The 57,671-nt window shown below is 42.8% G+C and carries 52 protein-coding genes and 6 pseudogenes (2 of these 58 running past the window's edge); 33 read left to right on the forward strand and 25 right to left on the reverse strand.

Annotated elements, in window-relative coordinates; translation table 11 throughout:
- Nucleotides 1–95 carry the 5' end (the start) of a Rap family tetratricopeptide repeat protein gene (locus M1D69_RS00650; protein ID WP_193659980.1) on the reverse strand. 1,003 nt of this gene lie to the left of the window's left edge, so 95 of the gene's 1,098 nt are visible here — the first part of the coding sequence; it begins with the start codon at nucleotides 93–95; the stop codon falls past the left edge of the window.
- 109 nt (nucleotides 96–204) lie between these two features.
- On the opposite strand from M1D69_RS00650, the gene M1D69_RS00655 reads away from it, so the two are divergent.
- The 6 genes from M1D69_RS00655 to fdhA all read left to right on the forward strand — a co-directional run bounded on the left by M1D69_RS00655 (nucleotide 205) and on the right by fdhA (nucleotide 4,602).
- Entirely contained in the window at nucleotides 205–702 is a 498-nt protein-coding gene (locus M1D69_RS00655) for a GNAT family N-acetyltransferase (protein ID WP_458104913.1), read from the forward strand.
- A gap of 149 nt (nucleotides 703–851) precedes the next feature.
- Nucleotides 852–1,589, forward strand: a complete 738-nt coding sequence (locus tag M1D69_RS00660; RefSeq protein WP_458104912.1) for a YiiX/YebB-like N1pC/P60 family cysteine hydrolase — start codon at nucleotides 852–854, stop codon at nucleotides 1,587–1,589.
- A 9-nt stretch (nucleotides 1,590–1,598) separates the two neighbouring features.
- A complete protein-coding gene (locus tag M1D69_RS00665; protein WP_458104911.1) occupies nucleotides 1,599–2,762 on the forward strand; it encodes a hypothetical protein in 1,164 nt (387 codons plus the stop codon).
- Between the two features lie 18 nt (nucleotides 2,763–2,780).
- On the forward strand, nucleotides 2,781–3,029 hold the full coding sequence (locus M1D69_RS00670) for a DUF2651 family protein (RefSeq protein ID WP_458104910.1): 249 nt from the start codon (nucleotides 2,781–2,783) through the stop codon (nucleotides 3,027–3,029).
- A gap of 113 nt (nucleotides 3,030–3,142) precedes the next feature.
- Nucleotides 3,143–3,313, forward strand: a complete 171-nt coding sequence (locus M1D69_RS00675) for a hypothetical protein (RefSeq protein ID WP_286236570.1) — start codon at nucleotides 3,143–3,145, stop codon at nucleotides 3,311–3,313.
- Nucleotides 3,314–3,375: 62 nt separating this feature from the next.
- On the forward strand, nucleotides 3,376–4,602 hold the full coding sequence (gene fdhA / locus M1D69_RS00680; protein WP_316273867.1) for a formaldehyde dehydrogenase, glutathione-independent: 1,227 nt from the start codon (nucleotides 3,376–3,378) through the stop codon (nucleotides 4,600–4,602).
- A 33-nt stretch (nucleotides 4,603–4,635) separates the two neighbouring features.
- Here fdhA and M1D69_RS00685 read toward each other — a convergent pair whose 3' ends face one another.
- Nucleotides 4,636–5,049: a hypothetical protein gene (locus M1D69_RS00685; protein WP_445209832.1), complete on the reverse strand. Its 414-nt coding sequence runs from the start codon at nucleotides 5,047–5,049 to the stop codon at nucleotides 4,636–4,638.
- A 184-nt stretch (nucleotides 5,050–5,233) separates the two neighbouring features.
- Here M1D69_RS00685 and M1D69_RS00690 point away from each other — a divergent pair, with 184 nt between their 5' ends.
- From M1D69_RS00690 to M1D69_RS00710, 5 genes are all read left to right on the forward strand, one after another.
- A complete protein-coding gene (locus M1D69_RS00690; RefSeq protein WP_003236479.1) occupies nucleotides 5,234–5,404 on the forward strand; it encodes a CxxH/CxxC protein in 171 nt (56 codons plus the stop codon).
- An 80-nt stretch (nucleotides 5,405–5,484) separates the two neighbouring features.
- A complete protein-coding gene (gene rlmH, locus M1D69_RS00695; RefSeq protein WP_003226975.1) occupies nucleotides 5,485–5,964 on the forward strand; it encodes a 23S rRNA (pseudouridine(1915)-N(3))-methyltransferase RlmH in 480 nt (159 codons plus the stop codon).
- Nucleotides 5,965–6,108: 144 nt separating this feature from the next.
- Nucleotides 6,109–8,055, forward strand: a complete 1,947-nt coding sequence (locus M1D69_RS00700) for a hypothetical protein (protein ID WP_458104909.1) — start codon at nucleotides 6,109–6,111, stop codon at nucleotides 8,053–8,055.
- 230 nt (nucleotides 8,056–8,285) lie between these two features.
- Nucleotides 8,286–9,557 (forward strand): RES family NAD+ phosphorylase, encoded by a 1,272-nt coding sequence (locus tag M1D69_RS00705; protein WP_458104908.1) that lies wholly within the window; start codon nucleotides 8,286–8,288, stop codon nucleotides 9,555–9,557.
- A gap of 782 nt (nucleotides 9,558–10,339) precedes the next feature.
- Nucleotides 10,340–11,878 (forward strand): RNA-directed DNA polymerase, encoded by a 1,539-nt coding sequence (locus tag M1D69_RS00710; protein ID WP_458104907.1) that lies wholly within the window; start codon nucleotides 10,340–10,342, stop codon nucleotides 11,876–11,878.
- A 650-nt stretch (nucleotides 11,879–12,528) separates the two neighbouring features.
- Here the strand turns inward: M1D69_RS00710 and M1D69_RS00715 are convergent.
- From M1D69_RS00715 to M1D69_RS00730, 4 genes and pseudogenes are all read right to left on the reverse strand, one after another.
- Nucleotides 12,529–12,689 (reverse strand): annotated as a pseudogene (locus tag M1D69_RS00715) (hypothetical protein).
- A gap of 461 nt (nucleotides 12,690–13,150) precedes the next feature.
- Nucleotides 13,151–15,076 carry a fructose-1,6-bisphosphatase gene (gene fbp / locus M1D69_RS00720; protein ID WP_458104906.1) on the reverse strand — a complete coding sequence of 642 codons (1,926 nt, stop codon included), beginning with the start codon at nucleotides 15,074–15,076 and terminating at the stop codon, nucleotides 13,151–13,153.
- 203 nt (nucleotides 15,077–15,279) lie between these two features.
- Nucleotides 15,280–15,441 (reverse strand): hypothetical protein, encoded by a 162-nt coding sequence (locus tag M1D69_RS00725; protein WP_041906140.1) that lies wholly within the window; start codon nucleotides 15,439–15,441, stop codon nucleotides 15,280–15,282.
- A gap of 40 nt (nucleotides 15,442–15,481) precedes the next feature.
- Nucleotides 15,482–16,036, reverse strand: a complete 555-nt coding sequence (locus tag M1D69_RS00730; RefSeq protein ID WP_458106229.1) for a Pathogenicity island protein — start codon at nucleotides 16,034–16,036, stop codon at nucleotides 15,482–15,484.
- Nucleotides 16,037–16,297: 261 nt separating this feature from the next.
- Between M1D69_RS00730 and M1D69_RS00735 the strand changes: the two are divergent.
- A pseudogene (locus M1D69_RS00735) lies at nucleotides 16,298–16,448 on the forward strand (family 1 glycosylhydrolase); the annotation flags it as partial.
- A 106-nt stretch (nucleotides 16,449–16,554) separates the two neighbouring features.
- Here the strand turns inward: M1D69_RS00735 and ahpF are convergent.
- The 6 genes from ahpF to gntR form a co-directional block, all read right to left on the reverse strand.
- A complete protein-coding gene (ahpF, locus tag M1D69_RS00740) occupies nucleotides 16,555–18,084 on the reverse strand; it encodes an alkyl hydroperoxide reductase subunit F (protein WP_458104905.1) in 1,530 nt (509 codons plus the stop codon).
- 13 nt (nucleotides 18,085–18,097) lie between these two features.
- Nucleotides 18,098–18,661 (reverse strand): alkyl hydroperoxide reductase subunit C, encoded by a 564-nt coding sequence (gene ahpC / locus M1D69_RS00745; RefSeq protein ID WP_024123485.1) that lies wholly within the window; start codon nucleotides 18,659–18,661, stop codon nucleotides 18,098–18,100.
- A 288-nt stretch (nucleotides 18,662–18,949) separates the two neighbouring features.
- Nucleotides 18,950–20,365: a decarboxylating NADP(+)-dependent phosphogluconate dehydrogenase gene (gene gnd / locus M1D69_RS00750; RefSeq protein ID WP_458104904.1), complete on the reverse strand. Its 1,416-nt coding sequence runs from the start codon at nucleotides 20,363–20,365 to the stop codon at nucleotides 18,950–18,952.
- 25 nt (nucleotides 20,366–20,390) lie between these two features.
- Nucleotides 20,391–21,737 carry a gluconate permease GntP gene (gene gntP, locus M1D69_RS00755; protein ID WP_044160144.1) on the reverse strand — a complete coding sequence of 449 codons (1,347 nt, stop codon included), beginning with the start codon at nucleotides 21,735–21,737 and terminating at the stop codon, nucleotides 20,391–20,393.
- A 28-nt stretch (nucleotides 21,738–21,765) separates the two neighbouring features.
- Nucleotides 21,766–23,307 (reverse strand): gluconokinase, encoded by a 1,542-nt coding sequence (gntK, locus tag M1D69_RS00760; RefSeq protein WP_458104903.1) that lies wholly within the window; start codon nucleotides 23,305–23,307, stop codon nucleotides 21,766–21,768.
- On the reverse strand, nucleotides 23,300–24,031 hold the full coding sequence (gene gntR / locus M1D69_RS00765; protein WP_044160140.1) for a gluconate operon transcriptional repressor GntR: 732 nt from the start codon (nucleotides 24,029–24,031) through the stop codon (nucleotides 23,300–23,302). Before gntR ends, gntK begins: the two co-directional genes overlap by 8 nt.
- A gap of 193 nt (nucleotides 24,032–24,224) precedes the next feature.
- Here gntR and M1D69_RS00770 point away from each other — a divergent pair, with 193 nt between their 5' ends.
- Together M1D69_RS00770 and M1D69_RS00775 are read left to right on the forward strand one after the other, a co-directional pair.
- Nucleotides 24,225–25,373 (forward strand): glycerate kinase, encoded by a 1,149-nt coding sequence (locus tag M1D69_RS00770; RefSeq protein ID WP_458104902.1) that lies wholly within the window; start codon nucleotides 24,225–24,227, stop codon nucleotides 25,371–25,373.
- A gap of 84 nt (nucleotides 25,374–25,457) precedes the next feature.
- Nucleotides 25,458–26,489: a polysaccharide pyruvyl transferase family protein gene (locus tag M1D69_RS00775; RefSeq protein ID WP_044160138.1), complete on the forward strand. Its 1,032-nt coding sequence runs from the start codon at nucleotides 25,458–25,460 to the stop codon at nucleotides 26,487–26,489.
- A 146-nt stretch (nucleotides 26,490–26,635) separates the two neighbouring features.
- On the opposite strand, the gene M1D69_RS00780 is transcribed toward M1D69_RS00775, so the two are convergent.
- Together M1D69_RS00780 and M1D69_RS00785 are read right to left on the reverse strand one after the other, a co-directional pair.
- On the reverse strand, nucleotides 26,636–27,046 hold the full coding sequence (locus M1D69_RS00780) for a hypothetical protein (RefSeq protein WP_458104901.1): 411 nt from the start codon (nucleotides 27,044–27,046) through the stop codon (nucleotides 26,636–26,638).
- 14 nt (nucleotides 27,047–27,060) lie between these two features.
- The gene (locus tag M1D69_RS00785) at nucleotides 27,061–28,521 is read right to left on the reverse strand and encodes a lipase (protein WP_458104900.1); all 1,461 of its coding nucleotides are present in this window, start codon (nucleotides 28,519–28,521) and stop codon (nucleotides 27,061–27,063) included.
- Nucleotides 28,522–28,581: 60 nt separating this feature from the next.
- Here M1D69_RS00785 and M1D69_RS00790 point away from each other — a divergent pair, with 60 nt between their 5' ends.
- On the forward strand, nucleotides 28,582–29,100 hold the full coding sequence (locus tag M1D69_RS00790) for a DUF1433 domain-containing protein (protein ID WP_010332558.1): 519 nt from the start codon (nucleotides 28,582–28,584) through the stop codon (nucleotides 29,098–29,100).
- A gap of 78 nt (nucleotides 29,101–29,178) precedes the next feature.
- Here the strand turns inward: M1D69_RS00790 and M1D69_RS00795 are convergent.
- Nucleotides 29,179–29,295, reverse strand: a pseudogene (locus tag M1D69_RS00795) (LrgB family protein); the annotation flags it as partial.
- On the opposite strand from M1D69_RS00795, the pseudogene M1D69_RS00800 reads away from it, so the two are divergent.
- A pseudogene (locus M1D69_RS00800) lies at nucleotides 29,274–29,522 on the forward strand (MarR family winged helix-turn-helix transcriptional regulator); the annotation flags it as partial. The pseudogenes M1D69_RS00795 and M1D69_RS00800 overlap by 22 nt on opposite strands.
- A 71-nt stretch (nucleotides 29,523–29,593) precedes the next feature.
- On the opposite strand, the pseudogene M1D69_RS00805 reads toward M1D69_RS00800, so the two are convergent.
- A pseudogene (locus M1D69_RS00805) lies at nucleotides 29,594–29,959 on the reverse strand (SDR family oxidoreductase); the annotation flags it as partial.
- Here M1D69_RS00805 and M1D69_RS00810 point away from each other — a divergent pair.
- A pseudogene (locus tag M1D69_RS00810) lies at nucleotides 29,958–30,367 on the forward strand (quercetin 2,3-dioxygenase); the annotation flags it as partial. The pseudogenes M1D69_RS00805 and M1D69_RS00810 sit on opposite strands and share 2 nt — an antisense overlap.
- A 149-nt stretch (nucleotides 30,368–30,516) precedes the next feature.
- Complete coding sequence (locus tag M1D69_RS00815; RefSeq protein WP_458104899.1) at nucleotides 30,517–31,719, forward strand: DUF418 domain-containing protein; 1,203 nt, start codon at nucleotides 30,517–30,519, stop codon at nucleotides 31,717–31,719.
- A 53-nt stretch (nucleotides 31,720–31,772) separates the two neighbouring features.
- On the opposite strand, the gene M1D69_RS00820 is transcribed toward M1D69_RS00815, so the two are convergent.
- Nucleotides 31,773–32,228: an RDD family protein gene (locus tag M1D69_RS00820; protein ID WP_458104898.1), complete on the reverse strand. Its 456-nt coding sequence runs from the start codon at nucleotides 32,226–32,228 to the stop codon at nucleotides 31,773–31,775.
- Nucleotides 32,229–32,482: 254 nt separating this feature from the next.
- Between M1D69_RS00820 and M1D69_RS00825 the strand changes: the two genes are divergently transcribed.
- Nucleotides 32,483–32,908 (forward strand): DUF5391 family protein, encoded by a 426-nt coding sequence (locus tag M1D69_RS00825; RefSeq protein WP_458104897.1) that lies wholly within the window; start codon nucleotides 32,483–32,485, stop codon nucleotides 32,906–32,908.
- 101 nt (nucleotides 32,909–33,009) lie between these two features.
- Nucleotides 33,010–34,242 (forward strand): outer membrane protein assembly factor BamB family protein, encoded by a 1,233-nt coding sequence (locus M1D69_RS00830; RefSeq protein WP_458104896.1) that lies wholly within the window; start codon nucleotides 33,010–33,012, stop codon nucleotides 34,240–34,242.
- 43 nt (nucleotides 34,243–34,285) lie between these two features.
- On the opposite strand, the gene M1D69_RS00835 is transcribed toward M1D69_RS00830, so the two are convergent.
- On the reverse strand, nucleotides 34,286–34,753 hold the full coding sequence (locus M1D69_RS00835) for an RDD family protein (protein ID WP_458104895.1): 468 nt from the start codon (nucleotides 34,751–34,753) through the stop codon (nucleotides 34,286–34,288).
- A gap of 205 nt (nucleotides 34,754–34,958) precedes the next feature.
- Complete coding sequence (locus M1D69_RS00840) at nucleotides 34,959–36,296, reverse strand: aldehyde dehydrogenase family protein (protein ID WP_458104894.1); 1,338 nt, start codon at nucleotides 36,294–36,296, stop codon at nucleotides 34,959–34,961.
- Nucleotides 36,297–36,438: 142 nt separating this feature from the next.
- Here M1D69_RS00840 and M1D69_RS00845 point away from each other — a divergent pair, with 142 nt between their 5' ends.
- On the forward strand, nucleotides 36,439–37,581 hold the full coding sequence (locus tag M1D69_RS00845; RefSeq protein WP_458104893.1) for a TetR family transcriptional regulator: 1,143 nt from the start codon (nucleotides 36,439–36,441) through the stop codon (nucleotides 37,579–37,581).
- 713 nt (nucleotides 37,582–38,294) lie between these two features.
- Here the strand turns inward: M1D69_RS00845 and M1D69_RS00850 are convergent.
- Nucleotides 38,295–39,116 (reverse strand): SDR family oxidoreductase, encoded by an 822-nt coding sequence (locus M1D69_RS00850; RefSeq protein ID WP_458104892.1) that lies wholly within the window; start codon nucleotides 39,114–39,116, stop codon nucleotides 38,295–38,297.
- A 118-nt stretch (nucleotides 39,117–39,234) separates the two neighbouring features.
- Between M1D69_RS00850 and M1D69_RS00855 the strand changes: the two genes are divergently transcribed.
- A complete protein-coding gene (locus tag M1D69_RS00855; RefSeq protein WP_458104891.1) occupies nucleotides 39,235–39,486 on the forward strand; it encodes a hypothetical protein in 252 nt (83 codons plus the stop codon).
- A 168-nt stretch (nucleotides 39,487–39,654) separates the two neighbouring features.
- Nucleotides 39,655–41,535 (forward strand): molecular chaperone HtpG, encoded by a 1,881-nt coding sequence (gene htpG, locus M1D69_RS00860; protein WP_458104890.1) that lies wholly within the window; start codon nucleotides 39,655–39,657, stop codon nucleotides 41,533–41,535.
- Nucleotides 41,536–41,579: 44 nt separating this feature from the next.
- Here htpG and M1D69_RS00865 read toward each other — a convergent pair whose 3' ends face one another.
- The 3 genes from M1D69_RS00865 to M1D69_RS00875 all read right to left on the reverse strand — a co-directional run bounded on the left by M1D69_RS00865 (nucleotide 41,580) and on the right by M1D69_RS00875 (nucleotide 44,286).
- Nucleotides 41,580–42,965: a sugar porter family MFS transporter gene (locus M1D69_RS00865; protein WP_458104889.1), complete on the reverse strand. Its 1,386-nt coding sequence runs from the start codon at nucleotides 42,963–42,965 to the stop codon at nucleotides 41,580–41,582.
- A gap of 128 nt (nucleotides 42,966–43,093) precedes the next feature.
- Nucleotides 43,094–43,582: an HPP family protein gene (locus tag M1D69_RS00870; RefSeq protein WP_458106228.1), complete on the reverse strand. Its 489-nt coding sequence runs from the start codon at nucleotides 43,580–43,582 to the stop codon at nucleotides 43,094–43,096.
- A 137-nt stretch (nucleotides 43,583–43,719) separates the two neighbouring features.
- Nucleotides 43,720–44,286 (reverse strand): CGNR zinc finger domain-containing protein, encoded by a 567-nt coding sequence (locus M1D69_RS00875; protein ID WP_458104888.1) that lies wholly within the window; start codon nucleotides 44,284–44,286, stop codon nucleotides 43,720–43,722.
- A gap of 78 nt (nucleotides 44,287–44,364) precedes the next feature.
- On the opposite strand from M1D69_RS00875, the gene M1D69_RS00880 reads away from it, so the two are divergent.
- Nucleotides 44,365–44,835, forward strand: coding sequence for a hypothetical protein (locus M1D69_RS00880; protein ID WP_458104887.1), 471 nt, complete (start codon nucleotides 44,365–44,367; stop codon nucleotides 44,833–44,835).
- Nucleotides 44,836–45,204: 369 nt separating this feature from the next.
- Here the strand turns inward: M1D69_RS00880 and M1D69_RS00885 are convergent, their stop codons facing one another.
- Both M1D69_RS00885 and iolR read right to left on the reverse strand, forming a co-directional pair.
- Complete coding sequence (locus tag M1D69_RS00885; protein WP_458104886.1) at nucleotides 45,205–46,137, reverse strand: aldo/keto reductase; 933 nt, start codon at nucleotides 46,135–46,137, stop codon at nucleotides 45,205–45,207.
- 53 nt (nucleotides 46,138–46,190) lie between these two features.
- Nucleotides 46,191–46,946: a myo-inositol utilization transcriptional regulator IolR gene (iolR, locus tag M1D69_RS00890; RefSeq protein WP_024123450.1), complete on the reverse strand. Its 756-nt coding sequence runs from the start codon at nucleotides 46,944–46,946 to the stop codon at nucleotides 46,191–46,193.
- A 408-nt stretch (nucleotides 46,947–47,354) separates the two neighbouring features.
- Here iolR and iolA point away from each other — a divergent pair, with 408 nt between their 5' ends.
- The 9 genes from iolA to iolI form a co-directional block, all read left to right on the forward strand.
- Entirely contained in the window at nucleotides 47,355–48,818 is a 1,464-nt protein-coding gene (gene iolA / locus M1D69_RS00895; RefSeq protein ID WP_458104885.1) for a methylmalonate-semialdehyde dehydrogenase, read from the forward strand.
- A gap of 74 nt (nucleotides 48,819–48,892) precedes the next feature.
- Nucleotides 48,893–49,708: a 5-deoxy-glucuronate isomerase gene (iolB, locus tag M1D69_RS00900; protein ID WP_458104884.1), complete on the forward strand. Its 816-nt coding sequence runs from the start codon at nucleotides 48,893–48,895 to the stop codon at nucleotides 49,706–49,708.
- 23 nt (nucleotides 49,709–49,731) lie between these two features.
- Nucleotides 49,732–50,709, forward strand: a complete 978-nt coding sequence (iolC, locus tag M1D69_RS00905; protein WP_458104883.1) for a 5-dehydro-2-deoxygluconokinase — start codon at nucleotides 49,732–49,734, stop codon at nucleotides 50,707–50,709.
- 32 nt (nucleotides 50,710–50,741) lie between these two features.
- Nucleotides 50,742–52,655 carry a 3D-(3,5/4)-trihydroxycyclohexane-1,2-dione acylhydrolase (decyclizing) gene (iolD, locus tag M1D69_RS00910; RefSeq protein WP_458104882.1) on the forward strand — a complete coding sequence of 638 codons (1,914 nt, stop codon included), beginning with the start codon at nucleotides 50,742–50,744 and terminating at the stop codon, nucleotides 52,653–52,655.
- Between the two features lie 15 nt (nucleotides 52,656–52,670).
- Nucleotides 52,671–53,564, forward strand: coding sequence for a myo-inosose-2 dehydratase (gene iolE / locus M1D69_RS00915; protein WP_193660673.1), 894 nt, complete (start codon nucleotides 52,671–52,673; stop codon nucleotides 53,562–53,564).
- A 14-nt stretch (nucleotides 53,565–53,578) separates the two neighbouring features.
- Nucleotides 53,579–54,898: a myo-inositol transporter IolF gene (gene iolF / locus M1D69_RS00920; RefSeq protein WP_458104881.1), complete on the forward strand. Its 1,320-nt coding sequence runs from the start codon at nucleotides 53,579–53,581 to the stop codon at nucleotides 54,896–54,898.
- A 22-nt stretch (nucleotides 54,899–54,920) separates the two neighbouring features.
- Nucleotides 54,921–55,955, forward strand: a complete 1,035-nt coding sequence (gene iolG, locus M1D69_RS00925) for a bifunctional inositol 2-dehydrogenase/D-chiro-inositol 1-dehydrogenase (protein ID WP_458104880.1) — start codon at nucleotides 54,921–54,923, stop codon at nucleotides 55,953–55,955.
- 21 nt (nucleotides 55,956–55,976) lie between these two features.
- A complete protein-coding gene (locus M1D69_RS00930) occupies nucleotides 55,977–56,846 on the forward strand; it encodes a sugar phosphate isomerase/epimerase family protein (RefSeq protein WP_458104879.1) in 870 nt (289 codons plus the stop codon).
- Nucleotides 56,847–56,932: 86 nt separating this feature from the next.
- Nucleotides 56,933–57,671 carry the 5' portion of a 2-keto-myo-inositol isomerase gene (iolI, locus tag M1D69_RS00935; RefSeq protein WP_458104878.1) on the forward strand. 98 nt of this gene lie beyond the right edge of the window, so the window shows 739 of its 837 coding nt (coding positions 1–739); the start codon lies at nucleotides 56,933–56,935; the stop codon falls past the right edge of the window.

The raw sequence follows: 57,671 nt of genomic DNA on the forward strand, positions 1-57,671 counted from the left end.
AAGATACGGGCGGACTCTTCAACTTCATGTTTCTTGATCGCAAGGTACCAATCGTTGAGCATGTTAGCGATTTCTGCGGGTGCAATCTTATTCATTTGAAACTCCCTTCCCTATTCATTTATCAATCTATTTGCTTATCTTGATAGTAACACCTCTTTCTATTTTATGTAAAATCCTCTAGTCAATAAATAAAGGAGAGGCGATATGACCATTACGCTGACACCTATGCAAGCCGAGGAATTTCGATCCTATCTGACATACACGACTAAGCATTATGCAAAAGAAAAGATAAAGGCAGGATCGTGGCTCCCTGGAGAGGCCATGTTTTTGTCCAAACAGACTTTCTCTGATTTGCTGCCGAATGGGCTGCACACACATCATCACCATTTATGGAGTATCATCCTGAACGGAAAGGAAACGGCTGGCTGGCTCTGGATGCACGCAGAACCGGAACACCCGCAGCAGGAAGCGTTTATTTACGATTTGGGATTGTATGAATCATATCGGGGAAAAGGTTTTGCGAAGCAAGCCTTGAACGCACTGGATGAGATGGCGGGAAATATGGGCATTCGAAAGCTGTCTCATAATGAGATGGCGGGAAATATGGGCATTCGAAAGCTGTCTCATAATGAGATGGCAAGGCGGCTGTATGAGCGGACTGGATTTCAGGAGATTGATGTGATCATGAGTAAGAAGCTCTAGGCCTGGGGAAGGCCTTTTTTTGTGAGACAACCTTCCTGTAAATGATTTCTAAAAATTCTGTAAATCACCTAGCTACCTTCCACATTTCCCTAATATAATGATGATAAAGGAAATCATCTTTCCTAACACACATGAAAAGAGGAGATGTTATGAGTAGTAAGGGAAAAATGTTTATTATTTTGGTAGCGCTTACAATTGGCGGCGGCCTGTTTATTTCTTCCGCCAAAGCTGTAAAGGCCACGAACTATGCTGAAGAAATCGCAGCGCTTCAGCCAGGCACGACCCCAGAAGAAATCACAAAATCCGCCAGCCAGATTGCCAAACAGCAGCGCGTAAAGACCGATGTCATTCTCAAACAGTTTTACAATGAAATCACCGCCGATAAAGCAGAAGGAGACCAGCTCGCCAAGGAAAGCGGCATGTCCATGATGGGCGGCTCATCCGGTACGAAAAAACTTCCCACAAGCTCGAAAGGAAACATTTACTACACCAACTCCTACACAGCCTACTACAACCATGGCCACGTCGGCATGTACTCCGCCTCTGACAAAATTGTTGAATCTGTTCCAAGCGACGGCGTCAGACAAATTGCTTATAACGCCAGAGACGTGGAAGACAACTCCATCGTACAGACAGTCAATGTCACTTCTTCACAGAAAACATCCGCTGCCGACTGGGCGGTATCGAAAGTCGGTGACTCATACTCGTTTAACTTCGTCAATAACAGAAATACCGGCCATGACGGTGCCAAAAACTGCTCCAAGCTCCTGTGGTCAGCATTTTTGCTCAAAGCCGGCATTGATATCGACAGCAATAAAGGGTTAGGCGTTTACCCGCGCGACATCACAAGTTCTTCCTATACGACAACCGTCATGACGATCCATTAAGGAGCGGATATGAAAAAGTGGATGATCATCATCGCCTTGCTGATGCTCGCAGGGATCGCATTAGTTGTCTTCGTTTCTCCTCTAAAAAGCCATAAAGCCGTGAGTCAGCAGGATCTCCGAGACCCTGATTTTCTGGACGGCAAGGACATTCTGCTGTATGTCTCAACCTCTGCGGATCAGGATGCATTCGGCGGCGGGAAAAGCTATGCCCTGTTTATCAGCCAAGACGGTTCGCTGTCGTCATTTCAGATGAAGGGCCTTGAGCTGGGCTCAGCCAAGGTTCACGGCGACAGTGTCATGCTGGAGGACAAAAACACGATTTTTACGATCGAAAACGGACTGTACTCCTATAAAAGAACGTATCAGCACACAGGTGACAGCGCGGGCTTTTTGCAAAATACGGACGGTTTTTACACCCTCTATAATTCCGGCTACGACAAAAAGGGAGACGGGTACCGTTCAGAGCTGTACCGCCAGATGGACGGGGAGTGGAAAAAAGACGTCATCCCGTACTACATCCGAGCCTCCGGTTTTCACGGTGGCGCCATTTACGCACTTGTCCCGACAGACGACGAGAAAGGCTATCAGCTCCTTCAGATTCAAGCCGATCAAAAGAAGCTCACATATCAAACCATCACTGAATGGCCGTATCGGGAAGGAGCCTCAATCGAGTCTCAGCTTGCTGCGGACGATCAAGCTGTATATTTGATGGTTCGGGGGCAAAAAGCCAGCAATCTCTATCAAATGGTGAAAATCAATAAGAAAAACGGCAAGGTGGAGCTTTACGATATCGCCGAATACAAAAACGACGAGCAAACAATATACAGCTCTATGCCGTTCAGCTTCAAAAAAAGCTTTTTCTCGTATCACGGGTCCCTGTATTTCATTGACGGCTTCGGAAAGGTATACAAGATCGATGCAAAGACAGGAAAAAGCCGGATTGCCTTCGCTCTTTCCCCAGAAAAAATGAAGGCCGATTTCAAAGAAATTACACAAAAAGGCAGCAGCCTCTATTTCTTCACATACACCTACAACCAGCCTGCATACATTGAACAATACAGCTTGAAAACCGGAAAGAAAGTGAAGGAAAAAGAGATCGGGAAGGTAAAGGAGATCGTGACGCCGAAGAGTCATTTGAAGCTGTATGATTTTGAGGTGATGAAGGATTTTTAAGGTGAAGGGGGTTCCGGCTTGGGAGCTGTTATACTGCTCATCGTTTTTGTTTTTCCGATGATATCAGCCGTAATTGGTGCAGCGGGGTATTTCATATGTAAGAGAGTTTGGATTGGTCCGCTCATCGTCCTTATTGCCAGTTTGATATTGTTGTTTACGTTAGCCTCTGGCAACAGTTCATTCTTGTTTTGGGTTGTGCTCTATACTGCAATTGCGTTAGCAACCAGTGTTGTCACATTATTTCTCAGGAAATTATTATTCAACTGACCGCTGTTTATGAAGAGACTTGAGAAGTCTCTTTTTTCTGTTGCTTAATTTGAATCCGAATACGCAGGGATTTTGGGTATGGTATAGAAACGATTCTAAAAGGAGGAATTACAATGCGCACCAAACGGGTTATGATCCAAGCAGTCATCATCGGCCTGACTTCAGCGATTACTGTGTTCCTATTAAATGGAGGCAAAGTGGACTGGTTAGACATCGCCGGCACCATTATCGGCTGCTGGCTTGGCATCTTTTTTGTCGTAAGGTTGGAGAAAAAGCAGGCGTGAAAAAGGGAAAGGGCCAGACCGAACCGAAGTCATGTGCAAGGACGAAGAGTCCAAAGACATGAATGGGAGGAATGGCGTTGACAGGAAACAAAGCGGTTGTGTACAAAGGCAAAGGAAACGTGGCGGTGGAGGATATCGGCTATCCGGAGTTAATCTTGAGGGACGGGCCCGGCGTTCCGAAGGCGAATGTGAATCGAAAATGTGAGCATGGGGTTATTCTCAAAGTCATTACAACCAACATTTGCGGGAGCGACCAGCATATGGTCAGAGGCCGTACAACGGCGCCTGAAGGCTTGGTGCTCGGGCATGAAATCACCGGAGAAGTCATTGAAACGGGGCGTGATGTTGAATTTATCAAAAAAGGAGATATCGTATCCGTTCCTTTCAATATTGCCTGCGGACGCTGTGTGATGTGCAGAACACAGAAAACGCATGTGTGCCTGAATGTCAATCCGGACCGGCCGGGATCGGCTTACGGCTACGTCGATATGGGCGGCTGGGTCGGCGGGCAGTCGGAATATGTCATGGTGCCGTACGCTGATTTTCAGCTGTTGGTATTCCCTGATAAAGAACAGGCGTTAGAAAAGATTCTCGATTTGACGATGCTGTCCGACATTTTCCCGACCGGATTTCACGGTGCTTACACAGCTGGTGTGCAAACAGGTTCTACCGTTTATATCGCAGGAGCGGGGCCTGTCGGCTTAGCAGCTGCACACTCCGCCCAACTCCTTGGCGCCTCGGCGGTGATTGTCGGCGATCTGAACGAAGACAGGCTGGCACAAGCGAGAAGCTTCGGTTGTGAAACGGTCAACGTACAAAAACACGACCGCCTCGGCGAGCAAATTGAACAAATACTAGGTGAACCAACCGTTGATGCCGCAGTGGACTGTGTCGGTTTTGAAGCATCCGGACACGGCAACCAAGGGGAAGCGCCAGCCGCCGTGCTGAACTCGATCATGGACGTCACCCAGGTAGGCGGTAGCCTTGGCATTCCGGGCTTATATGTCACCGAAGACCCGGGCGCAAGCGACGCAGAGGCAAAAAAAGGCTCATTAAAAATCCGATTCGGCCTAGGCTGGGCAAAAGCCCACACCTTCGTCACCGGACAAACCCCTGCTATGACATACAACCGCAATTTGATGAAAGCGATCCTAAGCGGCAGAGCGCAAATCGCAAAAGCCGTCAACGCCACCGTCATTTCTCTGGACGACGCGCCAAAAGGCTACAGCGACTTTGACAAAGGAGCGGCGAAGAAATTTGTGATTGATCCGCATGGAACATTGAAATAAAAAAAAAGCTGGCGGTTCAATCGGACGCCGGCTTTATTGCTGATAATCGGTTTCTTCAAAGCGATCTCCTGATTCGTCTTGGACGATTAAATCCCCTTCAATTTTGTCCAGTCCAATCAAAATAAAAGGATTTTTCTCATTTGCCTTGGGGGCAGGCTTTCGTTTCACAGTTACAATCGTTTCTTTAGGTGAGTATTTGACGTCTGACACCTCAAGCTTCTTCTCTTTCTCACTGCTTCCGAGAGACACGATAACCATCTTTCTGCCTTCTAAAATGGTGAAGACTTGATACCCTTTTACGTCATCATGTGTTTGAAGGTAATTTGCGTATAATTCTAGCTCGGAACTGCCTTCACCGATTCGATCCTTCTCCAACACCCAATAAGACGACTGACACCCAGCAAGCAGCAACATGATCACAAAAAGCCAAACCCATCTGAAGCGCACATGCAGACCTCCCCAATCATCGGTTACATCCAAACTAACATACGAGCGAAATAGAGTCATCAACAGCTTGTTTGTCGATTTGTGGATAAAACTCAGCCCGAAGCACTACTAACATGTGAATAAATAGGTTATATTGAGAAGAGAACAATTGTAAAAATGGAAGAAAACATCGGAGGATTTGAACATGAAACAAACCTATTATTCCTGTGAAGAACACATCGAAACCGTGCTGGATATGTACATAGACGACCACGAGCTGCCGCCCGAAATCAGAAAAATCGAACATACTAACAGTTTATCCACAGCCTGTGAATTATGTGGAGACCCCGCAGTATATATAGTGGGGAACGAATGATCTTACACAAAATACAGAAAAGATATCCACAATTGTGGACAATATATATGAATAACTTGTTTCTAAAGTGGGGATGACCTGTGAATATCAATATTGTGACAATCGGAAAACTAAAAGAAAAATACCTCAAGCAAGGCATTGAAGAATACACGAAACGACTTTCGGCCTACGCAAAAATCGACATCATCGAACTCCCGGACGAAAAAGCGCCGGAAAACCTAAGCGACCAGGACATGAAAATCATAAAAGACAAAGAAGGCGACCGCATCCTATCAAAAATCAGCCCCGACGCCCACGTCATCGCCCTCGCCATCGAAGGAAAAATGAAAACATCCGAAGAACTAGCCGATACAATAGATAAGCTGGCTACTTATGGAAAAAGCAAAGTCACCTTCGTCATCGGCGGATCACTCGGATTGAGTGACGCGGTGATGAAGCGAGCGGATGAGAAGCTGTCGTTTTCGAAAATGACGTTTCCTCATCAGTTGATGCGACTCATACTAGTTGAGCAGATTTATCGGGCTTTTCGGATTAATCGTGGGGAGCCTTATCATAAGTGAATGAGGTTTTTGGGGAAAAGAATTTATTTGCTAATAGGAACAGAATAATGACGTAAAAAGAACCCTCCCAATTCGACTTTGAAAATCAAAAGAGAAGGCAACGTTTGTCAAAGAATATTAATATTAAAGAAAGGAGAGGAAAACATGGTGAAAGAAGGATATAGAGGTGTAGAGTACTACAAAGGGCCAGATTTGGCAAAAGGATATATGCTAGATAAGGCTAAAGAAGTTTATGAAGAGTTGGCGATTGGGCATGTAATAGAGAATATCAATGAAGCTATAGAATTATATAATATCATCAAGTATGTTAAGGACGATACGTTTCTATTATATCTTGGTGAAGATAAAGAGGAATGGATTAAAGAAAAAAGTAGTATAGCTAATTCGTTAGTTGGTAAATATATTAATCAGCATTCAGACATCTTAGCCGAATATGAAGAGGTAGATTTCAGATATAAGGAATCTTTTTGGGAAATAGTAGAAAAAAGAAAGTTGAGTGATATTACAGAAAGCAGATTTAAGATGTTTCTTGATGAACTTGATGTATTTGCATGGCAAATATTTAAGCTACATAAACTTGTTATGAAATTTGATGTGGAATTAAGAGAATACATGCTTAATAATTCAGAAGGTAGTACAAATTTACTTTTGGATAAATTTTTATTAAAAAATAGGAGCGAACGACAGGAATCTTATTTGCCACAATCATTAACTATAGAAGACAAGGAGCAGATTATTAGCACCTATCTAGATTTAGACAAGCCTAATTTAAATTACACCAGGCTTCTTAGTAATGTACAGAATACGAAAGAGTTTGCTTTGGATATTAGAGTTAAATTAAAAGCAAAAAGAGTAAGCGAGAGACTTGAGAGTGGACTCTTTAAAGATGGTAGTGGGATGGGAACGGATATAGTAGTTGAGTTCAAAGAAAATGTAGAGGGTACTGTGAAGCAGCATTACTCATTAAATAAAGTAGGAACAGAGGTTGATAAAGAATGGTTAGAATCTAATCTTGATAATCCAACTTTATTGAACAACTTTATATACATATTCGAGTTCGTAAATAAAGATATGGTTTCTAAATTCCCATATAATGAAGTATATGTAAGTGTCTTTGATAGATTTGGTTTTGCTCATGAAAAAGAATACAAGACCAGTACAGAGTTCTCATTAAGAGAATCTTTATCCTTAGCACAAATGCATCTATATTATTCATTCTTAAAGAGTAAAAACAAAGATTTAGAAGCAATAATTGAATGGTTCTTTAATGTTTATCTAAAAGAGGAATTCTATATTGAAGACTTCAACATTAAGCTACCGCCTATAGATAATCCGAATTTTGAAAAGTGCAAATCTATATTTCCAACTATTGAAAGTATAATCAAGAAGTATAAGTTTTATTTAGAGGATGGTTACATTGATGAAGAGCTTGTACAAATGGAAAGTAAGCCTTTGCTATTTTCTGAATGCCCAAGCATGACAAATAACAGATACGCGTATATAGCGCCAAATAATGATGAGGCTATAATATTGAGAAATATTATGTTCTCTGACCAAAGTAACCTTACTTATTTCCCGAATTATGGTGATAGTCAATATAATACGCTTATTGAAAGGTTGGATACTGATAAGCTGTATTTACATGACATAGAGGATTATCAAAAATCATCTTTAGATTGGCTTGTTGAAAATGATTATGTAACGGTAAACGACGATAATGAAGTAGTGTTGATCAATAGGAATAGAACACTTATATATTATTATATCTATATAAACGGTGTAGTCGTAACTAGTAAGATATCTAATGCTCTAAAGAAAGAAGTTGATAAGTTATTAAAAGAAAGAGCTTTAGTTTCTGAAAATACATTATTAACAAGGCAAGAATCCGATTATATAGATTACTATCTGAATAAAAGAAATTTTATCAATGGATATGACTTGAGGAACAAGTATTTACATGGTACATCTTCTGGATATGAGAATGAAAACGAGCATTATGTAAATTATCTGCATGCTCTTAGATTATTAATAACAATTATGATAAAGATAAATGATGATCTTTGCACAGCGAAGGTTGAGGGTGATTATTAACGCATCAAGGGTCAGGCCCTAATTTCAGAAGAGATGTTTTGTTCTTCTTTTAACGAAGGTGCAAATAATTTTTTACAGGTATTAAACAAAATTGAGTATAAGGAGTATTTCGAAGAAAAAAGACTAAATAAATCTATAGATGTTTCTAAAAAGCTTTTCTTGTGAAATAAAAACATGACATTAAACTCTAAAAATATTATTTGAATTATAAAATTAAGGTGGAATTTAATATGGATCATAAAACTTACGTTCTTGAAACAAGGAGGCATTTTAGTAATATTATTAGATCAGTATTAGGTGATGAACCTAGAACTATTACCATCTCTGATCAGATTCAAATTGATACAATATTAACGGAGATAAGTAAAAAAATTAATTTAGAAGTAGATAAGATGTCTTATATATGGTGGTGGAGAGGTGGAAATAATCATTTAAACACATTTGAAATGAGGGACAATTATTTCTATCTAAATGATTGGAAATTAAAAATAAAAGAACTTTACATAAATATTTCACCTATATCTATATTTGATTTCATTATCTTTAGAGTAAAAGGAGAAGAGAACGATATACCTAATACTGAAAATTATGAATGGGACAAGGATGAATGGTCAGAACTTGATTTAAATAAGCATACACTATTAGATTATAGTATAAGAAAGCAATTAAATGATTATATTGACTACTTTAGTCATCCCTACAATTTTATATTAACCGCACAATTTGGATTGCCAAACTTGAATATTTATTCAGATACTCTTATCGAGAGAATGCTAAATAAACTATTATTTGAAGAAATTAGTTACGAAGATTTTAAAAATTGGTATGTGCAAATATTAGTCTCTTTAAAAAAGGAGATAGAAGCATTTTATGAACATATTGTCGAATTTCCAATGCTTGCTTTAGAACATAAACTCGGTAAAAGACTCCATGATAATATCAAAAACTTAAATAAATATGAGTTGTCAGATCAAGTTTTTTATAGAGCCAGAGCTCTTACAAACTACGTTCCATATGATGAAGCTGGTATGTGGAATCCGCCTGCTGATAAAGTAGCAGTATACGAAGGAAGGTATAATCACTTTGGTCAGAGCTTTTTATATATGGCAGCTGATGAAGAAACTGCATTTAAAGAGGTTATCCCGGAATGGCATGGTTCTTGTAGCATGATTAAAATTAAATTACAGGATTCTGTTAAATTATTAGATTTAAGAAAGGTGAATTTTTATGCAGAAAGTAATAGCTTAGAATATGTAATTCTACATTACATGCTGGTACATGAAGGTACAATCAGTCAAGAAACAAAAAATCCTTATATTAAACCTGAATATGTAGTACCAAGATTTCTAGCCGATTGTGCAAGATTATATAAGTTTGAAGGCATCTTATTTAACAGCACCAAAAACAATGGTATTAATCTAGTATTGTTCGAGCCTAAATTATTAAAAGAAACAGGTAAGATATTTACATATGAAGACCCTTATATATATAGCAAAATATGATAATCGAAATAAGTGATTTAGAAGATTTTTTAAATGAATTAATAGAGTATAATGTTGAGAAACAGAAGGAATATGATGATAAATTAAACAAATTAAATGATCTGATAGGAAGATTAGAAAGTGATAATGAGGAATGGGTACAATCCTTTATTGATAATCAAAAATTTAGATTGGATTTATTTAACACATTATCAAGGTTCGAACATCATATGATTTCTTAATATATTCAGTTTCTGACAGTATGTATTGATAAAGTCTGGGAGATGTCAAATGAAAATGGTGCTTTTTCTATGTATCAAAAGTATCTGAATATCATACTTGACATTGTTATTAATTATGAATATCTAAAGATGTCTCCAAGGTTATTTATTTTAACTAATTCTCAGGCACTAAACCTCCTAATCTCCATTTTAAATTTAAAAGTAAATTTCGTTTTGAATAGTGAAATAGCTGAATCAACATCTCATTTGGTATTTCACTTTTTCTAGCATACCATGTTTCTGTTGCTGACCAACTACTGCCTATAACTTTTTCATTTTTAGGGTTAACATAATACAATACTTTATCTAGAGAGCATTTATATCTTTCATAAATAAGTGCTACTATTATTAAAGAATTATATGAAAGGAAAATCTATGTTTGATTTTAATAAGCTAAGATATAAAAAATACTTTTCACTAAATTATCTTTTGAAATATGGTTATTTTGATTTTAAGTATTCTTCTAAGAATATTAATGAGAATTATATATTATCAAATCTAGTTTATAAAAAAGTTTTTAACATGGATGAATTAGTAAGAGTTTTTAAAGAAGTAAAAAAACAAGTTGTTTTTAATTCCAAAAAGGATACTATTCCAATTGAATTTTCAATTTATAAGAATGAAAATGAGAGAAGATATTTCAAACTACCAAATTTATATTCGTATATTTGTTTGTGTTTACACCTTTCTAAAAATAAGAATAGATACATAGAGATACTACATTCAAGTAATAAATCTTTATCTAAAGAGTTTTATAATAGTACCTTTTTGCAAGGGAAAATTAAACGTGAAGAGAATAGGTTGGGGAGAAAATACATTTTCAAAACGGATATACAAAATTTTTATCCATCTATATATACACATTCAATCCCTTGGATATTAGTTGGAAAATCAGAGGCGAAAAGAAATAAAAAAAATTATGAGGAGTACTATAACCAACTTGATTCTTTGATACAAAGGTGTCAAAGAGGAGAAACACATGGTCTGCCAACAGGTAGCTTCGCTTCCCGGTTAATTGCAGAAATCTATATGTGCAAGTTAGATGAAAAATTGAATAGATACTCATATGTTAGGTATGTAGATGATTTTGAGCTCTCTTTCAATGATGAAAATGAGAAAAGTGAATTCTACAAGGAATTAAATAAAGAGTTAAATAGTTTGAATTTAAAATTAAAAATAGAGAAGAATAAGGTGGATATTTTTCCGTTTGAAGGAGATAATAATTCTGCATTTTTCTTTGATTACTTTTTGAAATCAGATAAAAATTTAAAATACCAATCAAGGCGGATTTATAACTTTATTGATAGTAGTATTTATAAAGAAAGAGAAGGATATAAAGGATCATTGAAATTAATGTTTAAAGCATTAAAGTCCGGTATTAGGAAAGAGCAGATATTACAACGAGCGTTTACAAAACCGTTGTTAAAAAAATTGTTTAATTTAGTTTTAATGACACCCCATTTATCCGTGTATTTTTTGGAATTGGTAGACGTTCTGGAAGAAGGAATTATTGAAAATAGATTAAAAAGAGGTATAGAAGAAATAAAACCTCAAATACAGATGAATATAGATAGATACATTGATTTGAATTATAATCAAGAGTTATACTCTCTATTAAGCATTTTTTATTATTTAAAAATTCATAGTGTGTGTGATAAAGACACTTTGATGAGTATTATGGAAAAAATGGATGACTTGAGTTCAATATTATCTTTTGAATTATTATTAGAAGATGAAAAAAATATTGATAACCTCTTGTTTGAAGCAGTAGAAAAAAAACTTGAAAACTCAGATTGCTGGGAAGGAGAGTTTTGGTTTTTTAAATATCATATATTTTTAATGATAAATAAAAATAAAAAAACAAAGTTACATATAGAATATAAAAAGTATTTATATGAAATGTATGGTAATGGAATAGATAAGGGTAAATTTTTTAACAGGAAAAACTTAAATAGAATTAATACACCTATTAATATATTATGGCAACATGCACAGAGTGACCAAGAAATTGCGAACTTTTATAAAACTTTGATTGACATGAGAGTATGTTTTATTAAATGAATTAATATAGAAGTTTTTAATAAAATTTAATAGTAAAAGAAGACCAAGAAAAATTCATTGGTCTTCTTAATAAAAACTCTTTTACTTGCCTACCATTTTAGCTCTAAAACTCATCTAGATCATAATCTATCCTCTCCTCTAAGCAATAGCAAAGCCAACGTTTTAATTGTTCCTTTAGTTTAGTTATTATCTAATAGTAACTATAAAGAATTAATATTATTTAGACCTAATTTAAGGAATGTTATATAAAACTTGTAGAGTAACCGTGACCGTAGTTTCCAGCGCTTGCTTAAATGCAAACTGTCACAGGAAAAGTAACATTCAAAAAATTGTCTTTTTCTTAGGTCTTCACTATAAAAAACTATTAGCCTGCACAACAAACGGCTACCCATTCATCTGATGAAAAACACTCTTAATATACAGCTTCAGCAGTCCAACCTCCAACACCAAATACCTGCTTCTTCCTCATTAAGCGCGCACATGGAGTAATAAATCCGAAAAACCAATTTTATAATCTTCCAAGAGGTAGTGGAAGATTGAGAGAGAAACAATTTCTTTGTTCTGCGAACATAGATGGCTTTGTTGTAATAACATTCTTCGAGGCATGATTCTATTACCAACCTTGTTCCCCACAGCTGTTTAAAATTAAATTATTGTTGTTTTTCTTTCACCATCTTCATAAAGAAAAAGACGACAATGAATACGATAAAGTAATTCATTGGATTCTTAAAGATGCTCAACTCTAGTGTAATCTGTAATAGTATCCAGAGAACGAAGATGGCTATATTTCAGGAATGTTGATTTTGTACATTCCAAGCACTATCCATAGTTGGTAACAATAGGAGGTAAGTGGGTCCCTTTTTTCTTAACGGGAAGCAAGGTTCTTCTATTGAAATGTTCTTCCGTTTGGTAATAATACGATATCCCTCATCTCCAGCTAGCTTTTAACGCTTTATGACTATTTTAAGCTCATGATATCTCTATGAAAGTAACGACTGCGCGTGTTTCAGTTGCGCAAAAATTAGAACTTATGGTGTTTGAATGTTTCGACTCTCAACGCCGGCTACGTCGTGTAATGTTCTCCATTCACGAATTGTTTCGGTGTAAATCCATATTTTTTCGCAACCTCTTTCACAGAAACATTTCCCTAATCACATTTTGAAAGTATATTTATTTTTATTTTCCAGCTATAAAATACTCCCCAAGGCAACAGTTTTTTATCGCATCTGTCTACCTTGGGGAGCATATCATCATCCCTGAACCCCACATCCCTCACTTCATATACCGATACTCCCGCAAACTCTCCAAAATCGCCACTTCCTGCAGCAGTTCCTCACCCACATTCGTTTCCTTCACTTTCTTCCGCTCAAGTTCTTTGTCCACTAAGCGTTTCACGGTTAAGACATCGGTGCCGGTGTTTAGGACTTCTGCCTTGGAGTTGAAGTGTTTATGGGCGACGAGCTGCATGCCGTAGGAGTTGTATAGCAGCGTGTAGCCGGCGATGCCTGTTGTGGATTGGTAGGCTTTGGAGAAGCCGCCGTCGATGACGATCATTTTTCCGTTTGCCTTGATCGGATCTTCGCCTTCGATTTCTTTTACCGGTGTATGGCCGTTGATGATATGGCCATGATCTGGATTGAGGCCGAATTCTGCCAGGATGTTTCGGCAGGTTGCCTCGTCTTCGCGTAAATAATAATACGGGTTTTTCTTCTCTTTATGCGTTTCCTTCTCTTTGATGAAATAACGTTCAAATGTGGTCATGGCGCGTTTTCCGAAGAGAGAGGAGTATTCGCCTGTCCATAAATACCAAGCCATATCTGTCGCCAGGTCATCGGTTTCTTCTGGGTGGGCAAACGCTTCCCGTAAGAATCGTTCAAATACATCGAGCAGCTCACGGCCCGCATACGGTTTATCCTCAATCATCATCGTTTCCATATTGCCGTTTTCATCGACAGGAATACAGCCGTGAATCAACAGGTTGCCGTTATATTTTAAATAAAGGCTGCCTTTTTTCATCATGAAATTCATATGGCGGCCCAGCTTTTCGGAATGCTGGACAGAGAACAGCAGCTTGTCTATGACTTCTGCTTCTTCTTCTAATAGCTGATCTGGCTGTTCCGGATTAATCGTCGCAAAGCAGGTGTTTTTCAGTTGATATGTTTTTCCGTGCAGCGTGATTTCGTTTTTGTCATAATCTATTTTCTCTAATAACAGCCGTTCCTCCATATTAAAGTTCGGCCGTCTCTTGATAATTGGGCTCTCAAGCTTGAATTGGATCATCGCAATCGCCTGATGAATTTTTGTGATTTGCTTGATCTCATCCTCTGGTCTATTCTCGTCTGCTTTTGGACGGAACGCTGGATTATCGTCATAATATTTTTCGGCCAGGTTCAGCAGCGGTCTCAGGTTGATGCCGTACACGTCTTCAATAATGTCCAGGTTGTCATAGCGGGCACAGATACGGATTATATTGGCCAGGCACACTTTGGAACCGGCATAGGCGCCGATCCAAAGGACATCGTGATTTCCCCACTGAATATCGACAGAATGATAGTTGATCAGTTCTTCCATAATTTTATCCGGCTGCGGTCCGCGGTCGTAAATATCGCCGACCACATGCAGATGGTCGACCACCAATCGCTGAACGCTGTAAGCAAGACCGGTGATCAGCTTATCAGCCTGTCCAAGTTCAATGATCTGATCAATGATCTCGGAGTAATATTGCTCCTTGTTGCCAACTTGTTCTGTTTTGTATAGCAGTTCCTCTGTAATATAAGCAAACTGGGCAGGCAGTGCTTTGCGGAGTTTGGAGCGGGTATACTTGGACGAGCAATAAGAAACAAGCTTAATCATTCGGTTAATCGTTTCTTTATACCACTCGTTTAATGCTTCTTTCATATCAAAGTTGTGTTTGATTAACTTCAGTTTGTCTTCCGGGTAATACACCAATGCTGCTAATTCATCAATTTCTCTATCGTAAATGACACCGCTGAAAATATCGCGTATCTTCTCTTTTACTCTTCCTGAACCATTACGCAGCACGTGCTGGAAGGCCTGATACTCCCCGTGCAAATCACTGACAAAATGCTCGGTGCCTTTTGGCAGGTTCAGTATCGCTTTCAAATTAATGATTTCCGTTACCACTTTTTCTTCACAATCGTATTTTTGCGCGAGTAGATCTAGGTACTTGCTTTCCAAAACTGTCCATCCCCTTTTTAGAATAAACCCCTATTTATGAGCATTTGCTTGATAAAGTGAATTTAAAAGTATGACATTATTTTTTATCATTGGACCTTTATATGATAGTACCGCATAACTGCTTTTAGAGACAATTGAAACGAGTGAATAAAGTGAAACACAAAAAAACCAGATGTCAAATCTGGTTTCCTGTTCAAAGCAAACTATTGTTGTTTTTCTTTCACCATCTTTATAAAGAGGAAAAAGATAATGAATACGATAAAGTAGTTCATTGGATTCTTAACGATGCTCATCTCTAGTGAAATCTGTAAGAGTATCCAGAGCACGAAGATGGCTAGAATTGCAGGGATGATGATTTTGTACATGTGGACCACCTTCCATAATTAATGAAAGAAGAGTTCTATATTAGAAGCAAGATGCAGCAGCCCCTGTCATCGCACCGCCAACAGCGCCGGTAATCGCGCCAACAGCGCCAGCCCCTACAGTTCCAATGCCGGGGATTGTGACTGTTCCTACGGCAGCTCCTGCAAGACCCAGTGTACCGCCACCAGTTATCGCACCGCCGCCAGTTCCAAGAATACATTTTCCAACTGATTGGGTGCTGATTGTACTGCTAGTTTGTCCAGAGTCTTGGTTTACTACTTTAATTAAAACGCCATGTTCGATTTTTTCGTATTGTAGTGTAACAGGATCACCATTTTTGTCAGTTGAGCTTTTAGGGAGAACTTGTTCTTCACCCGTTACGTGATCTTTTAGTGTGGCATTTCCACCAGCGTCAATATGAACATCTGCATGATCGAACGTCATCTTCAGCACACTATCGTTGAGGTTTTCAACTTTGTATGTAGCTTGGGATTCTGCGGCATCTGCAGCATTAGGCAAAACCGGGAGGGATAAGGCACCTACTAGGAATACCAAGGCCGCCAGTTTTACTGTGGTTAGCTTCATTATCCTTTGCATCATTTATCCTCCTCCTTTGGTTGCCATACTAACAGAGCCGTTTTGCCTGTTAAACCCTTAATTTAAGAAATGACTGAAATTTGGTTATACCAAACTACCTATATTTACATTTTCGCTTCAAAAGTCATAGACAATTGATGAGACTTTTCATTCTAGTAACAACACTAATATCTTTTACTTACGAACACCACTTTTTTACTGAAATATTCATAAAAGAAAAAGGATTGCTAATGTAAAATAGTTCACAATAAAAAGCTATGTTTAATCGCCTATACACCTTGGGGCATTATTGGCGCTACGGCATGATTATGTCGATCGTAATAACGAAGGAAACGGAACAATGAAGCGCTATAAGAAGGATTCATTTGAGTGGTACAAACAAGTCATTCAAACGAATGGTGAGGTATTATAAAGCAGATGGCCTGAATCGAGCACTTAACCGAAGTGCCTGGTTCGGGTTTTTGATAGGCAAAAAAAGCCGCTATACTGCGGTTCCAGCAGCATAGCGGCTTTTCATATTAGTTACGGATTAGGTAATCAAACGCGCCTAAAGCGGCAGTTGCTCCTGATCCCATTGAAATAATGATTTGGTTGTAAGGACCGTCTGTGCAGTCGCCGGCAGCGAATAAGCCTGGGACGCTTGTAGCGCCATTTTTGTCGACTACGATTTCGCCGATGCGGTTGCGTTCAACGGTTTCGTCTAACCATTCTGTGTTTGGCACGAGACCGATTTGGACGAATACACCTTGGAGTTCAACGTGTTTTTCTTCGCCTGTTTCGCGGTCTGTGTATGTGATGCCGTTTACGCTCTGATCGCCGGTGATTTCTTTTGTTTGTGCATTTTTCACGACAGTGACGTTTGGCAGGCTATAGAGACGTTTTTGCAAGACTTCGTCTGCCTTCAGTTCCGGCGCGAACTCTAGCACAGTGACGTGATTGACAATACCTGCAAGATCAATCGCTGCTTCGATACCAGAGTTTCCGCCGCCGATAACGGCTACGTCTTTGCCTTCAAACAATGGGCCATCACAGTGCGGGCAGTAAGCAACACCTTTGTTTTTGAACTCTTGTTCACCAGGTACGTTGACATTGCGCCAGCGGGCACCTGTTGAAAGGATGACTGTTTTACTTTTTAGGACAGCACCGTTTTCGAGTTCAAGTTCGAACAGATCTTTTTTCTCAAGTCGTTTTGCGCGCTGAAGGTTCATGACATCAATATCATATTCCTTCACGTGCTCTTCAAGACTTGCGGCAAGCTTCGGTCCTTCAGTTGCTTTTACGCTGATGAAGTTTTCGATGCTCATTGTGTCGAGAACCTGTCCGCCGAAGCGTTCAGCGACAACACCTGTGCGGATTCCTTTACGTGCCGTATAAATGGCTGCACTTGCGCCGGCAGGCCCGCCGCCGACAACAAGAACGTCGTAAGGATCTTTGTCAGCGAACTCAGATGCATCTGCGCCGCTGCCCATTTTCGCAAGAATCTCTTCGAGGGTCATACGGCCGCTTCCGAAGGATTCGCCGTTTAGGTAAACCGTTGGCACTGCCATAATGTTTTTGCTTTCAACTTCTGATTTGTATGCCGCACCGTCAATCATGGTGTGCGTAATGTTCGGGTTCAGCACGCTCATCATGTTTAAAGCTTGTACAACATCAGGACAGTTGTGGCATGTCAGGCTGATATAAGATTCAAAGTGGTATTCACCGCTGATCTTCTTCACCTGATCAATGACTTTTTGGTCTACCTTAGGCGGTCTGCCGCTCACTTGGAGCAACGCCAACACTAATGATGTGAATTCGTGGCCCAGAGGAATACCGGCGAAAGTGACGCCAGTGTCTTCTCCGACGCGGTTCACACTGAAGCTTGGCGTTCTGTTCAATTCAGCTTTTTCAACAGTGATTTTAGATGACATGGAAGCCAGCTCATCAACGAGAGCCAGCATGTCCTTAGAAGTGTCATCTTCACCTGCGCTCACTTTGAGAACAATATCATTCTCAATTAGCTGCATGTATTGATTTAATTGTGCTTTGATATTTGCATCAAGTACCAATGGAATGCACTCCTTAGATTTTACCTACTAGATCAAGGCTAGGTGTAAGAGTTTCGCCGCCTTCTTCCCATTTAGCCGGGCAAACTTCACCTGGGTTTTGACGAACGTATTGTGCTGCTTTTACTTTGCTGATCAGGTTGCTTGCGTCACGGCCGATACCGCCTGCATTGATTTCAACAGTTTGGATCACGCCATCTGGATCGATGATGAATGTTCCGCGGTCAGCAAGACCGGATTCTTCGTCAAGAACATCGAAGTTGCGAGAGATCGTTTGAGATGGGTCACCGATCATTGCGTAAGTGATTTTGCCGATTTTTTCAGAGCTGTCATGCCAGCCTTTGTGTACGAAGTGAGTATCTGTAGAGATAGAGTACACTTCAACACCTAATTCTTTAAGTGCAGCGTATTGGTTTTGAAGATCTTCAAGCTCAGTTGGGCATACGAAAGAGAAATCTGCTGGGTAGAAGCAGAATACGCTCCATTGACCTTTTAGAGATTCGTTTGTTACATCGATGAATTCACCGTTTTTGAATGCTTTTGCTTCGAATGGTTGTACTTCTTTACCGATTAAAGACATAATGTTATTCCTCCTAAAAATGGTTTAGAAAGCAATAGTGCTTTCAATAATAATTCTAATTATATATGAATTATTAATTAATATATATTTTTTGTCAAGACAAAACCCCTTAATTATTTTCTCTTTTTCCTTTCATCGTGAAGGAAAGTGTTGGTGTGATCAGCATAAATTGCGCTTTGACAAATATTCAAATTTTATATGTCTGATTCTCAATTAGTTGTGATATGTGAGTTTATCCTATCAAAAAAGCTGGCAGCTGGTATAAAAACCCCAGCTGTCAGCCTTATATTAGTTTGCATCATCAGACCAATTGGTATGGAAAACGCCATCCATATCTGTCCGCTCGTACGTATGGGCGCCGAAATAATCGCGCTGCGCCTGTAATAGGTTGGCGTTGGAACGCCCTGTGCGGTAGCCGTCGTAGTAAGAGAGCGCGGTGCTTAAGCATGGGAACGCGCTTCCGGCGCTGATTCCCTCGCAAACGACTTTTCGCATGCCTGTCTGATAAGCTTTAAGCTTTTCTGAAAAATAAGGTGCAATCAGCAGGTTTGAGAGATCTGGCTGCTCTTGGAATGCTTTGCTGATGACGTTCAGGAAATCCGCGCGGATGATGCAGCCGCCGCGGAAAATCAAAGCGATGTCTTTAAGCGGCAGGTTCCATCCGTAAAGCTCAGATGACATTTTATATTGAGCAAAGCCTTGTGCGTAGGCGCATACTTTTCCCATGTATAAGGCTTGTCTGACGTATTCAATCCAGAGATCCTTATCGTAATGGTTTTCCTCTGTTTCCGGACCGGCTAACACTTGTTCAGCCGCCATACGTTCTTCTTTTAAGGACGACAGATAGCGGGCAAACAAGGACTCGGTGATAATAGCAGATGGAATGCCGTTATCAATAGCTTGCATGCTTGTCCATTTTCCTGTGCCTTTCTGGCCGGTTTTATCAAGAATGACATCGATCAGCGGCTGACCTGTATGTTCGTCCTTTTTCCGTAAAATCTCCGCTGTAATCTCTATTAAATAGCTTTTCAGCTCACCTTGGTTCCACGTTTCAAAGATGCCGGCGATTTCTTCGAGCGGCAGACGAAGCGTTTCTCTAAGAAATGTATAGGCTTCAGCAATCAGCTGCATATCTGCATACTCAATGCCGTTGTGCACCATTTTTGTAAAGTGCCCTGCCCCTTTTGGTCCGATGTAGACACAGCATGGGTCTTCTCCGACTTGTGCGGCGATTTTGGTCAGGATCGGAGCGGCTTTTTCATAGACGTCTCGATCTCCGCCCGGCATGATGGAAGGTCCTTTTAATGCGCCGACTTCACCGCCGGAAATGCCGATTCCCAAGTAGCCGATTCCTTTTTCCTTCAGCTCGTCATATCTTCTTTCTGTGTCTTCGTAGTGGGAGTTGCCTCCGTCCATGATGACGTCTCCTTCTTCAAGCAAAGGCATTAACGAATGGATGACGGAATCGACCGGTTTTCCCGCTGTGACCATCAGAAAGATTTTTCTGGGTGTTTCTAGTGATTGAACAAAATCCTGAAGCTCGTAGTACGGGCTCAGCGATTGTCCATCCAGCTTTTTCACAAGCTGGTCCGTTAAATCTCTGGTGTAATTATAGACGGCGACTTTTTCGCCTTTATTTGCCATGTTTAAGGCGATATTGCTTCCCATTACGCCTAAGCCTATGACACCAATTGTATTGAACATGTGTGTTACATCTCCTTCAATAATTTCATACAACTAAACTTAACAATAATATAAATCCTAGTCCAGCAACGGAGATAATTGTTTCCAGCAAGGTCCATGTGGCAAAGGTTTCTTTCATGCTTAATCCAAAGTATTCTTTGAACATCCAGAAGCCGGCATCGTTGACGTGTGAAGCGATGACGCTTCCCGCGCCTGTTGCGAGCACCACTAATGCAAGGTTGGCATCGGACTGTCCCAGCAATGGAATGACGAGCCCCGTCGTGCTTAATGCGGCAACGGTTGCTGATCCTAAGGAGATGCGCAGGATCGCTGCGATGAGCCATGCCAGCAGAATCGGCGATAATGCCGTTTCTTTGAATAAATCTGCTACGTAGTCGCCGACACCGCCGTTGATTAACACTTGTTTAAAGGCGCCGCCTCCCCCGATGATCAACAGCATCATGCCAATTTGCGAGATGGCTGTAGAACAAGAGTCCATGACGGTTTTGATGGGAATGTTGCGTGCGATTCCCATTGTGTAAACAGCAACGAGCAGTGAGATGATCATGGCAGTCGATGCATTCCCGATCAAACGGATGAAAGCCAGAAGACCGTTATCCGCAAATCCTATTGTTTCCTGAAGCAAATCAATGATGGTTGCGATCGACATGATGATAATCGGAAGCATGGCTGTAAACACACTGATTCCAAAGCCTGGTGTTTCCTCAAGCTTGAATGTTTTTTGTGTGCCGAGTGACGAGATATTTCCGTTTTTCGCAAATGAAGCAGGAACGATTTTTTTCGCGAACTTTGTAAATATTGGCCCTGCAATCAGGACTGTCGGAACAGCAACAATGAAGCCGTACAGCAGCACTTCCCCGATATTTGCGCCGTATTCTCCGGCAATTGCTGTCGGTCCCGGGTGCGGCGGCAGGAACCCGTGTGTGACGGATAATGCTGCGACCATCGGAATACCGAGATATAAAATAGAAATCTTCAATTCTCTTGAAATTGCGAATACAATCGGGATTAATAGAACCAATCCTACTTCAAAGAACAACGCGATTCCGATAATAAAGGAAGCAATCACAACAGCCCACTGTATATTTTTCTCGCCGAATTTGTTGACGAGCGTCATTGCTATACGCTGTGCGCCGCCTGAGTCAGCAATCAGCTTGCCCAGCATCGCACCGAGTCCGAAGATGAGTGCGATGTGGCCAAGTGTTCCCCCTATACCTTCTTCAATGGAGCTGACAACTTTATCAAACGGCATCCCAAGTGCCAGTGCCACGCCGAATGATACAACCAATAAGGAAATAAATGTATTTAATTTCAAGCCCATAATCAAAAATAGTAATGCTAAGATCCCAAGCGCAACAATGATTAATGGCATGATAATGCCCTCCCCTTCATGTCATGTGCTATTTGTGTGTAATTAGGCTTCTTTGATAATTTGCAATTTGGGTATATTGATTTTCTAATGATCTTGATAGATTGATGAATATCGGCATTAATGTTCTATATTCTTTGGCTGATTCTTCGATTGGCGTATGTCTGTACGTGCTGCCGATCATGTCGGACACGGCTTCGAACGAGTCGATTTTTCCTGTCGCATACAGGCCTAAAATGCAGGCGCCGAGACAGGAGCTTTCGTAGCTTTCAGGAACGACGACTTCAGATTCGAATATGTCCGACATCATTTGCCGCCAAACCTCTGATCTTGCAAAGCCGCCAGTCGCTTGAATTCGGGTGACCGGTCCGTCCATGCATTCTGTTAGCGCCAGGAACACAGTGTACAGATTGTAAATGACCCCTTCTAATGCTGCACGTATCATATGTTCTTTTTTATGTGACATGGTCAGGCCGAAAAATGAGCCGCGTACATCCGGGTTCCATAACGGAGCGCGTTCCCCGGCAAGATACGGGTGGAACAGCAGGCCGTCAGAACCCGGTCTGACGCGTTCAGCAATCTTCGTCAGCACGTCATATGGGTCAATTCCCAGTCTTGTCGCTGTTTCGATTTCTGATGAGGCAAATTCGTCTCTGATCCAGCGAAGAACGATGCCTCCATTGTTCACCGGACCGCCGATGACCCAATGCTTGTCCGTTAACGCGTAGCAGAAAATTCTCCCCTTTTCATCGGTTTGCGGTTGGTCGATAATGGTTCGGATAGCGCCGCTCGTACCGATTGTAACGGCGATTTCTCCTTTTTTAATGGCATTGACGCCAAGATTGGACAGTACGCCGTCGCTTGCGCCGATGACAAAAGGTGTTTCCGGATCGATTCCCATCTGGATCGCTAATTCCGGGCTGCAGTGCTGAAAGATCTCGGTTGTCGGCACGAGTTTGGATAAGTGATCCGGCGTGATCCCTGCGATGTGTAACGCTTCTTCGTCCCAATTCAAGCTTTTCAGGTTCATCATGCCGGTCGCTGATGCTAAGGAATAGTCGATGACATATTCATCAAACAGCTGTTTAAAGATGTATTCTTTGATGCCGATATATTTTTTCGCCTTGGAAGCGATTTCTTTTCGTTCGTTTGTGATCCAGGCAATTTTGCTTAACGGCGACATGGGATGAATGGGTGTTCCTGTTCGTTTGTAGACCTCATGCCCGTTGAGTTCATCTTTGATCTTATGCGCCCAGCCCTCGCTTCGATTGTCTGCCCACGTGATGCATGGTGTCAGAGGCTGATCATTTTCGCCCATGGCAATGACGCTGTGCATGGCGCTGCTGAAGGAAATAAATGAGATCTGTTTTTCCGGGTGCTGTTTCGTGATTTTTGCAGTTGTATGGATGACAGCCTGAAAAATCAATTCCGGGTTTTGTTCAGCCGTTGAGATGTCTGGCGTATGGAGCGGGTAGCCGATGCTTTCTTTTTGTACCACGTCTCCGTTTTCAGTGAATAATACAGCCTTTGTGCTGGTCGTACCGATATCGATTCCTAACATATAACTAGTCATTTTTGTGTTCAGCTCCTTTTGCCAGCATTTGTTGTGAGAGCCAGAGGTCCTCTACTTTTTCTTGCACATCGTCAAAATTCTGGTGCAGAGACTGAACCATCAGCGCCCTGTCCTTTGTTTTGATTGCTTGAATATATAGCTCATGGTTGTCCAGAATCCTTGAGAAATCTTCGTACTTTTCCTTTAACCGTACCCGCATTGATAAAAGAATAAAGCTTTCCATTACGGGTTTTAGATTGTTCCAGATCATCTGAATGTATGAGTGATCAATGGCGCGGATAATCGTTTCATGGAATAACACATCTTGAAATGAAAACTCGTCCGCGTCCTCGTATTTGATGGAGACTTTCATTATTTCTAGAATCTTGCTGAGATCTTTAACTAAAGGCTCAATGTCGATTTTGACAAGCCGTTCAAAGACAAACGTTTCTAATAATAAACGCACGTCATATATTTCTGCGATTTCCTTTTCAGTTAACCCAATCACAACCGCTCCCATTCGTTCTAAACGGATCATTTTTTCGGAAGCCAGTATTTTTAACGCTTCGCGAACCGGCGAACGGCTTACTGAAAACTCAGCCGCGATTGTATTTTCTGATAGGATGGTACCGCTTTCAATCATGCCTGAAATAATCCGCATTCTCAGCTCGCATGCGACGCGAACGCCGGTTGACGCTTTTGAAAGCCATTTTGCGGGATACAACAGGTCCTTGGAATCTAGCATACGCTCACCTTCCTCACTAAGGAGTATACTTGTATACAAGTATGATAACGTGAATGTTTTATTAATGCAAACACTTTCATTTCTAATTTTCAATAAAATTTTTCCTGATAAATTGGTATATATGTCCAAAATTAATTATGGTAAATTGAAGAAAAGACAGTGTAAATCATCACTTTTTGAAAGAGGCGATTGGATGAAAATCATTATTGCACCGGATTCTTTTAAGGAAAGCTTATCAGCGTTGGAGGCTGCTTACGCCATAGAAAGAGGCTTCAAAACGGTTTTCCCCGATGCTGAATATCGGAAGCTGCCGATGGCGGACGGCGGTGAGGGGACTGTCCAGTCATTAATTGATGCCACGGGCGGAATCATAAAAGAGCAGATTGTCACGGGTCCGCTGGGGGAACCTGTAAAAGCGTTTTTTGGCATAATGGGAGACGGAAAAACAGCTGTGATTGAGATGGCTGCCGCATCAGGTTTGCATCTTGTGCCCGCAGAGAAGAGAAATCCGCTTGTCACTTCTACTAGGGGAACAGGAGAATTAATCGCAGCGGCTCTTGATGCGGGTGCAGAGCATTTGATCATCGGAATCGGCGGAAGCGCCACAAATGATGGCGGAGCCGGGATGGTTCAGGCGCTGGGCGGAAGGCTTCTTGATGAATCAGGCCATGAGATCGGTCCCGGAGGCGGGGCGCTTTCTCAGCTTTCCTCAATAGATGTGGCAGGACTTGATCCCAGATTACAAAATGTGAAAATTGAAGTCGCCTGCGACGTGGATAACCCGTTAACAGGGCCAAGAGGGGCTTCCGCTGTTTTCGGTCCTCAAAAAGGCGCCACGCCTGACATGGTGCGTATCCTTGACCAGAACCTGTCTCACTTTGCGGATGTGGCAGAAACAATGCTTGAAACAAGCTTCAGGGAAACAGAGGGCGCCGGTGCAGCAGGGGGTCTCGGTTGGAGTCTGCTTACTTTTCTCCATGCTGATTTGAAGAGAGGCATTGATATCGTCCTCGATGCGGTCCATTTTGAAAGTGAGGTTCAGGATGCAGATCTTGTGATTACCGGAGAAGGACGGATTGACAGCCAGACAGTTTACGGCAAGACACCGATTGGCGTGGCCAAAGCGGCTAAGGCATACGATGTGCCTGTCATTGGACTTGCGGGATCAGTTTCGCGAGACAGTGATGCGGTCTATGAACACGGGATGGACGCCCTTTTCAGCATCGTGCCGGGAGCCGTGCCCCTTGCAGACGCACTTGAGCATGCAGCCGAGAATATGGAAAGAACGGCAAGAAACATTGCGGCATCTTTAGAACTGGCGAAAACGATGTATCTGATATAAAGCCGGGCAAGCACATGCCCGTGCATATTCACCCTCCTTTCTGGGTACAGACAGGTAACAAGCACCTAGAAGGAGGACACAGACATGACTGTACAAGAAATCAAAGGCAAAAAACTAGGTAAAGGGATCGCGCCGAATGTAAAACCCGAAGCCTTATTAAACGATAAACGAAAAGTATTTTTGTTTGGTTCCCCGAGTTATACAAACATCGGAGACCAAGCGATTGCGTATGCGGAAGAGAAATTTATTAAAAATCATTTTCCGTACTATGAATATATTGAAATTATGGACTACGCGACGGACGAAGGCATCGAATTGGTGAAGGAGATCATCCGTGAAGACGATATTGTCTGCTTTACCGGCGGAGGAAATCTGGGCAACCTTTACCTCGATATTGAGGAGGACAGAAGGAAGGTCTTCGCCGCGTTTAAAGACTATAAATCCATTTCTCTTCCGCAATCCGTCTATTTTGAAGATACAGAGGACGGAAACAAAGAAAAGAAAAAAACACAGGATGCGTACCATCAAAATCCAAATTTAACGATTGCCGCGCGGGAGACACAGACGCTCGATGTTGTGAAAGAAACCTTCAATTCAGATGTCATCTTTACACCGGATATGGTGCTGTCTTTGGATATCGTACCGAAAGAGCTTGAACGGGACGGCGTTCTTTTTATTTTAAGAGCGGACAAGGAGAAGGTAACCGATGAAGATTTTATTTCACACATGATGAAATGGGCAGAAAAAACAACCTATGCGGAGCGTACAGACACGGTGCTTGATACGGTCGATATGATTGATTACGAGGATCGGGAAAAGCATTTCATGGAAATGCTCGACCGCATTGGTTCCAGTAAATTGGTGGTGACAGACCGCCTTCACGCTATGATCTTCTCGATTATCACAAAAACGCCATGCCTCGTCTTTGGAAATAGCTACGGCAAAGCTAAACATTCATACCGGGATTGGCTTGAAAGCTTAAACTTCATTGAATACACAGATAAAAATGATATTGAGGCATTAGAGCAAATGATTGACCGCCTGCTTCAAGCAGAGCCGAATGATGTTGATTTGTCTAAGGATTTTCAGCCGCTGATTGATTTCTTTAGATCGTAATGGGAAAAGCAGACTGGGAACAGTCTGCTTTTTTCTGTGCTAATGATCGTTTTCCAGACGCACAGTTTCATTCATGATTCGTTCCCGCTGCGCCACTTCGTCGGAGATGATATCTTCTTTATTTTAAGCTATATTGATTCGCTACCTTATAAGCCAATGGAATTGATTACACTCGCAACATCAGAATGAACTTTATCAAATGAAAGGTGATCTTTCATTTTATCAGTGACACTGTCTATTGCTTTTCCAGACATATGATGGTTGAGGATTTCTCGTTTTGTCTTTATAGCCTGCTCGGCATCTGTAATGTTTTCAAGGATCGAAGACAAATTCTTACGGTCTTCCTGGAATGCATAGCTTAATTGTTTTTTGATTGAATTCATCAACGCCAATTTTTGTTCTTGTCTTTTTTTCTCTTTGAACGCCGCCAATTGTTCAGGTGTCATTTCAGAGGTATTTACATCAGCATTTGAAAAAATCGAAGTGCTTGAATGCTGACTCGTCATTCTTTGCATAAAACGGTCAGCATCTGTTGGTTTCTTATTCATAAAATCCATGTATCTTTCTCTCCTTATGAAATCCCCATTCGACTGGCCGCTGCCAGATCTGCATCATGATACGCATGTCCCATATGCCCGAGATCATCTGCAATCATCTGTAGAAAGTGTTGCAGATTGAGCGCTGCATCTACTGCCTGATCATATTTTTCTTTTGAGTAAAAAAGGTGGTGCGGTTTGTTCATCTTGATCTGATTGATCAGATCATCGACATCGGAAACTGATAATTCGTCATAGGCGCCAAAACCAACCATTCGTGTATGCATATTCCTGACATCCTCAATTGAATCCTTTACTTTGTCATCAATTCTTTCAATCTGGCGTATCATTTTTGACCATTCCGTTTCGGCAATATGTTTCAACTGAGTACTTGTATTCATTAATACATGTGATTTGATAAGAATCGAAACACCTGTATTGGCCTTCACATTCGTTGATTTCATTTGGTTTAGCATCGCTAATGCAAAGTCAGGGTTGTTCTTTAAAACATCATCCACAGTTTGGGCAGAGCCATCTGAATGGAAGCTGTATCGATCCAAGCCGTGACTTCCCATCAAGGCTTCAGCAAATAGTGTGATATCAAGAGATTGATTGCCATAATGTTTCAGTCCAAGACCCAGCATTTTCACTTCATCAGGGAGGCTATTATTCTGTACACCATTGGGCAAAGCTTCGTCATACATCACTTTTACTTTGCCTACTTCAGCAGCATTCCGATTCAGCAAGGATAATCCATCATTTAAATTAATATATTCTGTTAAACGGCTGCGAAACTCTCCCTTTAACGCCCGGGCTTTTACATCCTCAGGCAGGTTTTCATATATGTTAGGATTTTCGAAAGTGACACCGCGGTCTATAAAGTCATTCATCACGACCGCATAGCTTGCATTAGATCCGCCTAATGAGTGACCGGTGACTTGAATGTCAGCATTTTTAAAGTCTTTATGTATTTTTTTTGCATATTGATCTGCCTGAATGGCCTGGTTATCTGTTCCATCATCAAACGGCTTTTTGCCAACTAGATAACTAGTGTCCATGTGAAACCAATCCTGCAAAATCTCATTTGAATATTCACGAAGCCCTTTTGCTGAATCATAAAAGGAACCATCTTCATCTTCAGGAATGTTGATTCCCTTTTTCTCTACTTCTTTAATAAGCTGTTCCCGCTCATCACGATATTGTTTTATTGTATCTTGGAATTGGCCGGGGCTGATGGGTTCTGATCCACGGTATGCGATGATGGCGTTTTGGATTTTTTCTTTGTCTTTTCCATGGTTGGAAATTTTGTAATCTTTTTCGGATACTAAAGTAAGGGCATCAAGCCCTTTTTTCGTTTTTTTATGATCAACTACATATAACTTTTGTCCATTACTTATCTCAATGTTAGTACCAATACGATAGTTTCTAAGATTATATGCAGCACTTGATGCTTTATTATAATCTTCGTCTGTAAGTGAATTCTTTTTTCTAGACATAACTTCACTCTCCAAAAACTTGTATATATTGTATAATAAATTAAAAAAGGATGAAATACCATGTCATTTGTAAAAAAAATACTTATAATAGGTACGATTGTATTGATTGTTGTATTAGGTATTTCTTACGGAATAGTAAAAAAAATGAATATATCAGATCGAACAACAGAAGAGACTGGAGGTAAACAGACAGTGAAAAAAGAAGAAAAAAGCGATAAAGAAAAAGCAGAAGAATATGTAGAAAAGATGAAACCAAAAATTAAAGAACATCTAAAGGAGGAAGATATTCATAATTTTATTAAAAAAATTACTTTCGAGGATAAAGTTGAAATAAACCCAATGGGAAGAATAATAGTAAATGGATATATAAATGACAATCCAGATAAGTTTTACTTCTCAGCAGATTTAATTTATGATTCCAATAAAGTGGACGGAATGAGTTACCCTGAGGATGTAGGTAATCGTTTTACAGATTGGAGCGAATACACCAAGAAAGAAAAAGAAGAATACATCAAAACCGCTTACCCCGATAAAAAAGAGCGTGAACAATATTTAAGAGATATCGGAGAACTAAAATAAACAGGCCAAAATGCCTGTTTACTTTCGCCGATTCGTATCCCAAAAAAGACTGCCCTCCTCCGGGGCAGTCTTTCTTTATTAAATATGAAACAGCCAGATGACAAGCGGTCCGAAAAATGAGCCGAGAACCGCATAGAGTGTCATGGAGACAGAACTCATGGATACGGCTAGTTCTCCATATTCAAATGCTTTTGAGACAAGCTGCAGCTTTAGAAGCCAAGGAGCTCATCTATCGTTTTACCGATCCTTCCGATAGAAGAGTCAGTCTGTTTACCATTACAAAACTCGGCAAACAAGCATTAAAGGCAGATCAGCAGATGCGCTTAGAACGTTATGAACAGATGCTGAAAGAGTGGTCAATACATGAAAAAGAGATGTTTGGCGAACTTCTCCAGCGTATGAACAAGGCCTTTGTCGATTAACATCAAAAAACCCATGCGTTATGTTACATCTGCATGGGTTTTTATGGTGTGCAATTAAATGATGGAAGGTATCATTTGGTGCGTTTAACGGCAGCCCAGACGCAAGCAAGCCCGACAGCCACTGCCGCAGTTACCGCCGGGCGCTTTGTGGCCTTTACATAATAACTTCTTGACCGAAGCCACCCTTTATTTGTCCCCCTGTTATGCATGCCGTAGCCCGCATGGTAAAGCCCGCTTTCTTCACGCGGTTTGGACGGTCTTTCCGCATGCTGGCTGTAGTACATGATTTTTTCCATCAGTCTGTCGGTCAGCCGGGGAAAGAGTGAACCCAGCATGGCGATGGCTTTTGCCTGCGAGCCGATGTACATGTCGCGTTTCGGATGTTCAGCGGCAAACAGAATGGCTACGGCTGCAGCTTCCGGCGGGTAGATCATACTATTGACGGGCGATCAGCTTCACCGCATTGTGGCTGCGCAAAAGAATACGGACGGGCAATTTATCGTTGTATCATCTGAAGGCCCTAAAGGCGATCGCATCGTTGATCATTACCATGAGCATCATACAGAAACTTTCTATTGCCTTGAAGGGCAAATGACGATGTGGGCCGATGGTGAAGAAATTCAGCTTAATCCTGGAGATTTCCTGCATGTTCCTGCCAACACACTGTACACTCATATCGCTTGGATTCTCACTATACAAAAATGGTGGGTGTATTGGTTCCGGGTTTCCGCACGTTAGGAGATCCGTATGAAGGGCATATCTTCCCGAGTGAGCCTCAAGCTTTGCGATTCGACCGTGTCTTGCAGAATATCGAGACATTAGATTTAAAGGTCATGAAACCATAATTCTCCGTCGGGCTTCCTATGAAGCCTGGTTTTTTATTGTGAAGGTGACAAGATTGTAAGTTTTTTCCTTTGCGCTGCCACCTAAATCGATGTTTCTTCGCTTCTTTTTTTCATACGATTGAGGTATAGAAAAAAGGAGCGTGATTCATATGGCTTCATTACAGCCGACTCTGACAAATGAGCGGATTGGTGTGCTTGACGTGTTAAGAGGAATTGCCATTTTCGGCATTCTATTTGTGAATTTGGCGCACTTCAGTTATCCGGATATGTATTTGTCTATGCTTGGAATGGATAATTTTTTCACGGAAAAGTGGTCTGGTGCAGACTTTGCTGCAGCAGAAATATTGAAATTTTTGATTCAAACCAAATGTATTTTACTGTTTTCATTTTTATTTGGGTTTGGCATGGTGGTGATGATGGAGAGAGCGTTAAGCAAAGGAAAACGTTTTGTCCCGCTTTATATCAGAAGATTATTGGCGCTCTTCATCTTTGGAACCATTCATGCTTTTTTAATATGGGACGGGGATATTTTAACGGAATACGCCCTGCTTGGTTTGGTTTTACTTTTGTTCAGAAAAGCAAAGCCGAAAACATTGTTGATATGGGCAGTCTCTTTGTATCTCCTGTTTTCTCTTCCGTTCATTTTGGCAAGCTTTCATCAAGCAAACGGACAAGAATGGGCACAAGCGGCCATTCAGCAAGCGAAGCAGGCGCTGCATGCTTACGGAAACGGCAGCCTGAAAGACATTGCGGAACAGCGAATCCACGATCGGCTCGTTTATATGTCAATGAATGGCATGCTGACCTATAATCCGCTGAATTTCTTTTTTGCCTCCATCCCCTATTTCAGTATGTTTTTGCTGGGAGCCGCGGCGGCAAAATCAAGATTTCTGCATCAGCCGGAAAAGCACCGCAAAGCGTTAAAAAGAGTATGGCTGTCTGGGATGGTCATTGGCATCAGCGCTCATATATTGTACAGTGTGACCGAAATCGAAGTATTTTTGCTGGTTGGTGCGCCTTTTCTTATGTTTTTCTACGTCACAATGATTGTGTATCTTTATCATAAGACAAGACTGGCTAAGCCGCTGCAATACTTTTCCGCAGTCGGGAGAATGGCATTTACCAACTATCTCATGCAATCAATCATTTGTACGTGGATTTTCTATCATTACGGGTTGGGGTTATACGGCAAAGTATATCCGGCTGCGGGCGTGCTGATCACGATCGCTGTATGTGCCCTTCAAATGATCATCAGCCATCTTTGGCTGCGGGCATTCCGAATGGGGCCGTTTGAGTGGCTTTGGAGGAGCCTTACGTATATGAAGTGGCAGCCGATCTTGAAGAAATCATAGATAAATTAAAGTCTAGACTCATAATTGACGTCTAGACTTTTTCATGTTTTCAATTATTTATATACAACCCGTGTACGGCAAATGATGTCATGAAGGCCCTTTTTCTCTCCGAATGCCACCATGATAAAACCGATATAAAAGATAATTCCAGATAATATGTACGCAAAGTAACGGCCGATTGCCTGTCCGATAGACACGCGTCCACCTTGTTCATTGACCACTTTCAGGCCAAGAATTTTCTTGCCGAGCGTGCCTTGCATTTTAGAAGCTGTAAGCAGACCGTAATATAGCACACTGATGACAATCACAATCAGCATGGTTGGCAAAAATGCCAGCGTTAAGTATTTCACCATATATTCGTCTTTTGTCATGTATGGGTCTGTTGCGATGGATCCAGCGATAAATACGGAATTGATAATAAATAGAATAATATAGCTAGGAACAGATACAATAATGCCATCAATCAAATAAGCTAAAACACGAATCCAAAATCCTGCCGGTTTTTCCATGTATATTTCTCTCTCCTTTGAATTAATCTGGAACAGTATACTTTGTAAAAAAAGCTTTTGCAATATGATATGGTGATAAAATCCTGATATTACAGAAAAATGAGTCTTTTATCCTTTGTTTTTTACTATATAAATATACTAGAAAGAAGCACAGCATTTTCTTGTGTATTCTGGAATTTATTAATAAATAATGAATTTTCTACTCAGCCCCCTTATAATGAAAAGGTTAATATTTCTATCTAAGGAGGAGTTTGATGTCTAGAAAAAACAGCGTGGCGATCATGACAGCCATTTCCGCGTTTCTTTTTTGCGCTGTGATCGTGGCGGCTTCACTTTCGCCGCTGGCTGGAACGGGAGCGGCGGCCAATCAGTTTAATTCAGTTGGCATGTGGTCATCTGTCGGGATGATCCTTGTCTTGTATTTCATTCCTTTTCTCATTTATATGCTCGGAGTAGATGCGATGAGGTATGTCATGGCGGTGCTTTGCGGCTTTGGGCTGCTGATTCACTTGTCTTCAGCCGGGTTTATCTTGATGTATAGTTTCTTCAGTGACCATCCGTTTTCTGATGTGATCTTTGTGATTGGGGTTAGTCTCGCTGCGGCTGCTGTCAACGTTATTTGGTTTGTGGCTGCATTTCGTTCGGGTGCTGAAAAAACGTCTGCGCATACTCTTACATAGTTTTCTAGTTTGTGATGGTTTTGTGAAGTGGAAGGATAAAATGGATGAATATGTTATGGTGATCACATATTAGAAAATACATATAATAGGGGGTCTCAATGATGGTTAAGTCATTTCGAATGAAAGCTCTGATAGCGGGAGCTGCGGTGGCGGCTGTTTTTTCAGCCGGTGCTGTTTCTGATGTGCCTGCTGCCAAAGTGCTTCAGCCGGCAGCTGCTTATGCGGCGGAAACGGTGTTTTCTCAAAATAATGGAGCATCCGGCTTTTTAACAGGAAGGTATGATGTACAAGCTATGGCGCCTGCCATGTTTAACTGGTCACGCGAGAGTCGATTCGCTGGCAATACAGACGGGACGCTGAAATGGCAAAACGATATTAGAACGACACCGCAAAATGGTGCGGGGGCAGTAGTTGATGGAGACGGCACGGTATATCTTCATTCCAGAGACGGGGAAATGAAAGCTTTTAATCCTGACGGCTCAGTCAAATGGGTGACGGGCAATCTGGGAAAAACGTTCACACAATCTCCTGTGCTCGGAACCAACGGCGTTATCTATCTGGCATCTTATGATAAAAAGATTTATTTTATCGACAAGGAAACGGGTGAGATTTTAACAACGGTTCCGTTAAGCGGCGGGCCAAGCTCTGAAACGGTGATCGGTTCAGACGGCACGTTGTACTTCTCAACACTTGATAATTATGTTCACGCGATCAAACCGACATCAAAATCAACTTGGACAGAGCGCTGGAAGTTGAAAACAAATGGTGTCGTCAGCTCTGTGCCGGTGCTTGCCTCAAACGGCACCGTGTATGTCGGCACATACAATAACGTGTTTTATGCGATCAATTCCGGAACCGGACAGGTGAAATGGTCCAGAACGACGTCAAATGCGTTTAAAGGATATCCGGTGATTGATAAGGATGGCACCGTTTATGCCGGCAACCAAGACGGACAGCTGTATGCGTATACGTCAACAGGCAGCTTAAAATGGACATTCCCTCTCAACGGGTTCTCAAGTTCATCGCCTGCGATCGACCATAACGGCAACATCTATATCGGTTCAGGAAGCGGCGAGCTGTTTTCCATCAGCAAAAACGGGGATATGAACTGGTCATTCTACACAGACGGCCCTGTCAGAACGGCGCCGCTGATTGACGCGAAGGGAACGGTCTATTTCGGGTCAGATGATATGAAGGTTTATGCGGCGGACGCAAACGGCAATGAATTATGGAGCTATCAAACCAACAGCAACGTCGTGTCATCTCCCCAGCTTGCTGAGGACGGAACACTTTATATTGGAAGCTATACGAAGCTGATGGCTTTTGGAAAATAGCAGAACAGGCTGGCGAGGTGATCTCGGCAGCCTGTTTTTGGTATCAATCAAGATGTTTATTTTTATAGATAACCTTTGTCCCGCAAATATAATCGTGTAATGCCAGTTTAGAGGGGAAAGCCGCCATAATGTAACCGATATACAAAATTCCTGATGGTATGTAAGCGAAAAAACGGCCAAAGCTGTGCCAAAATGAAATTCGCTCGCCATACTGATTGACAACGATGATGCCCATTAGTTTTTTGCCTAGTGTTGCTTGCATTTTTGAAGAAGTCAGCAAGCTATAATAAAGAATGCCGAAGATATAGATGATGGCGATAACAGGGATCGTCCCGAATATCAGGATATAAAATTTATATTGATCTTCTGTCATATAGGAGCTTCCTGCATCAATGAGAGGCAGGACAATGAAGGTGTTAATTTGGATCATAATAAAAGCAAAACAATAGATAATTAAATCATCAATAATAGAGGCAACTGCCCGAATCCAAAATCCAGCTGGCTTTTCCATGTATAATATTCTCTCCTTTGAAGTTTTCTGGGATATTATACGTTAGAGGCTGTGCGGTTTCAATGAGATATACTAGAGGAATTTGGTCTCGTAGTGAAAATGGTATTTTATCACTATGCATTTCTTTATTTTACCTTTTTATCTTTAGGTGAATAGAATGATAAAAAGAGAACCTGCAAGTTAATGCAGATTCTCTTCACTACAATTATTTAGAGGCTTGAATCAATACACCCTTCTCATGAGAAAACTCTTTGAATCCGTATACCCCATGATAGGAGCCGATTCCGCTTGTATTAACGCCGCCGAATGGCAGGTTGACGTCACTGAAATGAACGACGACATCATTGATCGCTGCATTTCCTGATGTGGTATGCTGAAGGACGTTGTCGATCAGGTCTTGGTTGTGGCTGAATACATAAAGTGCAAGCGGTTTATCGCGGTCATTTACGTAATTGATGACCTCGTCGATGTCTTCATAATTCATCATTGGCAGTATCGGTGCGAAGATTTCCTCCTGCATGATTTTCATGTCGGGCGTGACGTTTTTCAAAACGGTTGGCGAGATCGTGCGGTCGCTGGCATCGAATACGCCGCCGAACACGACTTCCGCGCCTTTCTCGATAGCGTCGTCGAAAAGGTCTTTGACGCGGTTGAAGTTGCGGTCGTTGACAATCTGCGTAAATTTGCTGCGGTCCGGATTGCGATCATCCTCCATAAATCCTGCGTTGACGATTGTTTGTAAAATGCCCGCGAACTTGTCCTGCACATCTTTTTTAATGAACAGATAATCAGGTGCGATGCAGGTTTGGCCGGCATTTACGAATTTGCCGACGGCGATCTTTTTCGCTGCGTCCATGAGATCGTATTCACTGTCAATGATGGTCGGGCTCTTGCCGCCAAGCTCAAGTGTGACAGATGCCAAGTGTTTGGCAGCCGCCGTCATGACGATTTTTCCGACATTTGTGCTTCCGGTGAAGAAAATGTGGTCGAATGGCTGATCCAGAAGTTCGGTTGCCACCTCAACCTCTCCTTCAAAAATCGCGACTTCTTTTTCATCAAAAGCATCTCGGATGACTTTTGCGGCAATGTTGCTTGTGTTCATTGTAAAATCGGACAGCTTCACAATCGCGCTGTTTCCGGCTGCGAGAGAAGCGGCAAGCGGCGCCATCGTCAGCATAAACGGATAGTTCCACGGACCAAGGATGAGTGTTACGCCTTTTGGCTCGTACATGAGAATCCCATTTGCCTCGGTGCTTAACGATGAACCGACTTCTTTGGGCGCCATCCATTTTTCCAGGTTGTTCATATTATCTCGGATTGCTTTTTTTGTTCCTTCGATTTCCGCTTTTTTGACCTCGTGATATGGTTTGCGGACGTCTTTGCGGATCGCTTCGATGATTTCTTCCTCATGGGCGATCACAGAATCTAAAAAGCGTTGAAGCTTTTCTCTGCGCTGTTCCGCTGTTGAAGCGCGCAGCACTTTTTGTTGTTTTTTCTGAAGCTGGAAGACGCGCTGAATGTCGTCTTTTACTTTCTGTTCCATTGTAAGATCCCCCTCATTTGCTTTCTTCTTTTCTCGAACCTATTATAAGGTGGTACCTTTTTTATAAGAAAGACAACGGTGAACCATCTATACGTTACCGTACATATATCGAATATCTGTCTAATGACTGGGGGGTGTTTTTGTGGCGGAATCTGCTGAAGCTCAAGTGAAACAGGCGCTGCTTGCTTTATTGGAAGAAAGAGATATTCAACACATCACAATGAAAGAAATTGCTGAAAAGGCCAAAGTGAGCCGCGGGACGCTCTACCTTTATTATGAGGATAAGTTTTCAATCATTGAAGATTTGATCGAAGACATGAAGGAAGGGCTGGGCAAAGCGCTTTTTGACGCCTTCAGTCATATGGATACCCTCCATTTGAACAAAAAACGGCAAACGGTGCATCCGACTTTGTCCTTTGTTCATGAGCATCGATCCTTTTTTTCTGTGATGATGAACAGAGAGCATTTCCATCGTTTTTTTAAGGATGTGTTTCAGCAGGATGTGTTGCTGGCACCGATGAATGTGAATTTGACGCCGATCGAACAGGAGATTTACGGACATTACCGGGCTTTGTACACGTACGCGATTATCCTGTATTGGCTGAATGAGGATGCGGATGCGTCTCCGGAAGCCATCAGCCAAAAGGTATGGGAGCTTGTTTCTCAAAAACGGTTTTATTGGCTGTTTGGACAGGCTGTGTCAGGAGAGCGGCGGGAGGACAGGCAAATCGACAGACGTGTGATTCGAACGAGGGAGGGGTTGCAGAAGGCATTTCTGGATGTGTTAGCGGAAAAAAAAGACTACGCGGCCATCACGATTTCTGACATGGCCCGGAAAAGCAATATCCGCCGCGCAACCTTTTATGATCACTATGCCGGTAAAGAAGAATTGCTGCAGACCATCATTCAGCAATCGTGTGCGGAAATCATTGATCACCTGACGATTGCTTCAAGTCCAAATGAGCTTTCCTTAGAAGAAGCAGAGGAGGCGCTCGCCAGCCTGCTTTCTGCTTTAGACCGCATGCCTATTGTCCCTTTGCTCAATCAGAATTGGGGGATTCCTCATGTAGTGCCTGAGATGCTCAAAACACTGGAATCGTTTTATCTGCATCAGCAGACTGACATGCCTGCCGAGAAAAAGCTTTATGCCTATTATGTATCCGCGATGATAATCGGCCTGATTTCATATCGGCTTGATGAAGGGAAGGCGCATAAACCGGAAGTGCTGGCGAGGGAGTTTTTGCAGTTTTTGGATGTGAAGAAGTATAAGGTGGTATTGCTGTAAACGAACGCAACCAGCGGTACATCAGTTTGTTTTGAAATGAATATACATTTGCCCGGATACTCAGTTCGGGCTCTGTGTCGCTGCGTCACTTGGTCTGTTGAGTTTCTTTCTTTTCTTGCAAGGTGAGCTTTAAAAATAGAAGGGCTATAAGAATTTGAGCAATGTTCACCCGACCAAGCTTTCCAGCTTGAAGTGGGATTTAAAATGGTATTGAAGAGCAGGCGAACGATAGAAGAAAATAAAAAAATGAAAAATAGCAGCTTGTTTTGAGACATCAATTACGTACCTTTCTGGAATAATAAGAGCATTTTTACTACTGTAACAGTGATAGACATTAGTCTGTATTGGTTCGTTATTTCTATCATTTGTTCTGTTATTCGAAAAGAAGGTTCATTTAGTTCATTACACTTTTGTGCTTTTAGCTCGTTTATATAAAAAAAGTGCATAGTTAAAATAGATAAGATATAAAGCAACATTAAAAATACCTAACTGAAAAAAATAAGAAAGAGATATGCTAATGAGACCTCCAAAAATGATATAGGTATAAAACAATTTCATTCTGTCAACCTCCTAATAAATTCTAAATTCATTGTAAGATATGATGAACAATATGTAAAAGACATTTCCTATCAGGAAACTAAAAAAGGGAGCTTAACCTGTATTATTAGGTTAAGCTCCCTTTTTTGCTATTCATTATATTAAAGAGACCATATTTATTTCGTCTCTTCCTTCCACTTCTCATCAATCAGCATCTTGCCAGGCCATGTATATGCCATGATGCCGCCGTCTGCGGTGATGTCTTCTCCAGTGACGTATGAGCTGTCGTCTGAAGCGAGGAACAGCGCCACCGTCGCCATTTCCTTCGGCTTGCCGAGGCGGCCGAGCGGTGTGATCCATTTGTTGGCTTCGCGGAATTTCTCGCCCATTTCCTGTTCCTTTGTGCCAGCTAATTTGTCAATAAGCGGCGTTTCAATCGTGCCCGGTGAGATGGAATTGACCCGGATGCCATTTCGCGCGTAGTCGATCGCCATCGCTCTTGTCAGGTTGGTGATGCCGCCTTTTGCGGCGTTGTAGCCTGAGCGGTCAAGGTCCGCGGCCCTGCCTGACATGGAGGAGGTGTTGATGATGGAGCCTCCGTTTTCGAGCATGAGCGGGATCAAGTATTTACTGCAAAGGAACGTGCCGCGCAGATCGACTGCGATAATGCGGTCAAACAGATCTACGGGATATTCGTGCACTTTTCCGCCTTCCTGATCGATGCCGGCGTTATTAAACAAAATATCAATCGTTCCGCACGCATCCTTGATTTGATCAGCAAATGCTTTCACACTGTTTTCATCTGACACATCGAGGTGAAAGGCATCCGCCTGTCCTCCGTTTTGTCTGATTGCTTCGACTGTTTCTTTCATTTGATCTGTATTGATGTCTCCGATCATCACACGCGCGCCTTCATTGGCAAAAACCTCTGCCGTTGCTTGTCCAATGCCTGTCGCGGCGCCTGTGATCACTGCGGTTTTGTTTTCAAGTCTTCCCATGATACGAGTCCTCCTTTTTCTAGTTGTCTTCCCGCTGTGTGCAGTGATAAACATGTGAGAAAAGAAATGCCTGCATATGTTAAAATGAACTAGAAATTGTTGGGAGGTTTTATGTGTTTTGAAGATACAGCATAAGAAGGAACTCAAATTTTATTGTCTCATTACGATTCCGGCTGCGTTTGCTGTGCTGACTGTCATCTCTTTTTTATTGCAAGAGATTACGTTTCCGGTTACAGCTAGCGCATTTCTGAATGCTTCATGGCATAATCTATTGTTTCTGATACCGTTCTGTTTGTTTTTCTATCCGGTGCATATTTGGATGAAGCGGGAGTTTAGCCGATGGAATGATGCGGAAAGAAAGAGAGGGTGATCAATCCTCTTTTTTTCAAGAATAATTAGTGAAAGCGCCACTAAATCATGTTAAATTTACATATATATGCATCTATCAATCTGATTGACAATTGTCATCGTATGTGATAAATAGATGCTGAAAAGAGTTTACATAACCTAACAACATATCAAAAAGGGGCGATCTAGAGTGGCGAAAAAAGAGTTTAAAGCAGAGTCCAAACGACTGCTGGATATGATGATTAATTCCATTTATACGCAAAAAGAAATTTTCCTGCGTGAGTTAATCTCCAATTCGAGTGACGCGATTGACAAAATCTATTACAAAGCGCTGACGGATGATGCGCTAACCTTCGATAAAGACAATTACTACATAAAAATCGCGGCTGACAAAGGCGCGAGAACACTGACCATCACGGATACAGGGATTGGAATGACAAAGGATGAGCTTGAACAGCACCTCGGTACGATTGCGAAAAGCGGCTCTCTTGCGTTTAAAAAAGAAAACGAACTGAAGGACGGCCATGACATCATCGGGCAATTCGGTGTCGGATTTTATGCGGCGTTTATGGTTGCCGATGTGGTGACCGTTACCAGTAAGGCGCTCGGCAGCGAAGAAGCGTATAAATGGGAATCTGCTGGCGCAGACGGTTATACAATTGAGCCGTGTGAAAAGGATTCTGTCGGCACAGACATTATCCTGAAGATCAAAGAGAACACGGAAGATGAGAGCTATGATGAGTTTTTAGAAGAATATCGTTTAAAAGCGATCATCAAAAAGTACTCTGACTTCATTCGCTACCCGATCAAAATGGATACAACGGTTAATAAGCCGAAGGAAGGCAGCGACAATGAATTTGAAGAGGTGCAGGAGGAACAGACGGTTAACAGCATGGTGCCGATCTGGAGAAAAAACAAGAGCGAGCTGACAGATGAGGACTATGAAACGTTCTATTCTGAAAAGCATTACGGATTTGATAAACCGCTCACTCACGTCCATATCAGCGTGGACGGTGCCGTGCGCTACAACGCCATTTTATTTATTCCTGAAAACATGCCGTTTGACTATTATTCTAAGGAATATGAGAAAGGCTTGGAGCTGTATTCCAACGGCGTGCTGATCATGAACAAATGCGCGGATCTGCTTCCGGACCACTTCAGCTTTGTGAAGGGGATGGTCGATTCTGAGGATCTGTCGCTGAACATTTCCAGAGAAATGCTGCAGCATGACCGCCAGCTGAAGCTGATTGCGAAAAACATCAGCAAAAAGATCAAAAGCGAGCTGCAGAGCCTGCTGAAAAAAGACAGAGAAAAATATGAGACCTTCTACAAATCGTTCGGCAGACAGCTGAAGTTCGGCGTGTACAATGATTTTGGCGCGAATAAAGATCAATTGAAGGATCTCTTATTATTCTACTCTTCCAAAGAGAAAAAACTGGTCAGCCTGGACGAGTACGTATCCAGAATGCCTGAAGAGCAGAAATATATTTACTACGCGACCGGTGATTCTTACGATCGCATTGAGAAATTGCCGCAAACGGAAATGGTAGCGGACAAAGGCTATGAAATTCTTTACTTTACAGAGGACATCGATGAATTTGCGATCAAAATGCTCGCTTCATATCAAGAAAAAGAGTTCAAATCTGTATCAAGCGGCGATCTTGGCATCGATTCAGAAGAGGATCAAAAGCAGTCTGAAGAAGAGGAAAGCAAGTACAAGGATCTGTTTGAGGAAATGAAAAATATCCTGTCTGACAAAGTGAAAAACGTCAGAGTATCGAAACGCCTCAAATCTCATCCGGTCTGCCTCGCAGCTGACGGTGAAGTGACAATCGAGATGGAAAAAATCTTAAACGCAATGCCGGACAGCCAAAATGTAAAAGCGGACAAAGTGCTGGAAATCAACCCGAATCATGAGGTATTCAACACGCTGCAGAACGCTTTTGAACAAGATAAAGAGAAACTAAGCCTGTACACAAATCTCCTGTACAACCAGGCGCTTCTGATCGAAGGTCTGCCGATTCAGGACCCTGTGGAATTTACGAACAATATGTGCAAGGTGATGGTGTAATCATAAAAAAGGAATCGTCCCGATGAGACGATTCCTTTTTCTATTTATGACGTCCGTTCATTGAGCATACGGCTTTGTCCGTTGTTCTTTCTTTTAAAACGTTTTTTCAGGCTTGCTTCAATTTCTTCTAAGCTTTTCCCTTTGGTTTCAGGTACCATGTAAAGGGCGAAGAAAAATGAGAGAAGACAAATGACTGAAAAAATTGTAAACACCCATGCGATGCCCATGGCGCTGAGCATCAGCGGAAAGACCAGCGACACGATCAGGTTGGTTGCCGATAACACCAAAGTGGTAAAGCCCGTCGCGGCCCCGCGCGCTTTGGATGGGAAGAGCTCAGGCATCAGAACCCATACAACCGGACCCCATGTCGCCTGGTAGAATACGATATAAACACCGAGAAAAACGACGGTCAGCCAAGCCGTTGATGTTGAGAGCCCCAGCGTCAGGAGCACAGCCGATAGTGCGGCCAAGCTCAGCGTAATACCGACGCTTCCCCAGATCAGCAGCTTTTTGCGGCCGATGCGGTCGATTAAAATCATAGCTGTAATACACATGATGACGTTGAGTACGCCGATTCCCATTGTGCCGAGCACCGATGCCGATGTGCCGAGACCGGCCTTCGTGAAAATGGTTGGCGCGTAGTAGATAACCGTGTTAATCCCGACAGCTTGCTGGAAAACGGCGAGGCCAACGCCAATGAGAAGCATAGGGCGAATCCATTTGGCTTTTAGCAAGCCGAGTGTTGTTTCTTTTTTCTCTGCTTCCCCTTGTTTCATATCTGCCAATTCACGTTCAATATCTTCTTGATCATGAGTGATTTTCATGATTCGTTTCGCTTCATCTTCACGCCCGCGCTTCACGAGCCATCTTGGTGATTCAGGCATAAATGCGATCCCGATTAATAACAGCACGGCAGGCACCGCAGCCAGCCCCACCATCCAGCGCCACGCTTCAAACGGTGTGAATAGATAGTTTACGATATATGCAAGTAAAATACCGGTGACAATCATTAAATTGTTCATCGTGCCGAGTGTTCCGCGGATTTTTGTCGGTGCCATTTCGGAAAGATATACCGGCACCAGCGCCGTTGAACCGCCTACGGCCAAGCCGAGAATGACCCGAGACGCGATCAGCATGGTAATGGTTTGAGAAAATGCACAAGCAAGCGCCCCGACGATAAAAATGATGGATAAAACAAATACGACTTTTCTCCTGCCCCAGCGATCGGAGCACGTGCCGCTTAAAGCGGAACCGAAAATCGCGCCGAGAAGCAGCATGCTGACAACCAATCCTTCTGTCAGTGTTGTTAAAGGGATATCATTGTTGATGAACAGCAGCGCTCCCGAAATGACGCCCGTATCATAACCGTAAAGCAGCCCCCCTAAAGCGCCGAAAAAGTAGATCATATATTTCCTTGTGTTTGTCTTCACAAATGTTCCCCCTCAGTCTTTGAGCCAATGAGTATGTACTACGTGTAACAAAGTTAATAGATTAGTACCCTACTCCTAATCAATTTGAAACATTTGTTTGAAAAAAGATTGATTTCACAAAAGGAAATTCAGAGCCAAAACGAGGGATATTGCCGGTTTTTGCGCAAGTTATTGACAACAAGAGCGATGATCACGATGATGACAGATCCAATGAGCACGGGAAATACTAAATAACTCCAAGCGTACGCCCCTTGAATGACGACAATCGGGTCGGCGCCGGCAGGAGGATGAGTGGTTTTGGTCAGCATCATCAAGCAAATGGCAAGACCTGTGCCCAAGGCAAAGGTCCATGGATGGGCGCCGAATATGTGAAGGACAACAATCCCGGTAAGCGCGGAAATAAAATGGCCGCCAATCACATTTCTCGGCTGTGATAATGGAGCGTTCCAAGCGCTGAATACCAGCACACAGCTTGCTCCAAAAGGGGCCATTAACCAGGGGCTTGATGTGTAAGCGGTCAGCGAAGCCAGTGTCAATATGGTAATAAATCCTCCGATAAGTCCTGTAACAGCGTCTTTGCCGTTTACCCGTAAAGGCGTCTTTCCTGTCCCTTTCATTTTCAAAAAGAAGTTGTTTTCCAAATTTATCCCTCCAGTATGTATAGAATAATAGGTAAATACTAACCTGTCAATTTTATTTTTAGGGGTTAGTTTTTTCAAGTCAATAAAAAAACCGTTCGCTGGGGAACGGATTCTTACTCATGATTTATTTTTTTCTGATGGCGTGAGACCTTGTGTCTGTTGCCGCATATCTTCATGGAGCACCATTTTCGCCTTCCTGTTTTATCAAGAAAAAGCAAAATGCACTTATCATTTGCGCACCGTTTCAGCTGTTGGATTTCTTTTGTGTGAATCAGCCATAACGCATCGTAAGCGATAAGCGATAAAATAGAATCATCTGGTTTCCCATTCGGAATGCGGGCAAGTTTGTCATCTATGATTTGATAAGAAAAGGGAGCGGCGGCGATTTGATCTTGCAGGAAAGCGGTAAAAGCTGGAGAAGGTTCACTGCCCTCGGCGATACGCTCAAAGTGTTTTCTCAGCTCAGCCCGGAATTGATGAATCCGCTGCAATTGTCCCCGGACTTCCTGTAGCGTCAAAGAACTGAGAAAAGGAGCAGTTTCTCCCATTATTTCAAACCATGTCATCAGGTCTTTTTCTGACTGGATGAGATCGTGCCGTTTATCATAGCTTATGATTTCAGTATTCACGAGATCGAGAGAAAGGTTTTGTGTGATAAGAGGGAATTGAGCATTTGCCATTGTAATCATTCCTTTCAAAATCATTGTAAGCGCCAAAACCTTTTTGACGCAAGGATATGAATAAAAGGAGGCTTCTCTATGTTGAAAAAGCAAAAGCTTAAGAAAGTATGCAGAAGCCAATTGGATGTTTTACCGCATATCAGTATTCAGGAATTTCACCAGCCTGATTCAGAATCATTCGTTTTTTACTTAACAGCTGAAAGGCCTGAAGAGAGATCGATTGAAGAGGCCTTTTGTTTATTACTAGAGAGGGAAGAGTATGCTGAAGCAAGCTGGGAATGGAACAGAGCAGCAATAGAGAAAAATAGAGATGCTGTATTAACGAACATACTGGAGCCAGTGATAGAGCATGGGATCTTTTCCAAAATTGACGGAGCATCTGTTTTACAGCGAATCCATGCCTATGAAAATAACGGTATTCAAATTGATGAGCGGCTGTTTACGGATGAAAGCAGACATGTCGTCATCTTTGATGATTGGAATTTGTTCTTGGTGTTTGGTTATGAAGGGACAACAGCTTATCTATATACGTGGTTTACAACAGCATAATGAAATGATCATGTGATTTTTCAAGTGCGAAAAGTTAAAAAAAGCCATATTACAAATTGCGAAAAGAAAAAATATAAGTAAAGTATAGCTTACAAAACAAAAATGATTTCTCTTTCTGGATATTATAATGAACACAACTCAGGAAGGGGGGGCGGTGCGATGAAGAAATCAAGAGCGGCTTTGACGATCTTTTTGTTCTTTTTAGGATGGGTGTCCACTGTGTTTTTCGAGGACCGGTTTGGTCGGGTTAAAGTGCTTGTCGCCGGATACCTGCTGTTCGGTGTTGCAACATTTGCAAGCGGCTTGGCATTAGCATTTGTCTTCTTTTTGGTAATGCAGCCTTCCCCAATGGAGAAGGCTGTTTTCTTCTTATGCGAACAGCTGATCAATAAACGAAATATCCTCTTGAGAAAGTGTTACATCGGCTGTTTTGATGTTATCAACCAGCTGATCGGCACGTTTTGCCCCAGGGATTAAAATGTCAATTTCCGGTCTTGCCAAATACCAGGCCAATACGATGTGCGGGATGTCCACGTTGTACTTTTCGGCAATCGGCGCAAGCTTGTTGACCTTTCTGATATTTTCTTTGAAACGCTCGCCCTTGAAGTGTTCCTGTTCGTTTCGCAGGTCTCCTTCAGGGAATGTCGTATCTTCCGTATATTTTCCAGCCAGTAATCCTGATACAAGCGGGAAGTAAGGGATGAATGAAATATTGTGTTCCTTCGTATACGGGAAGAAGGTTGTTTCCGCTTCACGGTTTAACAGGTTGTATTCACCTTGAAGCACATCGACCAAACCGTCCCTGTTGGCTTCCTTCAGCTGTTCCAGAGAGAAATTGGAGACACCGATGGAACGGATTTTTCCGGCTTGCTTCATTTCATTCAGTGCGTTAACCGCTTCATCCTTCGGCGTATGTTCGTCCGGGAAGTGGATGTAGAACAGATCGATATAATCCGTGTTCAAACGCTTCAGGCTTTCATCAACTGATTTTTTCAGAAACTCAGGCGAATTATCAAAAACAAAGTCATTTCCTTCTTTTCTGTGCGCGGCTTTTGTGGCGATGACGACATCTTCGCGATTGAAATCGCGCAGCACTTCACCAATTAGCTCTTCCGAACGGCCGATGCCATAAATATAAGCGGTGTCTAACATGGTCACGCCATTACGAATGGCCTCGCGCACCAATTCTTTTCCGGTTTCTTCATTCAGGTTCGGGTAGAGGTTATGTCCTCCGACAGCATTTGTTCCTAATCCGATAGGGAATACCTGCAAGTCTGATTTTCCGAGCTTCGCTTTTTTCATGATCTGCCTCCTAGAATAAAATGGATGAAAGACTCTCAACACTATTGTAAACGTTAGGCCAGATGAATGCCGATTTGGTGCTCATGGCAGTACTGTGTGTACTCGTCGTCTAATGGCTGAGAGGTCACAATGCAATGCAGCCTGTCAAACGGCGCATAGGTCAGCAGCGTTGATTTTCCGAATTTGGAATGGTCGGCCAATAAATACACTTCTTTCGCTTTTTCAGAAATCCTCTTTTTAATGTCATACTCGAGCAGGTCTGAATTGGTCAGTCCGTGTGTCAGTGTTGTTCCGGTTGCGGACATAAAGGCTTTATTGATATTGTACTTCTCCAAAGTGCCCGGATCGTCCATGCCGACAAAGGAGCGTGTTTTTCTTTTATAGTTGTTTCCGATAATGATTAAGTTGATATTCTTCATAGCAGATGCCGCATTGATAATGTCCAAGCTGTTGGTTAAAATGGTGACATTTTTGTTCGGATCAAGCGTATCGAGAATCGATTTTGTGGTTGTTCCTGAGTCAATGAAGATTAAGTCATGATCTTCAATAAACCGGGAAGCATAATGGGCAATTTTTGTTTTCTCATCTTGGTGCTGGATGGTGCGATTCTCAAAAGGAACAAGTGCGGTTTTCTCAATTGATGTTACGCCGCCGTATACTTTTTCGATCGCACCCTTTTCCGTCAGCTTGTTGATATCGCGTCTGACTGTGTTTTTCGAAACATTGAAAACCTGGCACAGCTCATCTAAGGAAACAGTGCCATGTGATAAAATGTACTCCTCCATTTCCTGTATCCGCATCAGTTTCATACAAAAAACTCCTTCTTGATTCTTAAAGTAATGTAAATATATAATAAAAACCAAAAGTTAATCAATAGTTGCTTAAAAAATGATAACATTGGTATGTATCTTTTGCAAGATTCGCCGGACTTCTCTTACCTCTCTTCATTGATGAAAAGATTAATATAATAAAGATAATGAAAAAATGTAGTGTTTATGATTGACTTATGGGTATTATACGATTAGAATATAACCAAGAAATGACCAAGAAGTAACCTGTTGTGTGTGATTTCAGTGATGATATGGTTGCTTACATAAAAAGTGTATCTAACCATTGATTTTTTTGGTTTTTTTGAAAGCGTTTAATTGTTATCTTATGAATCTATCCTGAACCATCCATACAAGTGTATGTGTTTACTAATGAAGGAGGCAATAAGAATGGCAGAAATCAGAAAATTAAAAAACTATATCAACGGTGAATGGGTTGAAAGCAAAACAGATCAATATGAAGACGTTATCAATCCGGCTACGAAAGAAGTGCTGTGCCAAGTGCCGATCTCTACAAAAGAAGATATTGATTACGCGGCTCAAACAGCGGGTGAGGCATTTAAAAGATGGTCGAAAGTGGCGGTTCCGCGCCGTGCAAGAATTCTATTTAACTTCCAGCAGCTGCTGTCTCAGCATAAAGAAGAACTTGCTCATCTGATTACCATCGAAAACGGCAAAAACACAAAAGAAGCTCTGGGGGAAGTGGGACGCGGGATTGAAAACGTTGAGTTCGCGGCAGGCGCGCCTTCTCTGATGATGGGTGACTCACTTGCTTCTATTGCGACAGATGTGGAAGCGGCCAACTACCGGTACCCAATTGGAGTTGTCGGCGGAATCGCACCATTTAACTTCCCGATGATGGTTCCTTGCTGGATGTTCCCGATGGCGATCGCGCTCGGCAACACATTTATTTTAAAACCATCTGAGCGGACACCGCTGTTAACAGAGAAATTGGTGGAGCTTTTTGAAAAAGCGGGCCTTCCAAAAGGTGTTTTCAACGTCGTATACGGTGCGCATGACGTTGTGAATGGCATCCTCGAGCATCCTGAAATTAAAGCGATTTCATTCGTAGGCTCAAAGCCGGTCGGTGAATATGTCTACAAAAAAGGAAGCGAAAATTTAAAACGTGTTCAATCTCTGACAGGCGCAAAAAACCACACGATTGTCCTGAACGATGCGAATCTCGAAGACACGATCACAAACATCATCGGAGCAGCCTTCGGTTCAGCCGGAGAACGCTGCATGGCTTGTGCGGTTGTGACAGTTGAAGAAGGTATCGCTGATGAATTCATGGCGAAGCTTCAAGAAAAAGCCGCTGAGATTAACATCGGAAACGGCCTTGATGACGGCGTGTTCTTGGGACCGGTTATTCGTGAGGACAACAAGAAACGCACGCTCAGCTACATTGAAAAAGGGCTGGAAGAAGGCGCGAGACTCGTTTGTGACGGACGTGAAAATGTGTCTGACGACGGCTATTTTGTCGGCCCGACAATCTTCGATAATGTCACAACAGAGATGACGATCTGGAAAGACGAAATCTTTGCTCCTGTCCTATCCGTCATTCGTGTGAAAAACCTGAAAGAAGCCATTGAGATTGCCAACAAGTCTGAATTTGCGAACGGCGCCTGCCTGTTCACATCCAATTCGAATGCCATCCGCTACTTCCGTGAAAATATTGACGCGGGGATGCTCGGCATTAACCTGGGTGTGCCGGCACCGATGGCGTTCTTCCCATTCTCCGGCTGGAAGTCTTCATTCTTTGGAACGCTGCACGCGAACGGAAAAGACAGCGTCGACTTCTATACACGTAAAAAAGTGGTTACGGCAAGATACCCGGCACCTGATTTCAACTAAACGACGAACAGCCGAACGGCGTCTATGGGCGCTGTTCGGACTCATTCTGCCAATAGAAAGAGGAGGGCTTCACTATGAGTTATTTGTTGCGTAAGCCGCAGTCGAATGAAGTGTCTAATGGGGTCAAGCTGGTGCACGAAGTAACGAAATCCAACTCTGATCTCACCTATGTAGAGTTTAAAGTGTTAGATATCGCTTCCGGTTCCAGCTATGCAGAAGAATTGAAAAAACAAGAAATCTGTATTGTGGCGGTAACGGGAAATATTACAGTGACCGATCATGAGTCGACTTTTGAGAATATCGGCACACGTGAAAGCGTATTTGAACGAAAGCCGACAGACAGTGTCTATATTTCAAATGACCGTTCCTTTGAGATCACCGCGGTCAGCGACGCAAGAGTGGCGCTTTGCTACTCTCCATCGGAAAAACAGCTTCCGACAAAGCTGATCAAAGCGGAAGACAATGGCATTGAGCATCGCGGGAAGTTTTCAAACAAACGTACTGTTCACAACATTCTTCCGGATTCAGACCCTTCAGCTAACAGCCTATTAGTAGTTGAAGTCTATACAGACAGCGGCAACTGGTCCAGCTACCCGCCTCACAAACATGATCAAGACAACTTGCCGGAAGAATCTTTCTTAGAAGAAACGTACTACCATGAGTTAGACCCGGGACAGGGCTTTGTGTTTCAGCGCGTATACACAGATGACCGCTCCATTGACGAGACAATGACTGTGGAAAATGAAAACGTTGTCATCATTCCTGCGGGATATCACCCGGTAGGCGTTCCGGACGGATATACGTCCTACTATTTAAATGTCATGGCAGGGCCGACGCGGAAATGGAAGTTTCATAATGATCCGGCTCATGAGTGGATTTTAGAACGCTAACAAGTGAGGAGTGGCTGTTTACGATGAAGTATACATTCAATGAAGAGAAGGACTTTGATATTGTTGCCATCGGCCGGGCATGTATTGACCTGAACGCAGTCGAATACAACCGCCCAATGGAAGAAACGATGACATTTTCGAAATACGTCGGCGGCTCACCTGCGAATATCGCGATCGGCAGCTCAAAGCTCGGCTTAAAAGCGGGCTTTATCGGTAAAATTCCAGATGACCAGCATGGCAGATTCATAGAGGCCTATATGAGAAACACCGGGGTAGACACAACGCAAATGATCGTTGATAAGGAAGGGCATAAAGCCGGTCTCGCATTTACTGAAATTCTGAGCCCGGAAGAATGCAGCATCTTAATGTACCGCGATGACGTGGCCGATCTTTATCTTGAGCCTTCAGAGGTAAGCGAGGACTACATCGCAAATGCGAAAATGCTGCTCGTGTCCGGGACAGCGCTCGCCAAAAGCCCATCACGGGAAGCGGTGTTAAAAGCCGTTCAATATGCGAAAAAGCATCAGGTAAAAGTCGTGTTCGAACTGGATTATCGCCCATATACATGGCAGTCAGCCGATGAAACAGCTGTTTACTATTCTTTGGTTGCTGAGCAGTCCGATATCGTCATCGGAACACGGGATGAATTCGATGTCATGGAAAACCGCACAGGCGGAAGCAATGAAGAATCCGTCAATCATTTATTTGACCATTCAGCCGACCTCGTCGTCATCAAACACGGCGTAGAAGGTTCTTACGCATACAGCAAATCAGGCGAGGTGTTCCGCGCCCAAGCGTACAAAACAAAAGTGCTGAAAACCTTCGGAGCCGGTGATTCATATGCTTCGGCCTTTATCTACGGACTTGTCAGCGGCAAAGACATCGAAACGGCATTGAAATACGGCAGCGCTTCAGCTTCCATTGTGGTGAGCAAGCACAGTTCGTCAGAAGCGATGCCGACTGCGGATGAAATCGCACAGCTTATTGAAGCACAGTCATAATTGAAAAAGATCGAGTAAAGGTGGGATCGTTTGTGGGGAAGAAAATTCGCTTAACAACAGCACAGGCGCTGATTACATTCTTAAACCAGCAGTACATCCATATTGATGGCAAGGAAGAGCCTTTCGTAGAAGGGATTTTCACGATTTTCGGTCATGGAAATGTTTTAGGGATTGGGCAGGCGCTTGAGCAGGATGCTGGCCATTTAAAAGTGTACCAAGGGAAAAATGAACAGGGAATGGCCCATGCCGCAATGGCGTACAGCAAGCAAATGCTGAGAAGAAAAATTTACGCGGTCTCAACATCCGTCGGACCGGGAGCGGCCAACTTAGTGGCGGCGGCCGGCACTGCATTGGCAAATAATATTCCTGTGCTCTTCATTCCGGCAGATACATTTGCGACAAGACAGCCCGACCCTGTACTGCAGCAAATGGAGCAAGAGTACAGTGCGGCGGTTACAACAAACGATGCATTGAAGTCTGTATCGAGATACTGGGATCGCATTACACGCCCTGAGCAGCTGATGAGCAGCTTGCTTCGCGCTTTTGAAGTCATGACTAATCCGGCAAAAGCGGGTCCGGCGACCATTTGCATTTCTCAGGATGTGGAAGGCGAAGCGTACGATTTCGATGAAAGTTTCTTCGTCAAACGTGTTCACTATATTGATCGCATGCAGCCGAGCGAGCGTGAGCTTCTAGGTGCGGCGGAGCTGATTAAAGCCAGCAAAAACCCTGTGATCCTCGTAGGCGGAGGCGCAAAATACTCCGGTGCGCGCGATGAATTGGTTGCCATTTCTGAAGCGTATAACATTCCGTTAGTTGAAACGCAGGCAGGAAAGTCGACAGTTGAAGCTGATTTTGCGAACAACCTTGGCGGAATGGGCATCACAGGTACACTTGCGGCAAATAAAGCGGCCCGCCAAGCTGATTTGATTATTGGCATCGGCACAAGATATACGGATTTTGCGACATCCTCTAAGACTGCTTTTGATTTTGATAAAGCGAAGTTTCTAAACATCAATGTCAGCCGAATGCAGGCGTATAAACTCGATGCGTTCCAAGTGGTAGCGGATGCGAAAGTGACGCTTGGCAAACTGCACGGCCTGCTTGAAGGCTATAAGAGTGAATTCGGCTCAACGATTAAGGAGCTGAAGGACGAATGGCTCGCTGAACGCGAACGCCTCAGCAAAGTGACGTTTAAACGGGAAGCATTTGATCCGGAAATCAAACATCATTTCTCTCAAGAGGTTCTAAATGAATACGCTGACGCGTTGAATACTGAGCTTCCGCAAACAACGGCATTGCTGACGATTAACGAGACCATTCCTGAAGACAGCGTGATTATCTGTTCGGCAGGCTCTCTTCCGGGAGATTTGCAGCGTTTGTGGCACTCCAATGTCCCGAATACGTATCATCTGGAGTACGGATATTCCTGCATGGGCTATGAAGTGTCCGGCACACTGGGGCTTAAATTGGCTCACCCAGACAGAGAAGTGTATTCCATTGTCGGAGACGGCAGCTTCCTGATGCTTCATTCCGAGCTGGTCACGGCGATTCAGTATAACAAGAAGATCAATGTGCTGCTCTTTGACAACTCAGGATTCGGGTGTATCAACAACCTGCAAATGGACCACGGCAGCGGCAGCTACTACTGTGAGTTCCGCACAGATGACAACCAAATCTTGAATGTCGATTACGCGAAAGTCGCTGAGGGTTACGGCGCGAAAACGTACCGTGCTAACACAGTAGAAGAGTTAAAAGCGGCGTTAGAGGATGCCAAGAAACAAGACGTATCAACGTTGATTGAAATGAAAGTGCTGCCAAAAACAATGACGGACGGCTATGACAGCTGGTGGCATGTCGGAGTGGCTGAAGTATCTGAACAAGAAAGCGTTCAAAAAGCATATGAAGCAAAAGAGAACATGCTCGAATCTGCTAAGCAGTATTAGAGGGGAGGCACCATGATGGGCAAACATGAAATCCTGTGGGGGATCGCTCCCATTGGGTGGCGGAATGATGATATGCCTGAAATCGGAGCGGGAAATACACTTCAGCATTTGTTAAGTGATATTGTTGTCGCGCGTTTTCAAGGTACGGAAGTCGGGGGCTTTTTCCCCGAGCCTTCCATTCTTAATAAAGAGCTTAAGCTTCGGAATTTGCGCATTGCGGGAAAATGGTTCAGCAGTTTTATTTTGCGTGACGGACTTGGTGAAGCGGCGAAGGCATTTACCCTGCATTGTGAGTATTTGCAGCAAGTCAATGCGGATGTCGCAGTTGTCTCTGAACAAACCTACAGCGTGCAAAGTCTGGAGAAAAACGTGTTCACAGAGAAGCCGCATTTTACTGATGAGGAATGGGAACGGCTTTGTGAAGGATTAAATCATCTTGGGAAAATTGCCAATCAGCATGGCTTAAAGCTGGTATATCATCACCATCTCGGCACCGGCGTCCAAACAGCGGCTGAAGTAGACCGCCTGATGGAGGGGACAGACCCTGCACATGTGCACCTCCTCTACGATACGGGCCATGCGTATATTTCTGACGGTGACTACATGGGCATGCTGAAAAAGCATATCGATCGCATTAAACATGTCCATTTTAAAGATGCCCGGCTGAATGTCATGGAAAAATGCAAACTCGAAGGGAAATCGTTTCAGCAAGCGTTTTTACAAGGCATGTTTACGGTTCCCGGTGACGGCTGCATTGATTTTAGAGACGTATATCAGCTGCTGTTAAAGCACAATTATTCCGGATGGATTGTCATTGAAGCTGAACAGGACCCCGATGTCGCAAACCCGCTTGAGTATGCATTGATCGCGAGAAACTATATTGATGAGCAGTTGCTGGATTTGGCGTAATGGGGACTGAATATATGGGCCATACCAATGCGGATTCAGCCTTCAATAAACGGACAATCGCGGCAGCGTTGGCCAACTATATTGATGCCGGTTCGATTGTGGCTGGATCTGCCGGTTTATCGTTATGGGTCAGTTATCTAAAGCTATCTGATACGCAAATCGGGCTGCTCGGCGCGCTAAGCGCAAATGCCATTTCTGCCGCTGTCGGCGCCCTGCTTGGAGGGTATCTGGCTGATAAAGTCGGGCGGAAGGCTGTTTATACCAATAGCATGCTGGTTTATGCATTAGGGATTTGTTTGGTTCTGTTTGGGGTTAATTTCCCCATGTTGTTAAGCGGTTACATGATTATCGGTTTATCAGTGGGAGCTGACATTACCGCATCATGGACCATTATTGCAGAAAATGCGCCAAAGAAAAATCGGGCCCGCCATTGCGGTGTGGCACAAGTCGCTTGGGCCGCGGGTGCAGTCGTTGTGCTGCTTCTCTCCGTACTGGTCGGTGATTTAGGCCTCTTGGGGAATAAAATCGTATTTGCCCATCTGCTTGTGATTGCGCTGATTACGTACATCCTGAGAATCAGGCTTCCGGAGTCAGATGCGTGGCAGGAGAAAAATCAGCCCGCAGACACACAGGCGGCAGAGAAGCCGGCCGTACTGAATAAAACCTCGTATTTTGATTTGCTCAAGCCAATGTATCTAAAAAGCATCCTGTTTTTAATGGGTGTGTACTTGGTTTGGAATTTAGCCGCCGGTGTGATGGGCTTCTTTATGCCATACATTTATCAGCAGGTCGGCGGTGTATCTGCCAACATTGCCAATCTTTTGCAAATGGGGCTGTTTATCTTTACCGGCCTTGGGGTCGCTCTGATCTTTATGCCCTTTGCAGATCAATATAGAAAAACCGTTTTCGGAATCGCCGCTTTTATGGCGGTGATCGGCTGGACGCTGTTTCTGCTGCCGGTTGAAGGCCTGCCGATTCTGCTCCTGTTTATTGTCGTGATCGGCATCAATAACGGAGCAGGGCAGCAAGCCAACTATCAGTTATGGGCCAGTGAAATCTTTCCTACGCAATATCGTGCTTCCGCACAAGGACTAATGTTTTTCCTCGTACGTATTTCAATAGGGATTTGGAGTCTGTTTGTCCCAATGATTATGACCAATTTCGGCATTGGAGCGATGGCTGCAATTCTCCTCGGATGTGTGACGGCCAGTATGATCATCGGGCTTCTGTTCGCGCCGAATACATCTGGCAAGTCGCTTGAACAAATTCAAGAGGAACTCTACGGATCGCCTCGGAGCCAAGTAAAGCAAGAAACTGAAAGCAAAATGATGTAACAAACAGAGGGAGTGGCTGTCAATGAGTTTACGTATTGGTGTTATTGGAACGGGAGCAATCGGAAAAGAACACATTAACCGCATCACAAACAAACTGTCCGGCGCAGAAATTGTAGCTGTAACGGATGTGAATCAAGAAGCCGCACAAAACGTCGTCGAGCACTACCAATTAAACGCAGCAGTATATCCTGATGATGACAGCCTTCTGGCAGATGAAAATGTAGACGCTGTCCTAGTGACAAGCTGGGGGCCTGCGCATGAATCGAGCGTGCTGAAAGCCATTAAAGCCCAGAAATATGTGTTCTGTGAAAAACCGCTCGCGACAACTGCTGAAGGATGCATGCGCATCGTCGAAGAGGAAATGAAAGTGGGCAAACGCCTTGTTCAAGTCGGCTTCATGCGCCGTTATGACAGCGGTTACGTACAACTGAAGGAAGCGCTCGACAACCATGTCATCGGCGAGCCGCTTATGGTTCACTGCGCGCACCGCAACCCAAGTGTAGCAGATAACTATACAACGGATATGGCCGTAGTTGATACGCTTGTTCATGAAATTGATGTGCTGCACTGGCTCGTCAATGATGACTACGAGTCCGTTCAAGTCATTTATCCGAAAAAATCAAAAAATGCCCTGCCGCACTTAAAAGATCCGCAAATCGTAGTCATTGAAACAAAAGGCGGTATCGTCATCAATGCTGAAATCTATGTCAACTGTAAATACGGCTATGACATTCAATGTGAAATCGTCGGAGAAGACGGGGTCATCAAGCTTCCTGAACCATCAAGCATCAGCATGAGAAAAGAAGGCAAATTCAGCACTGATATTTTGATGGATTGGCAGAGACGCTTTGTGGTTGCGTACGATGTGGAAATCCAAGACTTTATTGATTCGATTCAGAAAAAAGGCGAGGTCAGCGGGCCGACGGCATGGGACGGCTATATTGCTGCCGTTACGACTGACGCGTGTGTAAAAGCCCAGGAATCTGGACAAAAAGAAAAGGTTGAATTGAAGGAAAAACCGGAATTCTATCAATCCTTTACAACAGTTGAAAACTAGGAATATGGAGGAGTGAAAAAAATGAAATTAGCATTGGATCCATCGATGTATCGAGATGATTTAACGTTGGAGGAAACGGTCTATAAAACGGCGGAGCTTGGCTATGAATATATCGAACTTTCCCCGCGCGAGGATTTTTGTCCATTCTATAAATATCCGAAAGTCGATTCAGCAAAGATCAAACAATTAAAGCGGCTTTTAAGGGATACAGGTGTTAAGCTTTCATCGCTCCTTCCTCTTTACCACTGGGCGGGTCCTGAAGAAGACCGCCGTCAGGCTGCGGTGCGCAATTGGAAAAGGGCGATCGAAATTGCGGTTGAACTTGAAGTGGATTTGATGAACAGCGAATTCAGCGGATCAAAATATGATCCTTTAACAAGTGAAGAAAAATTTATCAAATCCATGGATGAGCTTCTGCCAGTCTTTGAAAAAGAAGGCATGAAACTCAATCTTCAAGCCCACCCATACGATTTTATCGAAACGCACAAAGGTGCGATGGATATGATCCGCGCGCTTGACAAGGATTGGATCAATCTTGTCTACTCGACTGCGCATACGTTCTTCTATGATGACGGCAAAGGCGACATTGAGACCATGTTTGATGAAGCCGGCGACCGCCTCACACATGTTTTATTCGCAGACACCTATAATCATAAAGCGGCTCATGGTCTGCGTTACATCGTCAATCCGCCTGACGCGAAAGTAACGGTTCACCAGCATTTGGACATTGGCCAAGGCGAGGTTGATTTTGAGACGATTTTCAGAAAGCTGAGAGAGATGAAGTTCGACGGAATTGCGACGAATGCCGTATTTGCTTGGGTCGATGAAAGAGCGGATGAATCAAGCCGATTTATGCTTAAAAAAATGAAAGAAGAATTAGGTCTGGCATAAGCTGAGCATGGAGTTCGGCGGGATATGGCGAACAGCCTTCCTGCCGAACTCCCTTCATATCTAACACGCAGATGGGGGAATCTGGCATGAAACTTTGTTTTAATGAAGCGACAACATTGGAAAACTCAAATCTTAAACAGGATTTAGAGCTATGCGAAAAGCATGGCTATGATTATATTGAAATCCGCACAATGGATAAGCTGCCGGAGTACTTAGAAGACCATTCGCTGGCTGAGCTTGCGGAGTATTTTCAAACCCATCACATCAAACCGCTTGCCTTAAACGCACTCGTTTTCTTCAACAACCGTGATGAAAAGGGCTATCAGGAGATCATCGCTGAATTTAAGGGCATGATGGAAACCTGCAAAACCCTCGGTGTGAAATATGTGGTGGCCGTTCCGCTTGTGACTGAGCAGAAGATTGTAAAAGAAGAGATCAAAAAGAGCAGTGCAGAGGTGCTGACTGAGCTTTCAGATATCGCGGAGCCGTATGGCGTAAAAATCGCGCTTGAATTTGTCGGCCATCCGCAATGTACGGTCAATACATTTGAACAGGCGTACGACATCGTAAACACCGTCAATCGTGACAATGTCGGGCTTGTCCTTGACAGTTTCCACTTCCATGCAATGGGTTCAAATATTGAAAGCTTAAAGCAGGCGGACGGAAAAAAAATTTTCATCTATCATATCGACGATACGGAAGATTTCCCAATCGGCTTTTTAACCGATGAGGATCGTGTATGGCCGGGACAAGGTGCGATTGACTTAGATGCCCACTTATCAGCCCTCAAGGAAATCGGCTTCTCTGATGTTGTATCGGTTGAGC

This window comes from Bacillus sp. PK3-037 (genome assembly GCF_054161355.1).

Bases quoted from the DNA above. Each gene is read 5' to 3' on its own strand.
- M1D69_RS00655 (WP_458104913.1), top strand. From the start codon at position 205: ATGACCATTACGCTGACACCTATGCAAGCCGAGGAATTTCGATCCTAT.
- M1D69_RS00660 (WP_458104912.1), top strand. From the start codon at position 852: ATGAGTAGTAAGGGAAAAATGTTTATTATTTTGGTAGCGCTTACAATT.
- M1D69_RS00665 (WP_458104911.1), top strand. From the start codon at position 1,599: ATGAAAAAGTGGATGATCATCATCGCCTTGCTGATGCTCGCAGGGATC.
- M1D69_RS00675 (WP_286236570.1), top strand. From the start codon at position 3,143: ATGCGCACCAAACGGGTTATGATCCAAGCAGTCATCATCGGCCTGACT.
- fdhA (WP_316273867.1), top strand. From the start codon at position 3,376: ATGGGAGGAATGGCGTTGACAGGAAACAAAGCGGTTGTGTACAAAGGC.
- M1D69_RS00690 (WP_003236479.1), top strand. From the start codon at position 5,234: ATGAAACAAACCTATTATTCCTGTGAAGAACACATCGAAACCGTGCTG.
- M1D69_RS00700 (WP_458104909.1), top strand. From the start codon at position 6,109: ATGGTGAAAGAAGGATATAGAGGTGTAGAGTACTACAAAGGGCCAGAT.
- M1D69_RS00705 (WP_458104908.1), top strand. From the start codon at position 8,286: ATGGATCATAAAACTTACGTTCTTGAAACAAGGAGGCATTTTAGTAAT.
- M1D69_RS00710 (WP_458104907.1), top strand. From the start codon at position 10,340: ATGGATGAATTAGTAAGAGTTTTTAAAGAAGTAAAAAAACAAGTTGTT.
- M1D69_RS00725 (WP_041906140.1), bottom strand. From the start codon at position 15,441: ATGTACAAAATCATCATCCCTGCAATTCTAGCCATCTTCGTGCTCTGG.
- M1D69_RS00730 (WP_458106229.1), bottom strand. From the start codon at position 16,036: ATGCAAAGGATAATGAAGCTAACCACAGTAAAACTGGCGGCCTTGGTA.
- ahpC (WP_024123485.1), bottom strand. From the start codon at position 18,661: ATGTCTTTAATCGGTAAAGAAGTACAACCATTCGAAGCAAAAGCATTC.
- gnd (WP_458104904.1), bottom strand. From the start codon at position 20,365: ATGTTCAATACAATTGGTGTCATAGGCTTAGGCGTAATGGGAAGCAAT.
- gntP (WP_044160144.1), bottom strand. From the start codon at position 21,737: ATGCCATTAATCATTGTTGCGCTTGGGATCTTAGCATTACTATTTTTG.
- gntK (WP_458104903.1), bottom strand. From the start codon at position 23,307: ATGACTAGTTATATGTTAGGAATCGATATCGGTACGACCAGCACAAAG.
- gntR (WP_044160140.1), bottom strand. From the start codon at position 24,031: ATGCTAGATTCCAAGGACCTGTTGTATCCCGCAAAATGGCTTTCAAAA.
- M1D69_RS00770 (WP_458104902.1), top strand. From the start codon at position 24,225: ATGAAAATCATTATTGCACCGGATTCTTTTAAGGAAAGCTTATCAGCG.
- M1D69_RS00775 (WP_044160138.1), top strand. From the start codon at position 25,458: ATGACTGTACAAGAAATCAAAGGCAAAAAACTAGGTAAAGGGATCGCG.
- M1D69_RS00780 (WP_458104901.1), bottom strand. From the start codon at position 27,046: ATGGATTTTATGAATAAGAAACCAACAGATGCTGACCGTTTTATGCAA.
- M1D69_RS00785 (WP_458104900.1), bottom strand. From the start codon at position 28,521: ATGTCTAGAAAAAAGAATTCACTTACAGACGAAGATTATAATAAAGCA.
- M1D69_RS00790 (WP_010332558.1), top strand. From the start codon at position 28,582: ATGTCATTTGTAAAAAAAATACTTATAATAGGTACGATTGTATTGATT.
- M1D69_RS00815 (WP_458104899.1), top strand. From the start codon at position 30,517: ATGGCTTCATTACAGCCGACTCTGACAAATGAGCGGATTGGTGTGCTT.
- M1D69_RS00820 (WP_458104898.1), bottom strand. From the start codon at position 32,228: ATGGAAAAACCGGCAGGATTTTGGATTCGTGTTTTAGCTTATTTGATT.
- M1D69_RS00825 (WP_458104897.1), top strand. From the start codon at position 32,483: ATGTCTAGAAAAAACAGCGTGGCGATCATGACAGCCATTTCCGCGTTT.
- M1D69_RS00830 (WP_458104896.1), top strand. From the start codon at position 33,010: ATGGTTAAGTCATTTCGAATGAAAGCTCTGATAGCGGGAGCTGCGGTG.
- M1D69_RS00835 (WP_458104895.1), bottom strand. From the start codon at position 34,753: ATGGAAAAGCCAGCTGGATTTTGGATTCGGGCAGTTGCCTCTATTATT.
- M1D69_RS00840 (WP_458104894.1), bottom strand. From the start codon at position 36,296: ATGGAACAGAAAGTAAAAGACGACATTCAGCGCGTCTTCCAGCTTCAG.
- M1D69_RS00850 (WP_458104892.1), bottom strand. From the start codon at position 39,116: ATGGGAAGACTTGAAAACAAAACCGCAGTGATCACAGGCGCCGCGACA.
- M1D69_RS00870 (WP_458106228.1), bottom strand. From the start codon at position 43,582: ATGAAAGGGACAGGAAAGACGCCTTTACGGGTAAACGGCAAAGACGCT.
- M1D69_RS00875 (WP_458104888.1), bottom strand. From the start codon at position 44,286: ATGGCAAATGCTCAATTCCCTCTTATCACACAAAACCTTTCTCTCGAT.
- M1D69_RS00880 (WP_458104887.1), top strand. From the start codon at position 44,365: ATGTTGAAAAAGCAAAAGCTTAAGAAAGTATGCAGAAGCCAATTGGAT.
- M1D69_RS00885 (WP_458104886.1), bottom strand. From the start codon at position 46,137: ATGAAAAAAGCGAAGCTCGGAAAATCAGACTTGCAGGTATTCCCTATC.
- iolR (WP_024123450.1), bottom strand. From the start codon at position 46,946: ATGAAACTGATGCGGATACAGGAAATGGAGGAGTACATTTTATCACAT.
- iolA (WP_458104885.1), top strand. From the start codon at position 47,355: ATGGCAGAAATCAGAAAATTAAAAAACTATATCAACGGTGAATGGGTT.
- iolB (WP_458104884.1), top strand. From the start codon at position 48,893: ATGAGTTATTTGTTGCGTAAGCCGCAGTCGAATGAAGTGTCTAATGGG.
- iolC (WP_458104883.1), top strand. From the start codon at position 49,732: ATGAAGTATACATTCAATGAAGAGAAGGACTTTGATATTGTTGCCATC.
- iolE (WP_193660673.1), top strand. From the start codon at position 52,671: ATGGGCAAACATGAAATCCTGTGGGGGATCGCTCCCATTGGGTGGCGG.
- iolF (WP_458104881.1), top strand. From the start codon at position 53,579: ATGGGCCATACCAATGCGGATTCAGCCTTCAATAAACGGACAATCGCG.
- iolG (WP_458104880.1), top strand. From the start codon at position 54,921: ATGAGTTTACGTATTGGTGTTATTGGAACGGGAGCAATCGGAAAAGAA.
- M1D69_RS00930 (WP_458104879.1), top strand. From the start codon at position 55,977: ATGAAATTAGCATTGGATCCATCGATGTATCGAGATGATTTAACGTTG.